This is a genomic window from Bacillota bacterium, from assembly GCA_023511835.1.
GTDB lineage: Bacteria > Bacillota > Sulfobacillia > JAIMAT01 > JAIMAT01 > JAIMAT01.
In genome coordinates this window covers 1-56,576 of sequence record JAIMAT010000002.1, presented here as the reverse complement: position 1 = coordinate 56,576, position 56,576 = coordinate 1, and the positions used below count along the sequence as shown (strand labels likewise).

Below are 56,576 nucleotides of genomic sequence, written 5' to 3'. Positions count from 1 at the left end.
GGCAGGTGGTGCAGGCCCAGAGCGCCTCGGGATCGATCACCGGCCCCACCAGGCGCGAGACCGGCTCCCCCGCCCCGGCCTCCCCGCCCGCCCGGGCCGCCGCCCCGTTCCGCGCCAGCGCCAGCAGCGAGGGGCCCTCCGCGTGGAGGTGCTCGCGCAGGTTGAGGATGACGTACTTGGGGTCCAGCGGCTTGCCCACGGCGTGCGCCGGACAGACCGCCTCGCAGCGGCCGCACTCGGTGCAGGTGTCCAGGTCGAAGAGCTGCTTCCAGGTGAAGTCGCCCAGCTCGGCGGCGCCCAGGTGCTCGCCCGCCTCGGCCGCCGCCTCCACGTCCATGGGCGGCAGCTCCCCCTTGGGCTCGAGCGAGCGCATGTAGACGTTGAGCGGCGCCAGCAGGATGTGGAAGAGCTTGCTGAACGGGAAGAGTGCCAGGAAGGCGAAGGCGATCACCAGGTGGAACCACCAGAGCCCCCGGTGAAGGGCGGTCATGGCGCCCACGCCCAGGAAGCTCCCCAGCAGGCGCCCGAAGAGGTAGCCCACCGGCGACCAGGCGGCCCAGGGGTCGCGCGTCACCTCGATGCGCAGCCCCTCGAGGACGAAGCCGGTCAGCAGGATGAGGGCGAAGAGCGCCAGGATCACCCAGTCCTGGACCGTCCGGGAGAGGCGTGGCAGCCGCTCCGCATACCGCCGCCAAGCCGCCACCGCCGTCGCCACCAGGGCCAGCGCCCCGAAGAGGTCGAGGGTGAGCGACTGGAAGTAGAGGTAGAAGGCGCCCCGCATGACCGGCAGGCCCAGGTCGGCCTGGAGGAAGACGACCACGGTCCCCAGGAAGAGGACCACGAACCCCCACGAGAGGCCCACGTGCATCGGGCCCGAGAGGGCGTCGCGCAACAGGCGGAGCTGGAGAACCACCTGCCGGTTCATCTCCGCCAGCCGCCGCCAGGGCTGGTCCAGCCGCCGCGCGGGGCGCCCCAGCCGCCAGAGGCGGAGTCGCTCCCAGACGCCCCAGGCGAAGACGGCCACCAGGACGACCAGGAGCGCGTACATCCATCCGTGGCCCGGTATGTTCCAGTAGATCTGCCGAGTCGGCACGCCCACGACCTCGCCCCCCAGACCCTCGCGCCGCTCCCGCGCCGGCACCCCGGCCTCAGCCCAGGCGCCGCTTCAGCTCCTCGATGAGCGGCGGCAGCACCTTCTTGTAGTCCTCCACCACGCCCAGCTCCGCGACCTTAAAGATGGGCGCGCTGGCGTCCTTGTTGATGGCCACCACGTGACGGGCGCCGGCGATGCCGGCCAGGTGCTGGCTGGCGCCGGAGATGCCCACCGCCAGGTAGAGGTCGGGGGCGACGATGTGGCCGGTCTGGCCGATCTGGTAGCTGGGCGGCACCCAGCCCGCGTCGACGGCGGCGCGCGAGGCGCCGACGGCCCCGCCGATCACCCGCGCCAGCTCCTCCAGCAGGGCGAAGTTCTCCGGACCGCCCAGGCCGCGCCCGCCCGAGACGATGCGCTTGGCTTCCTCCAGGCGGACGCCCTCGCCGCTCTCCTCGATCCGCTCCACCACCCGCGGCAGGCCGTCGGACGGAGGCAAGTCGGCCGCCACGCTCTCCGCCGCCGGCGCCGCGCCAGAGGAGGCCGCCTCGGCCGGGGCGAAGGCGTGCAGGCGCGTCACCAGCACGGCCGGCTCGGCCTCGACGCGGACGTGAGCCATGGCCTTGCCGCCGAAGACCGGCCGCACCGCCTCGAGTCGACCCTCCTCCACATGGAAGTCGACGCACTCGGTGACGCTGCCGCCGCCCAGCCGGTGGGCGAGGCGCGGTCCCAGCTCGCGCCCGGCGGCGTCGCCCGCCAGCACCGCCACGCCGGCCCCGGCGGCGCGCACGAGCGCCTCCAGGGCGGCCAGCCAGCGCTCCGGCTGGTACTCCCCGGCCGGTGCCGCCAGCTGCCAGACCTTCTGCACGCCGTAGGGACCCAGGTCGGGCAGCGGGCCGGTCGAGCCGACCACCGCCGCCTCCAGACCGGTACCCAGCGCTCGCGCGGCCGCGCCTCCGGCAGCCAGCGCCTCGAGTGCCGCCTTGTCCAGTCCGCCGTCGCGCAGGAGAAGGAGAGAGAGCACGCTCATGGCTCCAACCTCGCTTCCTTCACTTTCGGTGGAGTGCCGCTGCCCCCGACCGCCGGTCCGCCGGGACCGGGGGAAGGAGGCCGGCGGCCTGCTAGAGGACCTTCAGCGCCAGGAGCCGGTCCGCCAGCGCCCGCGCCTTGGCCTCGGCGTCGTCGCCCTCGATCCACTCGCACTGGCGTTCCTCCACCGGCACGTAGAGGCGCGTCACGCGCGTGCGCGCCGCCACCTCGCCGGCCGCCAGGCCCAGGTCGGCCAGGGTCAGGCGGGCGACCTGCTTGGAGCGGGTGGCCAGGATGTCGCGCGCCTTGGGGATGCGGAGCTGGTTGGCCTCGTCGTTGGTGACCGTCACCACCAGCGGCGGCGCCGCCTCCACCACCTCCAGACCGTCGGGCCCTTCGTGGCGGAGCCGGAGCCGGCCGTCCGCCACCTCGATGCGCGAGACGGCGGTGACGCAGGGCCAGCCCAGGATCTCGGCGGCGATGGGACCGGTCTGGCCGCGGTCCCAGTCGCCGGCTTGGCGCCCCACCAGCAGGACGTCACCCTGCAGGCGGCGCACCGCGGCGGCCAGGAGGAGCGCCGTCTGCGCGCCGTCGGGCTCCTCCAGCGGCTCGGTCTCCACCCGCACCGCCTCGTCGACGCGCAGGGAGAGCGCCTTGCGCAGCGCTTCCTCGGAGCTGGCCGGACCGGCGCTGAGCGCCACCACCTGGGTGGCGGGGTCGCGGTCCTTCATCTGGAGCGCCAGCTCCAGCGCGTTCTCGTCGAACGGGCTGATCACCAGGGAGGCCCTGCCCTGGATCGGGCGGCGGGCCTCCTCGTCGATGCGGAAGTCGCGGGGCGGGATCTCGGGGTCGAGGATGTACTTCAAACCGACGACCAGTCGCATGCGCAACCCCCCGTCGAGGAAGTCGGTCCGTTCCGGCCCTCCCCCGGGGGCGCGGAACGAAGCGGCGGAGACTGAACCGTCATTCAGTCTCCGCCGCCTTATTCTCGCTGGGCCCGACGCTTCCCTGTCGCCGGCCGCTGCCGCTTTCCGCCTCGCCCGCCCCCCGGAGGCACGCCCGGCGGGCGGCGGCCGCGGCTAGAAGGTGCGCAGGTACTGCTCCACCTCCCAGGCGTGGACCTGGCTCCGGTAGATCTCCCACTCGATCTCCTTGGCCTCCAGATAGTGCGAGAAGACGTGCTCGCCCAGCGTCTCCCGCATCAGCGCGTCCTTGCGCAGTTCCTCCAGCGCCTCGCCCAGGCTGCCCGGCAGCTCCTCCACGCCCAGCTCCTCCCGCTCCGCCGGGCTCATGGCATAGAGGTTCCGGTTGACCGGCTCGGGCGGCTCCAGCCGCTGCTCGATCCCCTCCAGGCCGGCCCGCAGGCAGGCGGCAAGCACCAGGTAGGGGTTGCAGCTGGGGTCGGGCGAGCGAAGCTCGATGCGCGTGCTCAGGCCGCGCTTGGCCGGAATGCGGATCATCGGGCTCCGGTTCCGGTAGGACCAAGCGATGTAGGTCGGCGCCTCGTAGCCCGGCACGAGCCGCTTGTACGAGTTGACCAGCGGGTTGGCCAGCGCCGTGATGGCGCGCGCGTGGCGGATGATGCCGGCGATGTAGTGGAGCGCCATCTCGGAGAGGCCGTCCGGCCGGCGAGGGTCGTAGAAGGCGTTCTCCTCACCGCGGAAGAGCGACTGGTGGAGGTGCATGCCCGAGCCGTTGACGCCGAAGAGCGGCTTGGGCATGAAGGTGGCGTGCAGACCGTGGGCCGCCGCCACCGTCCGGACCACGAAGCGGAAGGTGGCGATGGCGTCGGCGGTGGTCAGCGCGTCGGCGTACTTGAAGTCGATCTCGTGCTGCCCCGGCGCCACCTCGTGGTGCGAGGCCTCGATCTCGAAGCCCATCTCCTGGAGCGTCACCACCATGTCGGCGCGCGCCTCTTCGCCGCGGTCGACCGGCGCCAGGTCGAAGTAGCCGGCCTGGTCCTGGGTGCGCGTGGTGGCGTTCCCCTCCGGGTCGGTGTTGAAGAGAAAGAACTCCGGCTCCGGGCCCACGTTCATGACCAGGCCCTGCTCGGCCGCCCGCGCCATGGCCCGCCGCAGCACGCGCCGCGGGTCGCCCTCGAAGGGGCTCCCGTCGGGATGGGCGATGTCGCAGATGAGCCTCGCGGTGCGCGTCCCGTCCCCGTTCCGCCACGGGAAGATGACGAAGGTGGAGGGGTCGGGCTGCAGCACCATGTCCGACTCCTCGATGCGGACGAAGCCCTCGATGGAGGAGCCGTCGAAGGCCAGCTCCCCCGCCAGCGCCTTCTCCAGCTGGGCCACGGGGATGTCGACGTTCTTGATCACGCCGAGGACGTCGGTGAACTGGAGGCGGATGAAGCGCACATCCTGCTCCCGCACCGTCCGGAGGATCTCCTCAGGCGTCCTCCTGGCCATCCTTCCGCCTCCCGGCGCGGCGCCGGCGGGCAGGCCCGCCGTCCGCCGCCGATTCCTCGTCTTTACGGGCGCGCCCCTGCCGCCGCCTCTCCAGAAGACGGCTCAGCTCCCCCGCCTCGCGCACGGGGTAGAGCGAGGTCAGCCCGTGGCGCAGGAAGCGCTCCGGCGCCGCGTAGCGGACCGCCTCGCCCTCTGCCTCCGCCTCCGCCTCCGCGGCCAGCTCGCGGGCGATGCTCTGCAGGCTCCTGCCCTCGTCCAGCCAGCGCTTGATCTGGCGCAGGCGCTCCACCTGGGCGCGGGTGTACACGCGCTGGTGGCCGGGCGTCCGCGCCGGGCGCACCAGGCCCTTCGCCTCGTAGTAGCGGATCTGCCGGCTGCTCAGGCCGGTCAGCCGCTCCACCGTGCCGATGGAGAAGAGTTCCTCGCCTTCGCCGGACCGCCGCTCCAACCTTCCCGCCCCCTGCCGGGCTCCGGGATCGACGTGGCAGGAATCGTGCCCCGGTGTCGCCGCCTACAGTACCGGTCGCGAAATTCCCTGTCAACGGACGTCCCGGCGCGGCCGCGCCCCTGTCACCTGTCCGCGCAGCCAGGCGCGGATCTCGCGCACGCCCTCGCGCGTGGAGGCGCCGAAGGGGAAGACCGGCACGCCCGGCCAGCGCTCGCGCAGGCGGGCGAGGCCGGTGGGACCCCAGGTCCGGTCGATGCCGCTCACCACCGCCGCGTAGGCCGGCCGGCGGGCCCCCAGCGCCTGCAGCTCCGCGTCCAGGGGATGGAGCCAGTTCTCCCCGCCCTCGCCGCCCAGCGAGGGGCCGTCCAGGACGTGGAGGACCAGCGCCGCCTCCTCCAGGAGGAGAAGCGTCTCGCCCAGCCGCCTCCGTTCGGCCACCGCCTCCGGCAGCCGCTCGGGTACCGCGGCGCCCTCCACCACGAGGAGCGCCTCCACCCTCCCCCGCCCCGCGTCGAAAAGGAGGAGGCGACGCGCCACGCCCAGGGCAGGGACCCCCCGCTCCCGCTCCGGCGGCCGGCGCGCCAGGCTGGCGCGCAGCGACCAGCCCCTCCCCGCCTCTCCGCCGGCGGAGCCCAGCAGGCGGAGGAGGGCGCTCTTGCCCACCCCGGGCCGGCCGACTACGAGCGCCACCGGCGCTGGGCGGCTCACGGCTCCAGCTCTCCCAGCAGGTCGGCGGCCGTGATCTCCATCAGCTCCTCGCGGCTCCGCCGGTCCTCGCGCACCACGCGGCTGGCCTGGCGCCGGACGGCGCGCTCCACCAGGTTGCGCACGAGACGGGCGTTCCCCTGGGCGACGCGCAGCGCCCACTCGGGCCGCGCCAGCATCCGGCGCAGCTGTTCGAGAGCCTCCGGGGAGGCCCGGTACTCACGTTCGGCAAACATCAGTTCGCAGATGGAGACCAGCTGCGGGATATCGAAGTCGGGGAAGTCGATCTGGATGGGGAAGCGCGAGCGAAGGCCGGGGTTCTGGAGCAGGAAGTATTCCATCTCCAGGCGGTAGCCGGCCAGGATGAGGACGAAGCGCCCGCGGTAGTCCTCCATCGCCTTGACCAGGACGTCGATGGCTTCCTTGCCGAAGTCCTTCTCGCCGCCGCGGGCCAGCGAGTAGGCCTCGTCGACGAAGAGGATGCCGCCCAGCGCCCGCCGCACCTGCTCGCGCGTCCGCTGGGCGGTGTGGCCGATGTACTCGCCTACCAGGTCCGCCCGCTCCACCTCCACCAGGTGGCCGCGCTCCAGGAGACCCAGCGCCTGGTAGATGCGGGCCAGCAGCCGGGCGACGGTGGTCTTGCCGGTTCCGGGATTGCCGCGGAAGACCGCGTGCAGCACGGTCGGCTCGGTGACCAGGTGCTGCTCCTGGCGGCGGCGCTGCACTTCGACGAAGTCGGTCAGCTCGCGGACGAGCCGCTTCACCTCCTCCAGGCCGACCAGGCGGTCCAGCTCCGCCAGCGCCCGCTCCAGCTCAGCCCGGGCCGCCGCCCCCGCGTCGGCGCCGGCGGCCGGCGCGGCCGGGGGCGCGGCCGCCTGGCCCACCCGCTCGGGCTGGGCCGGCAGCCGGCGGAGGCGGCGCAGCGCCTCCAGGGGCTCGATCTCCCCGCGCTCCAGCGCCTCGGCGACGGCGCGCCCGGCCTCGCTCGCCACGCCCCATCCCCCTTCCGCAGCTTCATCTCTATGCCGGTCGGGCTTCCTGCCGCGCAGCCAGGGGCTTTCTCCCAGGGGAGGGAACGGCTGCCCGTCCTGCCTCGTCTCAAGGGGTGGCGAGCCGGCAAGGCGCCGGCGCCCCGGTGCGGGGCGGCCGCGCCCGGCCCGCCGGCGGAGGTGAGAGGGGATGGCGCCCGTCGTCCGCCTGATGGCGGTGACGCGCAGCTACCGCGCCGGCCAGGTCCGCGTCGACGCCCTGCGCGACGTCGACCTGACCGTGGAGGCCGGCGAGTTCGTCTCCATCATGGGCCCCTCGGGTTCGGGCAAGTCGACCCTGCTCAACCTGATCGGCTGCCTGGACCGCCCCAGCGCGGGCAGCCGCGAGATCGCCGGCGCGTCGACCGACCGGATGGACGACGGGGAGCTGGCCGAGCTGCGGAACCGCTTCCTGGGCTTCATCTTCCAGGACTTCCGTCTGATGCCCGATCTGGACGCGCTGGCCAACGTGGAGCTGCCCCTGGTCTACCGCGGCCTGCCCGCCCGGGAGCGCCACCGGCTGGCGCTCAAGGCGCTGGAGGAGGTCGGCCTGGCGGCCCGCGCCCGCCACCGTCCCGCGCAGCTCTCCGGCGGCGAGCAGCAGCGCGTCGCCATCGCCCGCGCCCTGGTCGGCCAGCCCGCGCTGATCCTGGCCGACGAGCCGACGGGCGCCCTGGATTCGCAGTCGAGCCGCATGATCATGGCCATCTTCCAGCGCCTCAACCGCGAGCGGGGCCTGACCATCGTGCAGGTGACGCACGACGAGCGCGTGGCGCGCCACGGCAGCCGCCTCGTCCGTCTGCTGGACGGGCGCCTAGTCCGCGACGAGCCCGTCGTCGAGCCGATCGTCGAAGAGGAAGCGGCGCCCGCCGCCGGACCGGCGGCGCTTCCCGCCGGGGCGACCGCTTCCGCCGGACAGGGGGGTGAACCCAGGTGATCCGCAGGGTGGCCGCGACGCTGGCGGTGATGGTGATCGTCCTGGGAGGCGGTTATCTCGCCTACCGCCGGCTCCTTCCTCCGCCGGTAGAGCCCTCCCAGGCACCGCTTTACGCCACCGCCACCGTTCGGCGGGGCGCCATCTCGGTGGGCGTGGAGACCACCGGCCCGCTCAACCCCGCGGAGGGGAGCGGACTCATGGTGCCGGTGGCGTCCGGCCAGAACCCTGGGGCCGCGCCCTCCTACGTGCTCCAGGAGATGCTCGTCCACGAGGGCGATCCCGTGCGGGCCGGCCAGGTGGTGGCGCGCCTCGCCGCCCCTGCCCTGCAGCAGCAGCTGCAGCAGGACAGCCAGGCCGTCCAGCAGGCGCGGCTCGACCTGGCCCAGCTGCTGGGCGTGACGCCCGACCAGGTGGACGGGATCGACCCGGCGCGCGGCATCACGTTGACGGCGCCCATCGACGGACGGGTGACCGGCCTCTCGCTCACCCTGGGCAGCCAGGTGAAGCAGGGGCAGCTGCTGGCCCAGGTGGTGGACGACTCCCACTTCGTGCTGGTGGCGCGGCTGGCACCGGGCGAGCTGCCCGGCGTGCGCAAGGGGGAGACCGCCTACCTGCGCTTCGACGAGTTCGACGGGTTGGTTCCGGCGCAGGTGACCGGCATCAACCCCAATCCCATCCCGACGCCGCTCTCCGAGCTCAACGACTGCGGCACCGGCGCCCCCTCCGGCTCCGGCAGCCAGGCGAGCGGGCCCTCCCAGTTCGTCTACTGGGTCACCCTGGAAGGGGTCAACCCGGGCCTACTCCGCCCGGGCATGCAGGCGCAGGTGGGCTTCGCGCGCGGCAACCGGGCCGGTTCCTCGGGCCCCGCCACGGGCGAGCCCTCCTCGATCAGCTGGCTCCGCTACTGCCAGCAGATCGAGAGCTACGGGCAGAGCGAGGCGCTGACCAGCCCCGCCGACGCCTCCGTCACGCGTCTCTTCGTCCAGGACATGCAGCCGGTCCGCCGCGGCGACCCCCTCCTCACCCTTTCGGGAAGCACCTTCCAGTCCTCCGTGGAGGCGAAGCTTGAGAGCCTGCACGACGCCGAGCAGAAGCTGGCCCAGGACCAGGCCCAGGCGAGCCTGCTTGAGGTCCGCTCGCCCATGGACGGCATCGTGGTCGGCGTGCCGCCCCTGCAACCGGGCGCCCTGCTGCAACCCGGCCAGTATCTGGGCCAAGTGCTCAACACCGCCCGCATGCAGCTCTTTGCCCAGGTGAGCGACGTGGACGTGGTCAAGGTGAAGCAGGGCGCGCCGGTGCAGGTGACGGTGGACGCCCTGCCCGGGCGGGTGCTCCACGGCACGGTGACCAACGTGGCCATGATGGGCAAGGACCAGAGCGGCGTCACCCAGTTCCAGGTCGTCATCCAGGTGGACGGGGTGCCCGAGCTGCGCCCCGGGATGCAGGCCCGGGCCCACATCGACGCCGGCAGCGCCAGGGACGCCCTGCTGGTGCCGGTGGAGGCCATCTTCGAGGAAGACGGCCAGTCGAAGGTGGAGGTGATGGAGAGGAATGGCACCGCGCGGACGGTGATCGTGCGGCTGGGGCTGGTCAACGACCGCTACGCCCAGGTGCTCTCCGGCCTCAAACCGGGCGACCGCGTGATCACCGGCAGCTCCGCCGACCTGCTGCCCAGCCAGCACCTCACCTCGCCCAGCCTCCTGCCGGGCTCCTCCACCCAGGGAGGCCAGGGTGCTCCGGGCGGTTCCGGCTCCGGCGGCCCGGGCGGCGCTCCCGGCGGCGCCGGTGGCCCGACTAGCGGCTCGGGCTCGGGCGGCTAGGGGGTGACGACATGCTCCGGCGGGTGGCGGGTACGGCCCGGCGAGCGCTGGTGAGGATGGCCTTCGCCCTCCAGGTGGCCTGGCACGGCGTGCTGGCCCGGCCGCTCCGCTCCGTCCTCACCGTGCTCGGCGTAGGCATCGGCGTCGCTTCGGTGATCGGGCTGATGGCCATCGGCGAGGGTGCGCGCCAAGCGGTGGTCCGCCAGTTCGAACGCCTGGGGAGCAACGTGATCGTCATCAAGGCGGAGGACCCCAACGTCCACCTCGACCCCGCGGAGGCGGCCACGCTGGTCGAGCGCGTCCCCTCCCTGGAGGCGGCCACGCCCATCCTGACCAAGTCGCTGGCGGTCCGCTGGCGCTGGAGCCGGGGGAGCCTCCCGGTGCTCGGCGTCTCCGCCGAGTACGTGCGGGTGCGCGGCCTCGACCTCCTCTCCGGCCGCTTCTTCAACGACTTCCACGTCCGCCGGCGGCTCCACGTGGCCGTCATCGGCTACGAGCTGGCGCGCGGCCTGCTCAACGGGCGCGATCCGGTCGGCTACAGCCTGACCGTGAGCGGCCAGGAGTTCCGCATCATGGGGGTGCTCGCCCCGCGCCCGGGCGACCCCCAGGAAGTGGACCGGAGTATCCTCATCCCCTACACGCTCGCCGAGGAGCTGATGCAGCGGAACGACGCGGACGAGATCTGGGTGAAGGCCCGCTCGCCCGAGGAGGCGCAGCTGGCCGTCGCCCAGCTGGGGCGCATCTTCCGCCGCCAGCTGGGCCTCGACCAGTCCGCCCCCGCGCCCGGACCGGGAGGACCGGGCGGACCGGGCGGGCTCCCTGCGGGCGCGCTCCCGGCCGGTCCGGGTGGCGGCGCCCCCGTCCGGCCGCCTGCCCCTCCGGGCGGCGGGGCGTCGCAGGCGGGTTCCCCGCTTCCTGCCGGTCGGGAGCTGCTGAGCATCACCAACCTGAACCAGATGATCCGGGAGGCCGACCGCGCCAACCGCGTGATGACTCTCCTGCTGGGGGGCATGGCGGCCGTCTCGCTGCTGGTGGGCGGACTGGGGATCATGAACATCATGCTGGTGGCGGTGGCCGAGCGCACCGGCGAGATCGGCCTGCGCCGGGCGCTGGGCGCGAAGCGGGGCGACCTGGTCACCCAGTTCCTGCTGGAGGCGCTGCTCCTGAGCGCCGCCGGAGCGGCGGCCGGGGTCGGCGCGGGCCTCTGGGGGAGCCGCCTCTTCGCCCGCTACGGCTTCGAGACCGTGGTCACGCCCGAGGCCGTCCAGGTGGCCGTCCTGGTGGCGCTCGGCTCGGGTCTCGTCTTCGGCGTCTACCCGGCGCTCTCGGCCGCCGCGCTGGAGCCGGTGGAGGCGCTGCGCCGTTGAGGTGGCCTTCCCTCGGCCAGCCGGCGGGGCGCGCCGCCCGCGGCGCGCCCCGCCTCCCCCGGGCCCGTCCGGCCCGTCAGGCGCTCTGCCCGGCCCGGCCGTAGGCGTCCTCCAGCCGGACCACGTCCTCCACCTCGGGCGAGGAGACCTCGAAGAAGCGGACGTCCGAGGCCGCCAGGACGCGGTGGCGCGTCCCTGGCGGGATGGTCACATGGAGGCCCGGCCGGATGGGAATCTCCCGATCACCCAGGAGCAGCGTCCCGCTCCCCTCGACGAAGTACATGCTCTCCATCTTCCGCTCGTGGTACTGGAGGCTGAGCGAGCCGCCCGCCCGCACCTCGATGATCTTGCCCACGTAGCGCTCCGTCTGCGCCCACCAGATCTCGCGGCCCCAGGGCTTCTCCACCACCCTGGCGCCGTCCCCGACCTGCGGCTCGATCGTCTCCATCGTTCACCCGCCTCCGTCGCTCAGCTGCCCGTGGCGCCCAGCGCCGGCTCCGCCTCCGCGCGCACGCCCTCCGGACCCTGGCCGGCCAGCGCCGCCCGCGCGCGCTCCGCAGCGTAGAAGGCGAGGAGCCAGGCCAGCGTCGACTCCGCACCCTGGTTCCGGTTGACCCCGTCGGGCCCCAGGCCGTCGTGGCAGCCTCCGGTGGCGGGATCGACCAGCGGCAACCCCGCCAGGTTCCGGCCCAGGAACCAGGCCAGCGCCGCCTGCGCCCGCTCCAGGTGACGCCCGCGGCCCAGCGCCGTCGCCGCCTCGGCATGGGCCAGCACCATCCAGGCCGGGTCGACGGGCTGCTGGTCGAAACGCGCCTTCTCTCCACCGCGCGGGTACCAGCCGCGGTTGCCCACCGGTACCAGCAGCTCGCCCTCCCAGCTGACGCCGTCCAGCCAGCGCAGCATGGTCTCGCCGGCCCGGGTCGCCTCCCGCCAGCCCCAGCTCCGCCCCGCGGCCAGAAGGGCGGCCGGCAACGCCGCGTTGGCGTAGGTCAACCGGTCCTCCAGCCACTCCCAGTCGGGTCGCCTCTCGGCATGGTAACGCTCCAGCAGAAAGGTGGTCAGCCGCTCGCCCGTCCCGGCCAGGCGCCGCCCGAGGTCGCCGGAGCCGACGGCCTCCGCCGCCCGCGCCAGGCCCAGCAGGGCGAAGGCCGCGGAGCGGACGTAGCCCAGCCGCCCCGCCGCCTCCAGCGAACCCTCCAGCCAGAGCCGTGCCGTCTCCGACCAGCGCGGCTCGCCCGCCGCCACAGCCTCGCCCAGCGCCCAGACCGCCTGTCCGGTGGCGTCCTCGCTGCGGCCGCCCGGCAACGGACGACGGTCATAGCCGAACTCGTTGTGGAAGGAGCCGTCCGCCTGACGCGCCCAGCCCAGGAAGGCGAGGTAGCGGTCGGCCAGCACCGCCGCCTCGCGCTCCCCGCGCCGGTAGGCCCAGAGCGCCGCGATCAGCGCCCGCGCGTTGTCGTCGGTGGTGTAGCCCGTGGCGCGCAGCGGGATGGCGCCCGCGGCGTGCTGGATGAGTCCGGTCTCATCGGTCATCCGCCAGAGATGGTCCAGCGTGGGAGGCGGCAGCCTCATGGCGCGCCACACCTCCCTCCATCGCCAGCGCGCCGGCCCGACCCCCGCCCAGCGGCAGGAAGCGGAAGGCACCCTCGCCCCCGCCCGCGGGCGCGGCCACCTCGCCCACCAGCTCGGCGTACGCCTCGGCCACGCGCGGCCAGGCCATGGAGCGCCCGACCAGCCTCGCCCGGCGCTCCATGCCACGGCGCAGGCGCGGCGAGGCGAGGATGGCGCGGACCGCCTCGGCCAGGGCGCCCGCGTCGCGGAAGGGCACCAACAGCCCCCGCCCGTCGGCCAGCAGCTCCTGCGCGTAGGCGTAGGGGGTGGAGATGACCGCCTTGCCCAGGCCGACGGCGTAGGCCAGCGTGCCACTGGAGATCTGCTCCGGCGAGAGGTAGGGCGTGATGTAGATGTCGGAGGCGGCCAGGTACTCCACCAGTGCAGCGTCGTCCAGGTAGGCGTCGACGAAGCGCACGTGGCGCTCCACGCCCAGCTGGCGCGCCCGCGCCTTGAGCATCTCGCGGTAGGACTCCCCCGAGTGGCGCAGGACGCCCGGGTGCGTCTGTCCCAGCACCAGGTAGAGGAGGTCGGGGAAGTCGGGGACCAGCTCAGGAAGCGCCTCGATCACGTATTCGATCCCCTTCCCCGGGTTGATCAGACCCAGGGTGCAGAGGACCGTCGCCCGCTCGAGACCGAGGCGCCGCCTGACCTCGTGGCGCGAGGTGGGCAGGCCGTCGGGCGCCCCGTGCGGGATGTGGACCAGCCGCGCGGGGTCGACACCATACACCTCGGCCAGGATCTCGCGCGCGCGGCGCGCCAGCACCACCACGCGCCGGGCGCGCGCCGCCATCCGCCGCACCACCTCGCGCTGCCGCGGCGTGGGGCGCCGCAGGACGGTGTGCAGCGTCACCACCCAGGGGATCTCCAGCGACTCCACCAGCTCCAGGACGTCGCTCCCGTCCTGCCCGCCGAAGATGCCGTACTCGTGCTGCACCACCAGCGCGGAGGCGCCCGAGCGGTTGAGCAGACGTGCCGCCTCGCGGTAGGCGGGCCGGTCCTCGCGCGCGATGGCGGCCACCACCTCCGGCGGATAAAGGGAGGCGGGGATGCCGTCGCTGACCGCCAGCACGGCGGGGCGCTCGGCGGTGACCGCCTCCATGGCCCCCACCAGGTGCTGCGTGAAGGTGGCGATGCCGCAGCGCTGGGGAGGATAGGTGCTCAGGAAGACCGGACGTCCCTGTAGCGAGGCCGTTCCCGATGCGGTTCTCCCTTTGGCGACCATGCGACCACCCCTTGCCCTGCGCTCCGGGCGCGTGTGCCTCCCGCCCCGTCGCCACGGCCAAGGAGCGCGTTGAAACTTAGTATGCCGGTCCGGACCCCGGCATACCCGGCGACCTGGCAAGGATTGACTGGAGCCATCGTTCCACCGGGCCGGGGCCGCCCAGGCTGAGGTTGAACCAGGTGGCCCCAGACAACCGGTTGCGGAACCAGCTCATCTGTCGCTTGGCGAAGCGTCGCGTGTCGCGTTCGAGCCGCTCCAGCGCCCGCTCCAGCGGCAGGCCGTCCAGCAGGTGGGCGGCCAGCTGCCGGTAGCCCAGCGCCTGCATGGAGGCGGCGGAAGGCGGCACGCCCCGGGCCAGGAGCCCCCGCACCTCCTCCAGGAGGCCGTCCTCCATCTCGCGCACGATCCGGCGGCGGATGCGCGCAGCCAGTTCTTCCCGGTCGCGGCAGAGCCCCACCACCACGACCCTGCCCAGCAGCTCCCGGTCGGTCCGCGCCCGCTCCCCGGCCGGCGGCCCGGCGGGATCGCCGGAGAGCGTCCGCCCGGGCGCGAGCAGGGCGCGCTCCAGGGCACGCACGACACGGCGCGGGTTGGCCCGGTCGACGCGCCGGCAGGCCTCCGGATCGCGCGCCGCCAGCTCCCGGAGGAGCGGCTCCAGGCCTTCCGCCTCGAGGCGTCGAACGAGTTGGCGTCGCAGCTGGGGCGAGTGCGGGGCGAACGTGTAACCGCGCAGAAGCGCTTCGACGTAAAGGCCGGTACCCCCGGCCACGATGGGCAGCCGCCCGGAGCGGCGACACGCCGCGATGGCGTCCCGTGCCGCACTCAACCAGCTTGCGACACTGAATTCCGCAACCGGTTCTGCCAGATCAAGACAATAATGCGGAATCTTCCGGCGCTGGTCAAGCGGCGGCTTGTCCGTCCCCACGTCGAGGCCGCGGTAGACCTGGGCCGAGTCGGCGGTCACCACCGCTCCGCCGAAGCGCTCGGCCAGCGCCAGGGCTACCTCGCTCTTGCCCACGGCCGTGGGGCCGACCAGCACCAGCGTCCAGCGCTCGCGCCCCCCGTCCTTCAACGCCGCAGGAACCTCCGCGCCAGCTCCTCCTCCCCGATGCGGATCGCGGTCGGCCGCCCATGCGGGCAGGTCCATGGCTGCCGGCAGGCGGACCAGCGCGCCAACAGGGCCGCCTGGGCCGGCGGCGCCAGCGCGTCGCCGGCGCGAACCGCCGCGTGGCAGGCCAGGCGGGCCCGGGCGGCGCGAAGCCGCTCCTCCCAGGCGCCCGCCGGCTCGGCCTCGTCGAGCAGCTCGGCGAAGAGCTGCTCCGGCCCGCGCACGCCCGCGGGCACCGCGCGCAGCCAGAGGCTCGCCGGACCGCCCGGCTCCGCCCGGAAACCCAGCGCCTCCAGCAGCGACCGCCGTGCCTCCCAGGCCGCCCGGCGGCCCCGGTCAAGGGCGACGCTGGCGGGGACGGCCAGGGGCTGGGCGAGCCCTGCGCCCGCGCCCCCCTCCAGGCGCTCGAACCAGTACCGCTCGTCGGCCGCGTGCTGGTCGACCAGCCAGAGCTCCTCCGCCCCCTCCGCGCCGCCCAGGCAGAGCAGATAGGTGGCGTGAAGCTGGGTCAGCGGGCGGAGCGGCGGCAGCCGGCCGGGCGACTCCCTCTCACCGGCCGCGCCCTCCCGCGCCGGGCCGAGCGCCCCTGGCGGGGCGCCCTCCTCCGCGGCGGCCTCCGCCCCCGCCGGCGCGTAGAGCTCGAGCCACTCCCAGGTGGCCGCCGGCTCGCGCAGGCGCTCCGGGGCGGCCGGGGGTCCTCCCGCGGGCGCGCCGCCGCCGGAGGCCGCGCGCGGCCTCCGGCCCGCCTCGAGCGCGCGGCGGAGCGCCGCGTGGACGGCGCCGTGAACGGCCCGCTCGCGCAGGAAGCGGACCACGCGCTTGGCCGGGTGGACGTTGACGTCCACCTCGCCGGGCGGAAGCTCCAGCGCCAGAAGGAGGACCGGGTGGTGGCGGAGCGGGAGCAGGTTCCGGTAGGCTTCCTCGGCCGCCATGCGCAGGGCCAGGTTCTCCACCGGCCGCCCGTTGACCGCCACACGCTGGAAGGTGCGCGACGCCCTCCCCAGCCCGGCCGGGCTCGCGAGTCCGGAGAGATGCAGGCCCAGCGGCGGCCAGAGCTCCTCCAGCGGCAGGAGTGAGGCGGCCAGCTCCTCGCCCCAGAGCGCCGCCACCACGTGGCGCAGCTCGCCGTCGCCCGGCGTCTCCAGCAGCGGGCGGCCCTCGTGGAGAAGGCGGAAGGCCACCTGGGGGCGGGCCAGGGCGTGGCCGGAGACGACTTCCTCGCAAGCCAGGAGCTCGGCGCGCGGCGAGCGCAGGTGGGCGCGGCGCGCCGGCATGTTGTAGAAGAGGTCGAGCACCTCCACCCGCGTCCCGGGCGCCATGGCCACCGGCTCCAGGAGAGGTTCGGCGCCCGGGCGGAGGCGCAGGCGGCGACCGGCCTCCAGCCCGGGCGGGCGGCTCTCCAGCGTCAGGCGGGCGACGGCCGCCACGCTGGCCAGCGCCTCGCCGCGGAAGCCCAGCGTGCCCAGCCGCTTCAGGTCCTCGAAGCGCTCCAGCTTGGAGGTGGCGTGCCGCTCCACCGCCAGCGGCAGCTCGTCGGGGGCGATGCCCTGGCCGTCGTCCCGGACGCGGATGGCGGCACGCCCGCCCTCCTCCAGCTCCACCACCACCCGGCGGGCGCCGGCGTCCAGGGCGTTCTCCACCAGCTCCTTGACCACGGAGGCCGGGCGTTCGATCACCTCGCCGGCGGCGATGCGCTCGGCCACCTCCGGCGGCAGGCGGCGGATGGTCACCGGTGCCGGCCTCCCCCGGCGGACGCCGCCCTCACGCCCCGCCCCCCCGGAGCAGCGCCTGCCAGGTGGCCAGGCGCTGGAGCGCCTCCAGCGGCGTCGTCCGCTCCACGTCCAGGCTGCGCAGCTCCTCCAGCACTTGGACCGCCTCCGGCGGCGGCAGGAGCGAAAGCTGCTCCGCCTCCGGCGAACCCTCCAGGCGGCCGCGCGCCTCGCGCCGTGCCTGCTCGCGCTCCAGCCGCTCCAGGATGCGCTGCGCCCGGCGCAGCACCTCCGCCGGCACGCCGGCCAGGCGCGCCACCTCGATGCCGTAGCTGCGGTCGGCCGCCCCGGGACGGACGCGGCGCAGGAAGAGGATCCGTCCCCCTTCCTCCTCCACCGCCATGGTCAGGTTGACCAGCGCCGGCAGCTTCGCCTCCAGCCCGGTCAGCTCGTGGTAGTGGGTGGCGAAGAGCGTCCGCGCCCCCACCCGGTCGTGCAGGTACTCGGTGACCGCCCAAGCCAGGCTGAGCCCATCGAAGGTGCTGGTGCCGCGGCCCACCTCGTCCAGCACCACCAGGCTGCGCGCCGTCGCCTGGCGGAGGATATGCGCCACCTCGCCCATCTCCACCATGAAGGTCGACTTGCCCGCCGCCAGGTCGTCGGCCGAGCCGATGCGGGTGAAGATCCGGTCGACGACGCCCACGTGCGCCGACTCCGCCGGCAGGAAGCTTCCCACCTGCGCCGCCAGCACCAGAACCGCCACCTGGCGCGCATAGGTGGACTTGCCGGCCATGTTGGGCCCGGTGATCAGGAGCACCCTCCGCTCCGGCCCCAGGAGCACGTCGTTCGGGACGAAGCTCCCCGGTGGGAGCGCCCGCTCCACCACCGGATGGCGCCCCTGGGCGATCTCGATGCGCTCGCCCTCGTCCACCTGCGGGCGCACCCAGCCGCGCTGGGCGGCCACCTCGGCCAGCCCCTGGAGCGCGTCCAGCCGCCCCAGGGCGCCACCCAGCGCCCGCAGGCGCGCCAGCTCCGCCCCCACCCGCTGGCGGAGCGCGGCGAAGAGCTCGCTCTCCCGCCGCAGGAGTTCCTCGCGCGCGCTCTCCACCCGCTCCTCCAGCGCCCGCAGCTCCTCGGTGACGAAGCGCTCGGCGTTGGCCAGCGTCTGCTTGCGCACGTAGTCGGGCGGCACCAGGTGGCGCTGCGCGCGAGAGACCTCGATGTAGTAGCCGAAGACGCGGTTGTAGCCCAGGCGGAGGCTGCGGATCCCCGTCCGTTCGCGCTCGCGCCGCTCCACGGCGCGGATCTCCTCCTCGCTGTGGCGGCTGAGCGCGCGCAGCCGGTCCACCTCGGCGTCGTAGCCGGGACGGATGACGTCGCCCTCGCCGGGCGCGACCGGCGGCTCGTCGACCAGCGCGCGGCGGATCTCCTCGGCCAGATCCGGCGGCGGCTCCAGCGCCGCGGCCAGCCCCGCCAGCAGCTCCGGCAGCTCCATGCCCGCCAGGAGGCGCTGCGCCTCGGCCGCCGCCTCCAGCGTCTGGGCCATCTCCAGCAGGTCGCGCGGGCCGGCCAGGCCGAGGACGGCGCGCGTGGCCAGCCGCTCGGCGTCGCGCACGCCGCCCAGCAGTCGCCGCAGGCGGGCGCGCTCCAGGGGGTGGCGGACCAGGGTCTCCACCGCGTCCAGCCGCCGGTTGACCGCCTCCGCCCGCGTCAGCGGCCGCTCGATCCAGCGCCGCAGCGTGCGCAGGCCGGGGGCGGTCACCGTCCCGTCCAGCGTCTCCAGGAGCGTCCCCTGCCGCCCCCCCTCCGGGCCGCGCTGCACCAGCTCCAGGTTGCGGCGCGTGGCCGCGTCCAGGAGCATCACCTCGCCCGGCTGCAGGAGGCGGATCTCCGTCAGCTGGGCGACGCCGGCCGGTTGCGACTCGGCCAGGTAGGCCAGGAGCGCGCCCGCCGCCGCCGTCCCCTGCGGCCTCCCCTCCAGGTCGAAGGCGTCCAGCGAGGCGAGCCCGAAGTGCTCGCGCAGCCGAGCCTTCGCCCGTCCCGGCTCGAACTCCCGCGGCGGGCGCAGGGTGAGGCGGAGGCCGCGGTTCCGGACGGCCTCCTCCAGCTCCCCGGCGACGCCCTCCGGAAGGAGCACCTCGGCCGGCTGGAGGCGGTCCAGCTCCTCCAGCCAGCCCTCCTCGCCGCCGCTCCACTCGCCGGCGCGGAACTCGCCCGTGGAGGCGTCGGCGTAGGCCAGGCCCAGCGCCTGCCGGCCGGGCGCCAGCGCCGCCAGGAAGTTGTTCTTCCCCGCCTCCAGGAGGCCGGGCTCCAGGAGCGTCCCCGCGCTGATGACGCGGATCACCTGGCGCTCCACCAGCCCCCTGGCCAGGCGGGGATCCTCCATCTGCTCGCAGAGCGCCACCCGGTAGCCCTTCTCGACCAGGCGGCGGATGTAGCCCTCCGCCGAGTGGTGGGGGACGCCGCACATGGGCACCCGGCGGCCCTTTTGCAGCTCGCGCCCGGTCAGGGTGAGATCCAGCTCGCGCGCGGCGATCTCGGCGTCTTCGAAGAAGAGCTCGAAGAAGTCGCCCAGCCGGAAGAAGAGGAGCGCCTCGGGATGCTCGCCCTTGATGCGCAGGTACTGCTCCAGCAGCGGCGGGGCGCCGCGCCCCTCGGCGCGCGCGCCGTCCGCCGGCTCGGCCGCGCTCATGCCCCCAGGCGGGCCGCCGGCCCGGCCGCCAGCCCGCACGAGGCGCAGCCTCCCGCCCGGGCCGCGGGCCCGCCGGTCAGCGCCGCCGAGAGCACGTCCAGGACGGCACCGGTCAGCGCCTCCACTCGCAGGCGCGCCTCGCGGTAGCGCCGGCCCGCCTCCGCGTCGGCCGTACCCCGCTCGGCCAGGAGGGCCTCGGCCGCGCGCAGCTCGCGAACCTCCTCGCTCTCCTCCAGCGCCCGGGCCAGTTCGCGCGCGCGGATCAGCACCTCCGCCCTCACGCCCGCCCACCTGCCAGCGCCGCCGGGCGGGCCTCCGGACGGTCGGCCGGGACCGCCTCCAGCGTCCAGGTCTGCGCCCGGGTGATGCGCACCCGCCTCCACTCGCCCGCCCGCACCTCCTCGCCGGGGAGGAGGACCAGCTTGTTGCCGCGCGTCCGCGCCGTAAAGACGGAGGGGTCCTTGCGGCTCGGCCCCTCCACCAGCACCTCCACCTCGCGGCCCACCAGCGCCTCGTTCTTCTCGCGGGCGATGGCATAGACCAGCTCGTTGAGGCGCTCCAGGCGGCGGTGCTTCTCCTCCTCACCGGCGGGGTCGTCGGCCAGCCAGCGCGTCGCCACCGTGCCGGCGCGCGGCGAGTAGACGAAGGTGAAGGCGTTGTCGTAGCGGACCCGCCGGACCAGCTCCAGCGTCGCCTGGAAGTCCTCCTCCGTCTCGCCCGGGAAGCCGACGATGATGTCGGTGGTCAGCGTCGCGCCGGGGATGCGCTCGCGGATCCGCTCCACCGTCTCCAGGTACTGGGCGGCGGTGTACTTCCTGTTCATCCGCCGCAGGACGGCGTCGGAGCCGGACTGGACGGGCAGGTGGATGTGCTCGCAGACGTGCTCGGTCTCGGCCAGCGTCTCGATCAGGCGCGGCGTGAAGTCGCGCGGGTGGGAGGTCATGAAGCGCACCCAGCCGATTCCCGGCAGACGGTCGACGTCGCGCAGCAGGTCGGCGAAGTCGTAGCGCTCGGGCAGGTCGTGGCCGTAGGAGTTGACGTTCTGGCCCAGGAGGGTGATCTCGCGGTAGCCCTCCTCCACCAGCTGGCGCACCTCGGCCAGGATCTCCTCCGGACGCCGGCTCCGCTCCCGGCCGCGGGTGTAGGGGACGATGCAGTAGGTGCAGTACTTGTCGCAGCCGTAGATGACGTTCACCCAGGCGCGCACGCCGGGCGCACGGCGGGAGGGCAGGTGCTCCTGGACGCCCTCGGCGTACTGCCAGACGTCCACCACCATCTCCTCGCTCTGCCGCGCCCGCTCGATCAGCTGGGGCAGCTGGTGGAGGTTGTGCGTGCCGAAGACCAGGTCGACGAAGGGCGCCTGCCGCCGGATCCGCTCCACCGCCTCGGGCACCTGCGCCATGCAGCCGGCGACGCCCAGGATCATCGCCGGATTTCGTGCCTTGAGCGGCTTGAGGCGCCCCAGCTCACCCAGCTGCTTCTGGTCCGCGTTGTCGCGGATGGTGCACGTATTGAGAAGGACGACGTCGGCCTCCTCGGGCCGCTCCGCCGCCTCGTAGCCCATGCTCTCGAGCTGCCCGGCCAGGATCTCGCTGTCCCGCTCGTTCATCTGGCAGCCCCACGTGCGGATGTAGTACCGCCCCGTCAATGGAAGACCCCCCGCTCGTGCTGCCGGCATTATACCCGCCGCCCGGAAGGCGGGTCCAAGGCGCGGCCGCCGTCGCGGGCAAACGCCCCAGCGAGGGATTGTGGAAGACGCTCCCCTCTGATACCGTATTTCCGTCGTGCCGGCTTTCGCACGGAATTCGTCACCGGCCGGAGGGGGTCGCCGTTGGAGACCATTCACCCCGTCGATCGCCAGATCATCGAGCTGCTGCAGGCCGACGGGCGCATGTCCTTCGTGGACATGGCCGCCCGCATCGGCGTCACCGAGGGCACCGTCCGGCGCCGGTTCAACCAGCTGAAGGAGGCGGGCCTGATTCGCGTCGCCGCCATCGCCGACCCCTTCGCGGTCGGCTTCGAGACGGCGGCGTTTTTCGGGCTCAGAGTGGAGACCGCGGATATCGAAAGCGTGCTGGAGGATCTGACAGCGCTGCCGGAGGTCCACTACGTGGCCGCCGCCACCGGCGAATACGACGTGGTGGCGCGCGCCTTCTTCGCCGACAACCGCGAGCTGGCCGAGTTCCTCCTGCACAAGCTGAGCCGCATCCGCGGCATCCGGGAGATCAATTCGTCGCTGCTCCTGCGCATCTACAAGCGCTCCTACACCTGGGGCGTGGCCCTGCCCAGCACGCGCTGAACCGGCCGTTGGACCGGGCGCGGTCAGGCCGGCCCGCTCCCCGGGCCGGCCGTCTCGCCGGGCAGCCCGCCGCCCCTGCCGAAGCCGGGCAGGCGGAAGCGGCGCCGCGCCCGGCGCGGCGTGGCGGCGGCCAGCTCGTAGCGGAGCTGGCGTACTTCCTGCTGCAGGCGCGTCAGGCTGGTCAGCCACTGGTCGCGCTCGGAGGCCAGGGCCTCCTCGAGGCGGGCGAGTCGCGCCTCCACGCGCGCCAGCCGCTCCTCGGGCGAGCGCGCCTCCTCTTCTTCCGCGCCCGCCGGCTCCTCCGCGGTCTCGCCCGGCCGCGCCGCCTCCTCCGTGCAGCCGGCGCGCCGCGCCAGGAAGCGTTCCATGGCCGCCAGGTCGCCGACGCGCACCCGCCGCTCTCCCGCCTCCAGCACGGTGCGGAAGATCTCGGGCTGCTGCTGGGCCAGCGTGCGGAAGAGGTAGGGGCGGATGCGCAGCCGCTCGCACGCCTCCTCCAGCGAGACGGACGCCTCCCCGCCTCCGCCCGCGGCGGCTAGGCCCTCTTCCTCCGGCTCCACAGTTCGTTCACCACCTCGTCGGGCGCCGTGGCGGCGCCCAGGCGGCCGCTCCCCTCGCCCTGGGCGTGGAAGTCGCTGCCGCCGGTGGTAACCAGGCGGTAGCGGTGGGCCAGGTCGAGGTAGCGCTGCGTCTCGGTCGCGTTGTGCTCGGGGTGCCACGCCTCCAGCCCGTCCAGCAGCCCGGAGGCCGCCAGCTGCTCCACCAGTCCCTCGTCGCCCACCAGCCGCGGGTGGGCCAGCACGCAGACGCCCCCGGCGGCGTGGACGGCCTCGGCGGCCGCGGGCGGGTCGAGCTTGGGACGGGGCACGTAGCCCGGGCGTCCCCGGACCAGGTAGAGGTCGAAGGCCTCCTCCACACTGGAGGCGTACCCCTCCTCCACCAGCGCCCGGGCGACATGGGGCCGGCCGATCACCCCCGGGCCGGCCAGCTCGCGCACCCGGTCCAGGTCCACAAAGAGGTTCTCCTCGCCCAGCTTGGCCACCATCCGCTCGATGCGCGCCACGCGCTCGCGCTGCATCCGCGCCAGCAGCTCCGCCAGCGGCCCGTCGCCCAGCTCCGGCCAGTAGGCGAGCAGATGGACGGAGCGAGACTGGACCTCGGTGCTCAACTCCACCCCCGGCACCAGCTCCGGCGGCTGGAAGCCCTTCTTCCGCAGCTCCTCGACCGCCTTGCGGGCGTGCGCGATCCCCTCGTCGGTGTCATGGTCGGTGATCCCCAGATAGGCCAGCTTCAGGTCGGCCCCCCAGCGGAGCAGCTGGGCGGGCGAGATCGTCCCGTCGGAGTAGATGGTGTGGTTGTGCAGGTCGGCCGCCATCGCTTGCCTCCCCGGCTAGGCGCCTTGCGCGTTCTCTCGCAGGAAGATGCGGCGGATGGCCGTGGCCCGTCCGCTCTCGGGCTCCACGTCCACCACCGCCGCGCAGAACTGGCGCGGTCCCCGCGCCACCTCGAAGCGGACGGGCATCTGCGTAAGGAAGCGTTCCAACGCCAGCGACGTCTCCACGCCCAGGACCGACTCGCTGGGCCCGGTCATGCCCGCGTCGCTCAGGCAGGCGGTCCCCCCGGGCAGGATCCGCTCGTCGGCGGTCTGCACATGGGTATGCGTCCCCAGGACGGCGCTCACCCGGCCGTCGAGGTACCAGCCCAGGGCCGCCTTCTCCGAGGTGGCCTCGGCGTGGAAGTCGACCAGCACCACGTCCGCCCGCCCCGCCATCTCCGCCAGCACCTCGTCCGCCTTGCGGAAGGGGTCGTCCGCCTGGACGCGCATGAAGACCCGCCCCAGCAGGTTGACGACGCCCAGCCGCAGGCCGTTCGGCAGCTCCTTGACCAGCCAGCCTTGGCCCGGCACCCCGGGCGGGTAGTTGGCGGGCCGGACGACGGCGGTCAGCTCGTCGATGGCCGGCAGAAGCTCCTTCCGGTCCCAGGCGTGGTCGCCCAGCGTGATCACGTCCACGCCGGCCTCCAGAAGCTCCCTCGCCACCGCCGGGGTGAGGCCGGCGTGACCCGCGGCGTTCTCGGCGTTCGCTACCACCGCGTCGATCGCCTGCTCGCGGACGAGGCGGGAGAGGACCTCCCGGACCATCTCCCGCCCCGGCTTGCCCACGATGTCCCCGATGAAGAGGAGCCGCAAGGCCCGCCTCCTCAGCGCGCGTACTCCACGGCCCGCGACTCGCGGATGACCGTCACCTTGATCTGACCCGGATACTGCATTTCCTTCTCGATGCGACGCGCGATCTCCTTGGCCATGGTCCAGGAGCCCAGGTCGTCCACCTCGTCCGGCTTGACGATGATGCGGATCTCGCGCCCCGCCTGGATGGCGTACGACTTCTCCACACCCTTGAAGGAGCTGGCGATCTCCTCCAGCTTGGCGAGCCGCTGGATGTAGGCCTCCAGCGTCTCGCGGCGGGCGCCCGGCCGCGCCGCCGAGAGCGCGTCCGCGGCCGTCACCAGCACCGCCTCGACGCTCTCGGCCTCGAACTCGCCGTGATGGGTGGACATGGCGTGGATGACCGCCTCCGGCTCGTGGTAGCGGCGCAGAAGCTCCATGCCCAGCATCACGTGGGTGCCCTCCATCTCGCGGTCGATGGCCTTGCCGATGTCGTGGAGCAGGCCGGCCCGCTTGGCCACGGCGACGTCCGCGCCCAGCATGCTGGCCATCATCCCGGCCAGGTGGGCCACCTCGACCGAGTGACGCAGCACGTTCTGGCCGTAGCTCGTGCGGAACTTGAGCCGCCCCAGCGTGCGCACCAGCTCCCCGTGGAGACCGTGGACGCCCACCTCGAGGCAGGCTTCCTCGCCCGCCTCCTGGATCTCCTGCTCGATCTCACGCTCGGCCTTCTGGTAGACCTCCTCGATGCGCGCGGGGTGGATGCGCCCGTCGGCCACCAGCATCTCCAGGGCCAGGCGCGCCTTCTCGCGCCGCACCGGCTCGAAGGCGGAGACGACCACCGCCTCCGGCGTGTCGTCCACGATCAGGTCGACACCGGCGATGGCCTCGAAGGCCCGGATGTTCCGTCCCTCGCGGCCGATGATGCGACCCTTCATGTCCTCGCTGGGAATGGGCACCACCGAGACGGTCGACTCGGCCACGTAGTCGGCGGCGCAGCGCTGGATCGCCTGGGCGATCACCTCGCGCGCCTCGCGCTCGGCCCGGGCGCGCGCCTCCTCCTCGATCTGGCGGGCCAGCAGCGCGGCCTCCCGCTCGGCCGTCTGCCGCACCTCGCCCATCAGCTCCTCCCGGGCCTGCTGCCGGGTCAGCCCGGCGATCCGTTCCAGCTCCGTCATCTGCTGCTGGCGGAGCCGCTCGGCCTCGGCGCGGAGCGCCTCCGCCTCGTGCGCCCGGGCCTCGATCTCCTCCTCCCGCCGGTCCAGCTGGCGCGCGCGGCGCTCCAGCCCCTCTTCCCGCTGCTCCAGCCGGCTTTCGACCTTCTGCACCTCGGAACGCCAGGCCTGGGCCTCCGCCTGCGCCTGGCGGACCAGCTTGCGCGACTCCTCCTCGGCTTCCAGTCTCCCCTGCAGCAGCAGCTGCTCCCGCTCCTGGGCCGCCTGCTCACGGATGCGGGCGGCCTCTTGCTCCGCCTGGCGGACCAGGCTCGTCGACAGGCTGCGCGCCCACAGATAGGTCGCGCCGCCGCCCGCGAGGAGCCCCGCCAGCAGGGCGACCAGCGCGTTCCACGCCACGCTCCTTCACCCCTGTCATCGTCAGAAAGGACACGACCCGCCCCACCTTCCGCGGCGGGGGCGGTCCGCCGGTCTTCCCGCCCCCGGTCCCCCCGAGACGGGAGGGCTCCCCAGTTGCGAAAAAAGACCGAGCGGGGGCTCGGCCTCCATGGCGATCGCTTCGAATGGACGGGCTCTCGGGTGGCCTTGCACGGCGGGCGTTCCCGGCACGGCTCCCTGCCGGCCGTCCCTCATCCCACCGTCCGGCCTCGAAGAATCGATCCTCCCTCTCCTCGTCGCCCCGGATCCACCAGATCTCCCGTCATCTATGCGAACGGCCCACGGCCGGTCTCGGTGCCATACGCCCTTTTTCAGTCTATGGGGGCACGGAAATCGCTGTCAAGGCGGGCGAGAACCTCCTCCACCACCTGCCAGGCGAAGCCGCGCCGCCTCAGGAAGCCGGCCAGCCGTCGGCGGCAGACCTCCGCCGGCAGGTCGCCGCAGCGGAGCCACCTGCGGCGCGCCAGCTCCAGCGCCACCTCCTCCTCCCCGGGCAGGCCGGCGGAGGCGAGCGCCTCCTCCACCATCGCCGGCGGCAGCCCGCGCCTGCGCAGCTCCTGCCGGAGGCGGGCCGTTCCCCACTCCCGCCCCCGCTCCTCGACCAGCCTGCGAGCGACCGCGGCGTCGTCCAGGTAGCCCAGCCGCTCCAGGCGCGCCAGCGCCAGCTCCACCGCCTGCCCCCGAAAGCCCGCCCGCAGCAGGCGCAACTCCACCTCGCGCCGCGCCCGCGCGTGCACCGAGAGCCAGCCCAGGGCGCGCCGGGTGGCGGCATGCGCCTCCAGCTCCAGCTCCAGCCGCGGCCAGGCCTCCTCGTCCAGCGGCGCCCCGGCGCGGAGGCCCAGGTCGAGCACCGCCTCGGCGGCCACGGAGCCGACGGCGCGGCCGTCCACCTCTACGCGCACGCCGCCGCGCGGATCCTCCTCCAGGCGGGTGACTCTCAACCCTCCAGCCCCGGCTCGGGCCCTTCCGCCGCCGCGGCGGCGATGGTCGCCGTGCCGAGCCGCTGGCGGATCCTGGCCTCGATCTCGGCCGCCACGTCCGGATGCTCGCGCAGGAAGTCGCGCGCGTTTTCCTTGCCCTGACCCAGCCGCATGTCGCCGTAGGCGTACCAGGCGCCGGTGCGCGTCACCACGTCCAGCTCGGAGCCGATGTCCAGGATGTCGCCTTCCTTGGAAATGCCGCGCCCGTAGAGGAGGTCGAACTCGGCCTGCTTGAAGGGGGGCGCCACCTTGTTCTTCACCACCTTGGCGCGGACGCGGATACCCACGTTTTCGGCCCCCTGCTTGAGCGACTCCACGCGCCGCACGTCGATGCGGACGGAGGCGTAGAACTTGAGCGCGCGCCCGCCCGGCGTCACCTCGGGGTTGCCGAACATGACGCCCACCTTCTCGCGCAGCTGGTTGATGAAGACGACGCAGGTGCGCGAGCGGGAGATGGAGCCGGTCAGCTTCCTGAGCGCCTGGGACATGAGGCGCGCCTGCAGGCCCACGTGGGAGTCGCCCATCTCGCCCTCGATCTCGGCCTTGGGCACCAGTGCCGCCACCGAGTCGACCACCACCACGTCCACCGCCCCGGAGCGGACCAGTGCGTCGGCGATCTCCAGCGCCTGCTCGCCCGTATCCGGCTGCGAGATCAGCAGGTTGTCGACGTCGACGCCGATGCCGCGGGCGTAAGCGGGGTCGAGGGCGTGCTCGGCGTCGATGAAGGCGGCGACGCCGCCGGCTCGCTGGGCCTCGGCGATGACGTGGAGGGCCACGGTGGTCTTGCCCGAGGACTCGGGCCCGAAGATCTCCACCACCCGCCCCCGCGGGAGCCCGCCCACGCCCAGGGCCAAGTCGAGGGCCAGCGAGCCGGTGGAGATGGTCTCCACCTGCATCTGGCTCGCCGCCTCACCCAGGCGCATGATGGCGCCCTTTCCGAACTGCCGTTCGATCTGGAGGAGCGCCGTGTCCAGCGCCTTCTGTCGGTCCAAGGTCCGTTCCCCCATCATTTTCCAGATGCCTTCCTTCCCAGTATCCACCCGGCGGACGGGCGTGACAAGAGGGCGGGCGGCGCCCGTCCGCGGGCGCCGCCGGTCAGCGGAAGGCAAAGCGCGCCAGAGGGGTATAGAGCGGACCCTGGGGGCGGAGCTGGCTCCGGTAGAGGACGAACTCGGAGACGGCCCCCGTCGCCCAGAGGCGATCCTGCCAGCCCGTCAGAAGCGGCCGTGCGTCCAGGCTGCCACCCCCCCGCACCCGCGCGACGGTCAGGTGGCCGACGAAGCGACGCTCCTCGGCCGGCCAGCCCGCGGCGCGCACCGCCTCCTCCACCTGCCGCGCCAGCGGCTCCAGCCACTCCGCCGCCAGCCCCCACCAGAGGACGCGCGCCCGGGCCGGCTGGGGGAAGGCGCCCCCGCCCGCCAGCCGCAGCGGCGCCCCGGTCGCGGGGCGCTCCACCCGCTCCAGCCGCTCCAGGAGCGGGCCGACCCGGTCGGGCGGGCTCTCGCCCAGGAAGCGGAGCGTCAGGTGCAGCTGCTCCGCGCCCACCCAGCGCAGGCCGGGCAGCCGCCGCTCCCACTCGCTCCGCGTCGCCCGGAGCGGCTCCGCCGCCAACCCCTCGAGGGGGATGGCGACGAAGAGGCGCCACGTCTCGCTCATCCCCACCCGCCCTCCAGCGTGCGCAGGAAGGCCTCCAGCAGCGCCTCCACCGCCCCCTCCTTCACCTGGCGGCGATCGCCGGCCAGGTGAAGCTCCTCCGCCCAGACCTCCCCGCTCCCGGCCGTCGCCACCCAGACCAGGCCCACCGGCTTGCCCGGCCGGGCCCCGCCGGGGCCGGCGATGCCGGTCGTCGCCAGCCCCCAGTCGGAGCCCGCGCGCCGGCGCACCCCCTCGGCCATGGCGCGCGCCGTCTCCCCGCTCACCGCGCCGTGCCGCTCCAGCACCGCGGCGGGCACGCCGAGCAGCGCTTCCTTGGCGCGGTTGGCGTAGGCGACCACACCGAGCAGGAAGTAGTCGGAAGCGCCGGGCACGTCGGTGATGCGGTCGGCCAGCAGCCCTCCCGTGCACGATTCGGCCACGGCCAGCGTCTCGCCCCGCTGCCGCAGCCGCTCGCCCAACCGTCGTGCCAGCTCAAGGGCGCGCTCGCCGCCCACCTTCACACCGCCCCTCCCGCGGCGTCCGCCGCGCCCCCCGCCTCGCTCCCCTCCCGGGCGCCGGCTTCGCCGGGGGAGGGAAGGCCCAGCAGCTGCCGCACCTCTGCGCCGCCCAGCCGCTCCCGGGCCAGGAGCTCGCGGGCCAGTCCCTCCAGGCGCTCGCGGTTCTCCTCCACGATGGCCTGCGTCCGCCGCTCCATCTCCGCCATCAGCTCGCTCAGGACGCGGTGGCGGAGCGCCGGCGGCAGCGTCTCGCGGCTGACCACGCCCAGGCGCGTCATGCCAGCCTCGATCATGCGCTCGGCCAGCGAGAGCGCCTGGTCGAAATCGCTGGCTGCGCCGGTGCTGGCGCCGCCCAGGACCAGCCGCTCCGCCACCGAGCCCCCCAGCGCCCGGCAGATCTGGTTCTCCAGGTACTCCTGCGTGTAAAGGTAGGGATCTTGCTGGGGCGCCTGGCGGACATAGCCCAGCGCCTCCCCCCGCGAGGCGATGGTGATGCTGGCCACCGAGCCGGGTTCCAGCCACTCGCCCACGAGCGCATGGCCCGATTCGTGGACGGCGATCCGGTAGCGCTCCGCCTCGGTCGGCCGACGGTCCAGCTTCTCGCCCATGATCACCTTCTCGACGGCCTCCAGCAGGTGGCGCTGGTGGATCGCCTCCTCCCCCTCGCGCAGCGCCAGGATAGCGGCCTCGTTGGCCAGGCTCTCCAGGTGCGCGCCGGAGAAGCCGAAGGTCTCCCGCGCCACCTCGTCCAGGTCGACGTCCCCGGCCAGCCGCTTGTTGCGCGTGTGGAGCTCCAGGATCTGGCGGCGTCCCTCGCGGTCGGGGAGCTCCACGCGCACCACCCGGTCGAATCGCCCCGGGCGCGTCAGCGCCTCGTCCAGCAGGTCCGGCCGGTTGGTGGCGCCGATGACCAGCAGGTAGACGTCTTCGTCGCCGCGGATGCCGTCCATCTCCACCAGCAGCTGGTTGAGCGTCTGGTCGTACTCCAGGTGGCTCTCGTGACGGCCCCGCTTTCCGCCCAACACCTCGAGCTCGTCGATGAAGACGACGGCGCTGGAGCGCCCGCCGCGCCGGGCCGTCTCCCGCGCGCGCCGGAAGAGCTCGCGCACGCGCTGGGCGCCCACGCCCGCGTACATCTCGACGAACTCGGCGCCCGAGGCGGGGATGAAGACGGAGCGGGTGGCGGTGGCGGCAGCCTTGGCCAGAAGCGTCTTGCCCGTCCCCGGCGGGCCCACCAGCAGGATGCCGCGCAGCGGCCGGATGCCCAGGGCGCGGACGCGCTCGGCCTCCGTGACGAAGGTGAGCGCCTCCAGGAGCTCCTGCTTGGCAGAGCCCTGGCCGCCGATGTCGTCGAAGGTGACGCCCTCGTTCCGCTCCGCCGGCGCCAGCGGCACGAAGCGCCTCACCGCCAGGCCGGGCAGGCCCACCCAGCGGTAGAGGGCGAAGAGCAGACCCCCGAGGACGAGGAAGGGCAGCACGTTGACACCCTGCGCCAGCAGGAAGAGGAGCAGGGCCACGGCCGTCCCCACGGCCAGCTCCCTCACCCGCTCCCCACCCCGCCCGGGCACTGGGCGCTCCGCGGCACCAGCTGGTAGAGGTAGTGGTCACCCTTGACCAGGGTGACGTAGAGGTGTCGCGCATCCACCGTCAGCGTCAGCCTTTCCAGGCCCATCTGGCCGGCCAGGCGCTGCGCCTGTTCCTCCATGGCCGTGAAGCGACCCGTGGCCAGCCCCTCGGCCAGGACCAGGTTGAGCCGGTAGTAGTCCCGCACCAGTTCGGCGTCGCGCCGGTCCTCCACCTCCAGCCGGAAGCACCCGCCGCCCAGGGCGGCCGCCAGAGCGTCGTCCAGGGCGTGGACCGTCTCCTCGAGCTGCTCCACCGGTGCGAGCCGGACGCGGACGACCGGGGGATCCGCCTGGAGGTCGACGCGGTAGGCGAGCACCTCCGGCCGCCCCGCCAGCGCCGACTGGATCGGCCGACTGAAGGTCGCCCAGCGGTAGACCGCCTGGCCGCCAAACAGCAGCAGCAAGCCTCCCGCCAGGCCGAGGAGCGCCAGCCCCGCCCGCCGCCCTCGCGTCGACACCGTCCGCCTCCCCGTCGTTTCGACTCTCGCTCCTCCATCTTAGGGAAAGGCGGACGGCGATCGAAACGGACAAGCCTGCCAGCGGGCGCCGGCTCGCGCCGTGCGCTACTCGGCCAGCTCCTTGACGAACTCTACCTGGTCGTATTCGGTCAGGTCGTCGCGCACCACGGAGGTGGGCCGATAGCCCAGCTTCAGGTAGAAGTCGATGGCGGGCGCGTCGCGCAGGCCCGTGCGCAGCCGGACGCGCGTCGCCCCCCGCCCCAGTGCCTCCGCCTCGATGCGGCTCATCAGCGAGCGCCCCACCGCCAGGTGGGCGTAGGCCGGGTCGACCGCCAGGTCGTAGACCTCGCACGCCTCCCCGTCGATGCGCCCGCGCACGGCGCCGATGACCTCCTCGCCCTGCCGCGCCACCAGGACCACCGCCTCGCGCAGGTCGCGCGCCACGTCCTCCTCCGTCTCGCGCAGCTGGGGCAGGGGGAAGCGGTAGCGGCGCTGGTTCTCTTCGAAGGCGGAGCGCTGCACGCTCAGGATGCTGGCCACGTCGTCATGGGTGGCGTACTCGACGGTCCACAAGGTTGCCCATCCTCCTCCCTACTCGCCCCGGCCGGGCCGCCCCGGCGGTGGGGCGGCCCGGTCCCGCGCCGCCGCTCGCCCGACCCGCGCGCTCAGTGGACGGCGCGCCGGCGCCTCGGCTCCTCCGGCTCGCCCGCCTGCTCCCTGGCGCAGGCGAGGCAGATCCGCCGGAAACGCCCCTCTCGTTCCATGGCCTCCAGCGTGCGCAGCGTGGGGTCGTTTCCGCGGAACCGCCGGATCAGTTTACCGCACGACTGGCAGTACATGTCGCGGAAGAGCGGCACGACCTGGCCCACGTGGCTTCCCCCCTTCCCGGCCCCTCCCGCCTCCCCGGCGGGCTTCCCGGCGACGGACTTCGACGGCTTGCGGCACGGCTGGCGTTCGCCGCGGCGCCTCCGGCTTTACCGGCACTCGGCTGTGGTATACTAGCCTCACGCTGACCCCGGTTCGGCGAATCTCTTCACCTGGAGGTCTCAGGGTTTGCAGGGTACCGTTAAGTGGTTCAACGCGGAGAAGGGTTACGGGTTCATCAGCCGGGACGACGGTGAGGGCGACGTCTTCGTCCACTACACCGCCATCCAGAGTGAAGGATTCCGGACCCTGGAAGAAGGTCAGCGCGTCCAGTTCGACATCGTTCAGGGCACCAAGGGGCCCCAGGCCCAGAACGTTGTAAAACTCTGACGCAGCACCGCGCGAAGGACTGAGAGATCGAAAGAGCGTTCTGCTCGCGCAGAACGCTCTCTTCGTCTCCGAAGGCGTCTCCAGCTCGCCCTCCGCGGGCAACGCCATGCGCACCGCCCCCCGCTTCCCTTGGAGAGAGCCATTCGACGGGCAGCGCCCCTCACCTGCCTTCTCCCGCCGGCAGCTCCCGCCTTCGCCGTCGCAGCGCCAGCCGCCGCCTGCGCAGGCGGCGCAGGCGCCATTCCCAGCCGACCGCCAGCAGCGCCAAGCCCGCCAGCAGCCAGCCGCCCCGGTCCCGCCAGCCGGCGCCGGCTCCCGCCGCTTGCTGCTCCGTCGCCGGCCGAGCCAGCGCCACATCGCCCACCTGCACGTCGCCCACGTAGACCTCCACCCGCGCGGAGACGCCGCCCGGGCGCTCGGACCGGAACGTGCGAAGCCGGAGGCGAGGCGGGGGCGAACCGACGGGTACGTCCAGCCGGAGGGCGCGCGTGGCCTCGGCCTCGACGTGGCGCTCGGCGCCGGCCGGCAGCAGGAAGCGCTGCCCCGCCCGCACCGCCTCGATGCGGCGGAAGTTCCGGAAAGCCCAGTCGGCCAAGGCATAGCTCTCCTCCCAGTTGCGGCTCCCGCCCCCCATGGTGACCACCAGGATCCCCTCGGATCCCCGCCGCACGGCCAGGACCAGTGTCTGGCCGGCCTCTACCGTGTAGCCGTTCTTCACCCCGACCACGTCGGGGTGTTCGAAGAGCAGCTTGTTGTGGTTGACGAGGTGACGGGGGCCGCTGCCGTGGTACCAGGGGATGTCCGCCTCGCGCGTGGCCACCAGGCGGCGGAAGGCCGGATTCTGAAGCGCCGCGCGGGCGATGAGCGCCATGTCCAGCGGCGAGGCGACATGCGAGGGGTCGGGCAGCCCGCTGGCGTTGACGAAGTGGGCGGTGCGCGCGCCGAGCTGGAGAGCGCGCCGGTTCATCAGGCTGGCGAAGGCTTCCTCGCTACCGGCCACATGCTCCGCCAGCGCCACCGCCGCGTCGTTGGCCGAGGCCAGCATCAGCGCCAGGAGCAGCTGCTCCACCGTGAAGGTCGAGCCCCCGCTCAGGTAGACGCGGCTGCCCTGCACTTGCGAGGCCTCGCGGCTGACGGTCACCCGCTCGTCCGGCCGCCTCCGCTCCAGGACCACGAGGGCCGTCAGGATCTTGGTGATGCTGGCCGGCGGGCGCGGCACGTCGCCCTGGCGTTCCGCCAGCACCTGCCCGGTCTGCTCGTCCATCACCAGGAAGCCCGGCGCCTCCACGGGCGGCGGCGGCTCGGCGGGACGAAGGAGGTCGGCGGTGCGGAGGCGGGGGTCGACCGCCGCGGCCGAGGCGGGGAGCGTCGCCAGGGGCAGGGGAAGCAGCAGGAGGAGGAGCACGAGGCCGAACCGGCGCCTCCGCCGGCTCGCTTCGCCCGGCGCGCCGGCCGGCCGCGGCCTCACCCGACCTCGCTCCCCAGCAAGTCGGCTGCCTCGGCCCGCTCGATGCGGACGCGCACCCGGTCGCCCGGTCGGTGGGGACGCCCGGGGCGGAAGACCACATTCCCGTCCACCTCCGGCGCCTGGCCCCACCAGCGGCCGAGCCAGTAGCCGGGGTCCTGCTCGTCGGGCCCCTCCGCCCAGACCTCCAGCACCTGACCGACGAGGCGCGACTGCCGCCGCCGGCTGATGCGCGCCTGGAGATCCTCCGCGCGGCGCAGGCGCGACGCCTTCACCCGCTCGGGCACCTGCGGGCGGAGGCTGGCGGCGGGGGTCCCTTCCTCGGGCGAGTAGGCGAAGAAGCCGACGCGATCCAGCTCCAGGCCGCGCAGCAGGTCCAGCAGTTCCCGGAAGTCGTCGCGCCCCTCACCGGGGAAGCCGACGATGAAGGTGCTGCGCAGGACGACGTCAGGCAGGCGGCGCCGGACCAGCTCCACCTTGGCCTCGATGAGACGGCGCCGCTCGGGGCGCCGCATGGCCTCCAGGATGCGGTCGCTGGCATGCTGCAGGGGCATGTCCAGGTAGTGGAGGACGTGGCGGCTCTCGGCCATGGCCTCCAGCAGCGGCTCGTCCACCAGCGTGGGGTAGGCGTAGTGGAGGCGGAGCCACTCCAGCCCCTCGACCCGGTCCAGTCGCCGGAGAAGCTCCGGCAGACGCGGGCAGCCCGGCCGGTCGAGGCCGTAGGCCGTGCTGTCCTGGGCCACCAAGTTGATCTCGCGCACGCCTGAGGCCACCAGGCGGCGCACCTCTTGCTCGATCACCTCAGGAGGCCGCGAGCGGAAGCGTCCCCGCATCAGCGGGATGGCGCAGAAGGCGCAGCCGTGATCGCAACCCTCGGCGATCTTGACGTAGGCGGAGAAGCCTCCGTCCCGCCGCCGGGGCAGCAGCTCGTCGTAGCGGTAGTCGGGCCGGCCCACCACGTCCGGGGGCGCACCCGCCGCGACCGCCCCAGCTCCGGTCCGCGGTTCCCGCTCCAGAAGCCGCTCCAGCACCTCGGCCACGCGCGGGAAGTCGCCGCTGCCCAAGAGCGCGTCGACGTCCGGGTAGAGCTGCCGCAGGCCGGCGGGATCGCGCTGCACGAGGCAGCCCGCCACCACCACCGCCCGCGCCCGCCCGCGCCGCTTCCACTCCAGGAGCTCCTCCAGCGCCGCCAGCGACTCCTCCCGCGCCGGCCCGATGAAGCCGCAGGTCTCCAGCACGGCCACGTCGGCCCGCGCCGGCTCCCGCGTCAGCCGGAAGCCGGCGCGCTCCAGGATTCCGGCCATGTACTCGCTGTCCACCGTGTTCTTCGCGCAGCCCAGCGTCTCGATGTAGACCGACGCCCGCCCGGAACCCATCGCCTACTCCTCCCCCCTCTCTGCGGCGAGCCGCCCCTGCCCGCAGGTCGCCGCGGAGGGTGTCTCCAGCACGAGCACGTGGAGCGGCTCCAGCGGAGCCTCCAACAGCTCCTCCAGCCACTCCGGGCCCTGCCGGGCCAGCCACGACCAGACGGTGTAGTGGCGGTCCTGCGGCAACCCCTGGGGGAAGAGCGCGGCGGCGACGCGGCGCGCCTCGCCGAAATCGGAACGGAAGCGCTGGCGGAGCCGCTCCCGGAAGCGGCTGTCCAGCCGCTCCAGCCACTCCCCCACCCAGCCCGCCTCCGCGCCCGCCTCCTGCCGCACGACGCCCTGCCCGGCCAGCTGCTCCAGGAAGCGCTGGCTGGCCCGGAGCTCCCGCTCCAGCGCGGCGCGCCTCGCCCCCCAGTCGGAGACGGCCCGGCGGAGACGGGGCACCGCCTCGGCCACCAGCGCGTCCAGCGCGTCGTGCGCCTGCCAGAGGCGCTCCGCGTCGAGGCCCAGCCCGTCCAACCACTCCCGCTCCTCCGGCCCGGCGAAGGTGACGTGCCGGCGCGGCAGGAGGACCGGCGGTCGCATGCCGTAGAAGGCGTAGAGCTCGGCCAGCTGGCTCATGTAGGCGATCTCGCCCGGTCCGGCCACGTAGGCGACGGTGGGCAGCAGCCGGTCCTGGACGACGGGGCGGAGGGCGGCCGACGGGCTGAAGCGGCCGGGCTCCGCCTCCAGCTCCGCCAGGAGCCGGCCGGCGTCGCCGCTCCAGGCGCCGCCCCGCTCGTGGAAGCTTCCCTGCGAGAAGCGGAGGACGCGCCGGGCGCCCGACGCGTCCAGGTGAAAAAGGGGCAGCTGTCCCTCCGGCGAGCGCAGGGCCGGCTCGAAGCCCAGCCGGCGCACGGCCTCCTCGCCGCTGCGACAGGCCTCCAGCACCTCCTCCGGCCGGCGCAGCACCCGCTCCACCACCGGCGCGGCCAGCCGCCGCAGCTCGGGCCGCATGGGGTCGAGCAGCACCAGGCCCTGGCGTCCCAGCAGCGCCAGCAGCTGGCGGGCGAACCAGTCGCCCATCTGCCGCGAGGCCCCCAGGCTCTCCTCCAGCAGCGCCGCCACACGGCCCCCGTGCGCCAGCGGCGCCAGCGCCTCGGAGAGCGTGCGCACGGCCAGCCGCGCGTCAGCCTCCAGCGGCAGCCAGGCGACCGGCTTCCGCCAGCCGCGCCGGGTGGCCAGGCGGACGCGCAGGCCCCGACGGTCCGCGGTCCAGACCCAGGCGCCGGACGCCTCGCCGTAGTCGTGGTCGTCACCGGCCAGCCAGAAGACAGGGATGACGGGCCTCGCCCAGCGCCGCTCGAGTTCCCGCGCCCAGCGCACCGCTTGCAGCGCCTTGTAGAGGGTGTAGGCCGGACCCGTGGCCAGCGCCGGCTGCTGTCCGGTCACCACCGCCAGCGCCCGCGGCTCGGCGAGGCGGGCGGCGTTGGCCAAGCTCTCCCGGGGCGCGCCCAGCTCCTCCGCGGTCGCCACGAGCGCCTCCGCCAGGCCGCGGCGGCCGCCGGCGTCGAGCCGCTCCGTCTCGCCGGCCGCCCGTTCCAGGGCGGGGTCGGCCGGGTCGACCGCCAGCGTCAGCCTCCCCGCCAGGGCGGAGCGGTCCGCCAGCCAGCGCGCGAAGAGCGGGTTGACGGCGAGAGGAGTCAGGGGTCCGGCACGAAACTCTTTGGGGATCTTGGTCACCGTCCTTCGCACAGCCCGGTCTCCCGGGCTCTTCCGAGGTGGGTGGTCACCCGTGAACCTGGCACAACTCCTGGAGGAGGTCGACGCCGATCCGGCGCTCCGGGCCTCGGTGACGGCCTGGGTGCGGACGCCGCCGCGCGAGGCGGAGTGGCGCGACTGGCCGGAGGAGGTACCGGCGGCGTTGCGCGGGGCCCTCGAGCGGCGTGGCATCCGCCGCCTTTACAGCCACCAGCGCGCCGCCTGGGAGGCGGTGCGCCGCGGCCAGAACCCGGTGGTGGTGACGCCCACAGCTTCCGGCAAGACGCTCTGCTACAATCTGCCGGTGCTCGAGCGCCTGCTGGTCGAGCCGGGCGCCCGCGCGCTCTACCTCTTCCCCACCAAGGCGCTGGCCCAGGACCAGCGGGCCGAGCTGGCCGCCATCACCGCCGAGCTGGGCGGCGAGCCGGCGACCGACACCTACGACGGCGACACCCCCGCCGAGCGGCGCCGCGCCGTCCGCGCCGGCGCGCGCATCGTCATCACCAATCCCGACATGCTCCACTCGGCCATCCTGCCGCATCACACGGGCTGGCAGAAGCTCTTCCAGGGCCTGCGCTTCGTGGTCGTCGACGAGCTCCACCAGTACCGCGGCGTCTTCGGAAGCCACGTGGCCAACGTCCTCCGCCGGCTCGCCCGCGTCGCCGCCTTCTACGGAAGCCGCCCGCAGTATATCTGCACCTCGGCCACCATCGGCAACCCGGCCGAGCTGGCCAGCCGGCTGACCGGCCAGCCGGCCGTGGCCATCGAGGAGAGCGGAGCGCCGCAGGGCGAGAAACATCTGATATTTTATAATCCTCCTCTTGTCGATCCCGCCTCGGGGATCCGGCGGAGCTCGCTGGCCGAGGCCGAGGCCTGGGCGGCACGCTTCCTGCGTCACGAGATCCCGACCATCCTCTTCGGCCGCTCCCGCCTCTCCGTCGAGCTGATGCTCTCGGAGCTGCGCAGGAAGCTGCCTCCCGCCGTGGCGCGGCGCGTCGAGGGCTACCGGGGCGGCTACCTCCCGGGCGAGCGGCGGCGCATCGAGCGGAGCCTGCGCAGCGGCGAGACGCTGGGTGTGGCCAGCACCAACGCCCTGGAGCTGGGCGTGGACATCGGCGGCCTCAGCGCCTGCGTCATGGCCGGCTACCCGGGCAGCGTGGCCAGCACCTGGCAGGAGGCGGGCCGGGCGGGGCGGCGGAACGAGCCGGCGGCGGCGGTGCTGGTGGCCAGCGGCGCCCCCCTGGACCAGTTCGTCGTGACGCACCCGGAGTACTTCCTGTCGAAGCCGCCCGAGGAGGCGCGCATCAACCCGGAAAACCTCTACATCCTCATGAGCCACGTGCAGTGCGCCGCCTTCGAACTGCCCTTCCGCGACGGCGAGCGCTGGCCCGGCCTGGAGGGGGAGGAGGTGGACCTGGAGGCGATCCTGGAGTTCCTCGCCCAGGAAGGGGTGCTCCGCCTCGCGGGCGGACGCTGGTACTGGAACGCGGAGAGCTTCCCCGCCAACGAGATCAGCCTCCGCTCGGCCGCCCAGGAGAACGTGGTCATCGTCGACACGAGCCGCGGTGCCCGCGTCATCGGCGAGGTCGACCTCTTCTCCGCGCCGCTGCTGGTCCACGAGCAGGCCATCTACCTCCACGGCGGCCGCCAGTACGAGGTGACGCGCCTCGACTTCGCCGAGCGGAAGGCGTACGTGCGGCCGGTGGAGGTGGACTACTACACCGACGCCGACCTGGCGGTGGAGCTGCGCGTTACCTCGGTGGAGCGCCAGGAGCTCCTGCCGGGCGGCTGGCAGCGAGCCTGGGGCGAGGTGCGGGTGGTCTCCCGCGCCACGCTCTTCAAGAAGATCCGTTTCACCACACGGGAGAACGTGGGCTGGGGCCGGATCCACCTGCCGGAGCTGGAGATGCCCTCCACCGCCTTCTGGCTGAGCCTCCCGCCGGAGAGCGGGGCGCTCTGGCCGCAGGCGGTGCTGGAGGGCGGCCTCCTGGGGCTCGGCCGGCTGCTGGCGGGCGTGGCGCCGCTCTATCTCCTCTGCGACGGGCACGACCTGCGCGCCTCCATCCAGGCGCGCTCGCCCTTCACCGGCCGGCCGACGGTCTTTCTCTACGAGAGTTATCCGGGCGGTGTGGGGCTGAGCGAGAAGCTCTACACGCTCCACCGCGAACTCCTGCATGCCGCCCTGGAGCTGGTGGAGCGCTGCCCCTGCGCCAACGGCTGCCCCGGCTGCGTCGGACCCGCCAGCGAGGTGGGCCCGCGCGGCAAGGAGGTGGCGCGGGCGCTCCTGGCCGCGGCCCTGGCGGGGGCGGAGGAGCGGCCGGACGAGGTGAGGCCGCACGGGGCTCCTTGAACGCTGGGAACGCTTTCTCGCCCAGCGCCCCGAGCGAGGCCAGCCGTCCCGGGCGCAGGCAGCCGGACCGCCGGCGGCGCCTGGACCGGCGGCGGGGCCGGCGGCCGTCCCGATCCCGCCCCGGCCGGGGGACGGAGGGGCGGAGGTGCGCTTCGAGCGCCTCCCCGCCGGGCGCGTACCGGGGCTGGAGGCCGCCGGCCTCGACGCCGAGCCCCGCCGCGGGCTCCTGCCGTGGCTCGTGCCGTTGGAAGGCTCGCCGCGGCGCTGGGGCTACCTGGATGTGGAGAGCACCGGCCTCGGACCGGCGCCGGGGACGCTGGTCTTTCTGGTCGGGCTCGCCTGGTGGGAGGGCGAAGAGCTGCACCTGCGCCAGCACCTGCTCCTCGAGCCGGCCTTGGAGGCCTCCTGGCTGGAGCGGGTGGCGGCCGACCTGGCCGGGCGCGCCTGGGTCACCTTCAACGGCGACCGCTTCGACCTGCCGCTCCTGGCGGCCCGCTGGCTCCTCAGCCACGGTCCGGGGGCGCTGCCCAACCCCTTCGCGGCCGGGGAAGGGGGCAGCTTGGCAGCCTGGGACCTCCTGCCCGCCGCGCGCCTGCTCTGGGGCCGACGCCTGGGGCGCGCCTCGCTGGCCGCTCTGGAGGAAGGCGTCCTGGGCCTGCGCCGCGCGGGCGACATGCCCGGCTCGGCGGCGCCGGCGCGCTACCTGGCCTACCTGAACGGGGCCGGTGTCGACCTTCTCGACGACGTGGCCGCCCACAACCGCCTCGACCTGCTGGCGCTGGCGGCGCTGGCGAGCCGCGCGGCCGCGCTTCTGGCCGCGGCCGAGCCCGCCCGGCTGCCCGGCTGGGCGGCCGAGGCGCTGGGGCGGAGGGCGCATGCGGCGGGCGACGCCGCGGCCGCCGCGCTTCTCCGGCGCGCCTTCGAGGCCGCCGAGCGGGCCGGCGAGCGTCTGCGGGCAGGCCGCCTGCTGGCGCGCGAGCTGGAGCGGCGCCGGCGGTGGGAGGAGGCGGCCCGGGTCTGGGAGGCGCTCCTGGACCCCTCGCCGCTGGCACCCTTCGAGGCCTACGTGGCGCTGGCCAAGCTGTACGAGCACCGCCTGCGCTCGCCCGGCCGCGCCCTGGAGGTGGTGGAGCGGGCGCTCCACGCGGAGGCGGCACGCCGGCTGCCGGGCGCCGCGCTGCGGCTGGAGGAGCTGGAGCGGAGGCGGCGGAGGCTGGTCCGGCGGCTGGGCCACCTGGGCTAGCACGGTGGCGGGGGGCATACCCTTGAGCGTGGCCTGGCCCGCAGGGCCGGGCGGGGGGTGCCGCCCGCGTGTTCGTCCTCCACCTCGACCTGGGGCACGCAGTCCGCCGCCGCGCCGCCCTCCTGGCCGGCCTGCTGGGTTTGCTCCTCTTGTTGGAGGGCGGCCTCCGGCTGGCCGCGGAGTTGCCGACAGCGGGTCGTCCCGGCCCGCTGGAGCGGGTGGCGACGCGGCAACCGGAGCTGGTGCTCACCTTCGACGTGGCCTGGGGCCAGCAGGTGGCCATGCAGGTGCTGGACGTCCTGCACGAGGAGCACGTGCAGGCCGTCTTCTTCGTCTCCGGCGCCTGGGCGGCCGAGTACCCCGAGCTGCTCCGCCGCATGGCGGCCGACGGTCACGAAGTGGGCAGCCTGGGGTACCGGCAGATCAACATGAGCCAGTACGGGCCCGAGGTGATCCGCGAGGAGATGCGCCAGGCGGGCGACGTGCTGAGCCGGGTGACGGGGCGCCAGCCCCGCTTCTTCCGGGCGCCCAACGGCGACTACAGCAGCGCGGTGGTGCAGACGGCGGTGCAGGAGGGCTACGTCCCCGTCCGCTGGAGCCTCGACTCTCAGGACTGGCTCGGCCCGGGGACGGACTACATCCGGCGCCGGGTGCTCCGCCTGGCGCGGCCCGGCGACCTGATCCTGATGAACGCCAACGACACCGACAGCCAGACGCCGCTGGCCCTGCGCCAGATCATCCAGGGCCTGCGCGAGAAGGGCTTCCGTTTCGTGACGCTCAGCCGGCTCCTGGCCGACGCCGGCGTCCGCCCCGCTCCGGCCCCGGCGCGCTAGCCCCGGCCGGCCCCGCTCAGCCGCCCGGCGAGCCGGCGGCGCCGGTACCGGAGCCGCTGCCGCCGGTACCGGAGCCGCTGCCGCCGGCCACGAAGACCAGGTAGGTGACCTGGGTCGACTGGCTGGGCGTGCCCAGCGACTGGCCGTTGAGCGAGACGGCCATGGCGTAGGGGCGCGCGGTCACCACGTCCAGCTCGCGGCTGGCGGTCCAGCTCCGCCGGCTGCCGGCGGAGAGGGTGCCGCTGTAGACGGTCTTGCCGTCCGCCTTCACCTCCAGCCAGACGCGGTCGTCAAAGCTTACGTCCAGTTGCAGCGGCCCCTGGCCTTTGAGCGTATAGAGCACCGTCTGACCCGAGACTACGCGCTCGACCTGCGGAGGCTGGGCGGCGATGCCGCCGGAGCTGCCGCCGGTCTCGGAGGTGGCCGTCCCGCCCCCGCCCTTGGCCGTCGTCGCCGGCGTACCCCCGTGCTGCGCGCTCGCCGGGCCGCCGGCGGGTGCGGCCGCGGGCGAGCGCGGCCAGAGGGCGTAGGCCACAACCGCGACGAGGACCAGGAGTCCGGCCGCGATGCCGGCCAGCCGGACGGGATTCCGCACGGCGAGGCCCGATCGCGCCGGCGGGGCGGGACGGGCCGGCGGTCCGGCGGCGCGGTCGCGCCCGCGGGAGCGGGCGTGCGGCGCCGGCCGGGGCGCCCGCGACCGCGGTGGCAACGTCGGCCCGCCCCCGGGGAGGCCCTCGTCGGCGGCGGCGCCGGGGCGCTCGGCCTGGGGCGGGGTGGCGCGCCAGGGGGGAGTCTCCTCCTCCCGAGCCGCCGGCCGCCCGGCGGGGAGCTCCCGGCCGCTGCTCCCCGGCTCCTCCGACGTCGCGGGAAGGCCCCCCCACTCGCGCCGGAGTCGCTCCAGGAGCGGCTGCGGGTCGATCTCCAGCACCTCCGCGTAGGCGCGCAGGAAGCCCCGCGCGTAGACCTCTCCCGGCAGGAGGGCGTAGTCGCCGCGCTCCAGGGCGTCCAGGTAGCGGATGCGGATCTTGGTGCGGTTCTGCACCTCCTCCAGCGAGAGGCCCAGCGCCTCGCGCCTTTGCCGCAGGATGCTGCCGACCGTCTCCATCTCGCCTTCCTCCTCGCTCCCGCTCCGGCCGGGCGCGCCGTCCGGCCGGGCGGCGCGCCTCAGGGCCGCAGGCGGTTGAGCAGCCGCGGATAGGGGACCGCCTCGCGCACGTGCTCAAGCCCGCAGATCCAGGCCACCATGCGCTCGATCCCCATGCCGAAGCCGCTGTGCGGGACGCTCCCCCAGCGCCGCAGGTCGAGGTACCAGTCGAAGTCGGCCTCGTCCAGGCCCGCCTCGCGGATCCTCTGGCGGAGGAGCTCCAGGTCGTGGATGCGCTGGCTTCCTCCGATCACCTCGCCGTAGCCCTCGGGCGCCAGCAGATCGTCGCAGAGCACCACCCGCGGGTCGTCGGCGGCCGGCTGCATGTAGAAGGCCTTGGCCCTGGCCGGGTAGCGTTCGACGAAGAGCGGCCGCTCGAAGGCCGAGGCCAGCGCCGTCTCGTGGGGCGCGCCGAAGTCCTCGCCCCACTCCAGCTCGAGCCCCTGCCGCCGCAGGAGCGCCAGCGCCTCGTCGTAGGTGATCCGCTCGAAGGGCGCGTCGGCGCGCTCCAGCCGGCCGACGTCGCGGCCCACCTCGGCCAGCTCGCCCCCGCAGCGCTCCAGCACGCGCCGCAGCACGTGGCGGACCAGCCCCTCCTGCAGGCGCAGGTTCTCCTCGTGCTCCACGAAGGCGGCCTCCGGCTCCAGCATCCAGAACTCGATCAGGTGGCGCCGGGTTTTCGAGCGCTCGGCGCGGAAGGTGGGCCCGAAGCAGTAGACGCGCCCCAGCGCCATGGCGCTCGCCTCGGCGTAGAGCTGGCCGCTCTGCGAGAGGTAGGCCGGCTCGCCGAAGTAGTCGACGGCGAAGAGGGTGGTGGTCCCTTCGCTGGCGTTGGCGGTCAGCACGGGCGAGTCGACGCGGACGAAGCCCTGCTCGCGCAGGTACTCCTCGCTGGCCGCCGCCACCTCGGCGCGGATGCGCAGGATGGCGCGCTGCCGCGGCGTGCGGATCCAGAGGTGGCGGTGGTCGAGGAGGAAGTCGACCCCGTGCTCTTTGGGCGTGACCGGGTAGTCGGGCTGGCTGGGCAGGCTCTCCACCTCGGCCAGCTCCACCTCCACCCCCCCGGGCGCGCGCCGGTCGGCGCGCACGCGCCCTCGCAGACGCAGGGGGCTCTCCTGGACCAGATGGTCCAGGAGCCGGTAGGCTTCCTCACCCAGCTCGTCCCGGGAGGCCACCGCCTGGACGAAGCCGCTCCCGTCGCGGACGATGAGGAAGGCGATGCGCCCGCTGGAGCGGCGGTTGTGCAGCCAGCCCTCCAGCCGCACCTCCTCGCCCACGTGGCCGGGCAGCTCGTCGACGCGAACCCGCGGTACCGCTTCCGCCTGCTCTTCCACGCTGCACTCCACCCCGATCCCGGCCCGCCCTTACCGGCTCCGGCCGGCGGGCAGGCTCTGCTGCATCTGTCGTAAAAGATCGGCCAGTTCGGCCATCCGTTCTCCGTAGAGCGCCCAATTCCCCTCCTGGATCGCCGCCTGGGCCTGGGCGTAGACCTGGTTGGCCTGGCGGACCAGGTCGGCCAGGCTGGGGGCGGCGCCGCCCGAAGGCGTCGGGCCCGGCGGCGCCGGGGCGGTCACGCCGAAGAGGGCGCGCAGCGCCTGGTCCAGCGTCGGCGCCATGGCCACCTGGCCCGCGTAGGAGACGATCACACGGCGCAGCTCCGGCAGCTGGGTGGTGGTCGACTCCAGGTAGAGCGGCTGGATGTAGAGGAGCGAGCGGTCGATGGGGATGACCAGCAGGCTGCCGCGCAGGACGCGCGAGCCCTGCTGGTTCCAGAGGGTGAGCGCCTGGGAGATCTGGTCGTTGTTGTTGATCAGCGACTCCACCTGCGCCGGGCCGAAGATCTGTGTCTGCTTGGGGAAGTTGTAGAGCACCAGCTGGCCGTAGTGGGGACCGTCCGAGCGGGCGGCCAGCCAGGCGATCATGTTGTCGCGGTTGTTGGGCGTCAGCGGCAGGACCAACAGGAACTCCGGCTCCGACTCGCCGGGCAGCTGGAAGATGGCATAGTACGGGTCCATGGTCTGCTGCTCGCCCGTCCCCGAGGCCAGCTCCTTGGGGAATGTCCAGAGGTCTTCCTTGTTGTAGAAGACCTCAGGGTCGGTCATGTGGTAGCGCAGGTAGATCTCGGCCTGCGCCCGGAAGAGGTCCTGCGGGTAGCGGACGTGGGCGCGCAGCCCGGCCGGCATCTCCGACGCCGGGCGGAAGAGGCCGGGGAAGAGACGCTCGTAGACGCCCAGAAGCGGGTCGCCGGGATCGAAAGCGTAGAACGTGACGGCGCCCGAGTAAGCGTCCACCACCGCCTTGACGGAGTTGCGCATGTAGTTGAGGCCGCTCTGGCCCAGCGGCTGGGAGTAGGGATAGTCGGCGGTGGCGGTGTAGGCGTCCACGATCCAGTAGAGCCGGCCGCCCTCCACCACCAGGTAGGGCGAGGAGTCGTAGACCAGGAAGGGTGCCACCCGCTCCACCCGGTCCTGCACCCGGCGGTCCAGGAGGGCGCGGCTCGAGGGCGTCAGCTGGCTGGAGAGGAGGACGTTGTAGTCGCCGACGGCCAGCGCGAAGGCCAGCCGTTGCAGCAGGTTGCCCAGGCGGATGTCGCCCTCCCCGCGGTACTCCGTGTAGACGTTCTGGTTGCCCCGGGGGTAGTCGAACTCCTTCTGCGTGGTGCCCACGATGGCGTAGGGCGTGGTGTCGAGACCGAAGTAGATGGCCGGCTGGCGGACCGCCAGCTGGGCGTTCCCCTGGGGCGGGATGTCGCGCACCAGAAAGGGCGGCATCCCGTCGGGCGTCACCTCCGCCGCCGGGGTCGCCACCACGCCGTAGCCGTGGGTGTAGACCAGATGCGTGTTGACCCAGCTGGGATCGGGCAGGTGGGCGTAGTTGATCTCTCGCCCCGAGAGGACGACCTGGCGCAGGGCGCCGTCCAGCACGTAGCGGTCGACGGTCATGGTGTCGAACTGGTAGTACGTGCGGATCCCCTGGAGCTGCTGGTAGGCGCGGCTGATGAAGCGCCAGTCCCAGAGACGGACGTTGCGGATCGTGCCCTGGTCGGCCTGGACGGTCTCGTAGGTGAGCCCGCGGCGCACCTGGTAGCTGGAGGCCTGCACGCCGTCCAGGTTCCAGGCGCGAAGCGTGGCCCGGATGGCGTTCTGGATGTAGGGTCGCTCCTTCACCAGCTCGTTGGGCTCGACCACCAGGCGCTGGACCAGCGCCGGCAGGACGCCGGCCACCAGGATGGAGCCAGCCACCAGCGCGCCGGCGGCGTAGCCCAGCCAGCGCAGCTGGCTGACGCGCACCTGGGCGAAGGCGGCCGCCGCTGCCAGGAGCGCCAGCACCATCATGGCCCAGAGCCCCGGCAGCATCACGTGCAGGTCGGTATAGCCCGGGCCCGCCGCCACCCCGCGGGTGGAGAAGAGCAGGCCGAACTGGTCCAGGCGGTAGCGCCAGGCCAGGACCAGGAAGTAGAGCCCGGCCAGCACCCCCAGGTGGACCCGGGCGGCCGGGTAGACGTGGAAACGGTGGTCGAAGACGGCCACGGCCCCCGTCAGGAAGTAGACGAAGCCGGAGACGAGGAGCGCCAGCACGATGTTCGTCTCCAGGTAGCCGTAGACGAAACGGAGGAAGGGCAGGGTGAAGACGTAGAAGCCGGCATCACGGTGGAAGACCGGGTCGAGCTGTCCGAAGGGCAGGCGGTACCACCAGCCGGCCACCGTCAGCCACTGGCCGGCGCCGTCGACCCCCATCAGGAGGCCGGTGAGACCGGAGAGCAGGCCGAGGAGCAGGAACTGGCGCCGCGGCCGAAGCCAGGGCAGGAGCTGCGGCGGCACCGCCTCCGGGCTGACGTAGAAGATGCTGAACGCGCGCCGAGCCCAGAGCAGGTTGGCCAGGAGGAAGCCGCCGCCCAGGAGCCCCGTCACCAGGCCCAGCGCCCACTGGACACCGAGCCTCCGCCAGAAGACGCCCAGGAAGCCCAGCTGGCCGTACCACTGCCAGCCGACGTAGCCCTCGCTGGCCAGCGTCGCCAGCCCGAAGGCCGCCAGCATGCCGGCGGTGAAGAGCCAGATCCACCTCCGCTCGCCCATCCCTCGCCCCCTCGCCCGCGGAGCGCCGCCGGGCGGACTCCGGGGCGCGGCGGATAGGGCGGCCGGCCCGCGAGGCATCCTGCCCTCGAGCGCTTCGCACAACAGGAGGTACCCAGATGAAGCTAACCGAGCCGCGCCGGAAAAGCGAGAAGGCGGACGCCCGCCCCGCGGAGACGCTGCGCGTCGAGGTGCTCGACCGCAAGTGGGTCCAGGTCTCCTGGGGGGGCCGTGTCGACCTCCGCCCCTGGCACCGGACGGGCAACGAAAGCCACCTGGTCCTCGACCTCGCCGACCCGGAGCACGGCCTCCTCTACGAGGCCGTCTTGCCCCGCCCCGTCGACCGCTGGCGCCTCGCCGTCCCGCGCCCGGGGCGCTACCGGGTGACGCTGGCGCGCCGCCGCGACCGGGTCCATCGCGAGCCCATCGCTTCCAGCGAGGACTTCCTGGTGCCCGAGGAGGCGCCCGCCAGCGACCCCTCGCGCACACCGGCCTGGATGGAGGAGGAGGCTACGCTCCACACCCCGCTCTGAACGGGCGACCGCCGCCACCCCGGGGAGGGTCCGGTCCGCCGGCCCCCGCGCTCAGAGGTGGATGCGCGCCAGCAGGTCGCCCAGCGCCAGCCGCAACGTATCCCAGAGGACGCGCAAGAGGCCGCCCCGCGGCACGTCGCGGGCCGCCACCAGCGGGATGCGCCAGCTGGAGGCGCCCGCGCGCACCGTCACCTCTCCCAGCGCCTGCCCCTTCCGCACCGGCGCCACCAGCCGCGCCGGCAGCGTCACCCGGACGGAGAGCGAACCCGCCTCCGAGCGCGGGACCGTCAGGAGGAGCGGCGCCGCCGGCACCGGCTGCACCGTCCCGCTCGCCCCTTTGTAGACCGGGATGGAGGCCGGCAGCTTGCCGCCGAGATCGGGCGTCACGTCGCGGAAGTTGTCGAAGCCCCAGTTGAGCAGCGCCTCGGCCTCCCGCTCGCGCTCCTGCATGCCCGCCTGCAGCGTCGGCGCCTGGATGCCCATCACCACCGCCACCAGCTGCATGGAGCCCGACTTGGCCGAGGCGGCCAAGTGGTAGCCCGACTCCTCCAGGTGCCCCGTCTTGAGGCCGTCGACGCGGTGGTCGGTGATCACCAGGCCGTTCCAGTTCTGCTGGGTGATGGGCTGGGGCGCCCCGCTGGGCTGGTAGCTGAAGCTGGCCGGCTTGGTGTAGCGGGTGGCGTCCGGGAAGTGCTGCAGAATGTAGGCCGAAAGCTTGGCCACGTCGGCCGCGCTGGTCGTCTGCCCCGGCGCGTAGAGCCCGTGGCTGTTGACGTAGTGGGTGTCGCCCAGGCCCAGCCTCCGGGCCTCGTCGTTCATCATGCGCACGAAGTTGGCCTCGGTCCCGCCCAGGCGCTCGGCCAACGCCACGGCGGCGTCGTTGCCCGAGGCCACCATCAGCCCGTAGAGCAGCGTGTCGACGGAGACGCGGTCGCCCACCCGCACGAACATGCGCGAGACGGTGTCGTTGAGCGAGAGCTGCCAGGCCTTCTGGCTGACGGTCACCTGCGTCTGGGGCGTCACCGCGCCGTTCTGCAGCGCCTGGAGGGCCAGGAGGAAGGTCATCAGCTTGGCCAGGCTGGCCGGCTGCATCTTGGCGTGCTCGTTGTACGCGTAGAGCACCTGGCCGGTGCGCACGTCCAGGAGCTCGGCCGCAGCCGCCTTCAGGCCCAGCGGGTTGTCGCGGACGGGGAGCGGGGCGGCCGCCCGCGCCACCGGCGCGGGAGCGATCCCGGCGAGGAGGAGGAGCAGGACCAGGAGGCCGGCGAGAAGAGGCCGGCGGGTGCCTCGGCCGGCCCTGCGGAAGTCGGAGTGCAACGCCTCTTCCACCTCGAAGCGAGCGGGATACCGGCGACCCCGGTGCTCCGCCTAGTCTCCGTCGCCGTACGGGCGGCCATGCGACCGGGACGCCGCCCCATGCTACCACAACTCCTCGCCGCCACCACGCCGCCCCGGCTCAGAGCCAGCGGCCCAGGAAGCCCAGCAGGATCGGCACCAGCGCGCTGAGGACGAGACCGCTCAGGAAGCCCTCCACCCCCGCCTCCGCACCGCCCGCCCGGACCAGCACCCCCAGGCTGGTGTCCATGGCGGTGGCCCCCGCCGCCGCCACCGCCGCCGCGCGCCCCAGCCGACGGACCAGCCAGGCGGCCGCGGCCAGCGCGGTCAGCTCCCGCACAAGGTTGCCCAGAAAGCCCAGCAGCGCCAGCTGCGCGCCCGCGGTCCTGGCCAGTACCACGGCGTCCAGGCTGTACCAGCCGAAGGCTCCCGCCACCGCCAGCCCCTGCACCGGCTCCAGCCCGCCCGCGGCGGCGGCCACCAGCCCGCCCAGAAGGCTGCCGGCGGCGCCGGCCAGCGGCGTCAAGAGGAGGCGCCAGCCGCGCCGCAGCAGGAGGAGGACCCGCTCCAGATCGGCGCCCATCACCACCCCGGCCGAGAAGAGAAGGGCGGCCAGCGCCCAGGATTCCGCGGCGGAGGCCAAGCCGGCGACGGGGCGGCCGCGCCCGAGGAAGCCCAGCAGGATCCCGGCGGCGGTGGCCAGAAGGAGGCGCCGGCTCATCGTACCAAGAGGCGCGCGGCCAGGACGGCGCCCAGCTGCGGCAGCCAGGCCAGGAGCAGCGCCTGGCCGGCCACCCGGCCGGGATGCGCCCAGACCGCCGGGTCGGCGCCCACCTGGGCGCCCAGCCCGAGGAGCAGGAGAAGCAGCGCCGCCTGGCCGAGGCGCTCGTTCCAGGCCAGCGCGGCACGGCCGGGCCGGAGCAGCGCGCCGACCAGGAAGCCCGCGAGAAGCGCGAGAAGCCAGAACCCGTTCATCCCCGGAGCGGTCTCCCCTCTCTTCCGAACCCTGAACTACACTGGGAGGGCGGCCCGCCGCGATCCCGGGTGCCCAACCCGACCCCCACAGGAGGCAGCGTGATGTCGGAGACGGTTTTCCTCAACGGCCAGTTCGTTCCCTACGAGCAGGCGGTCGTGCCGGTGGAGGACAGGGGCTTTCTCTTCGGCGACGGCATCTACGAGGTGATCGCCGCCTACGGCGGCCGCTTCTGGCGGCTGGAGGAGCACCTGGACCGGCTCGAGCGAAGCGCGCTCGCCATCCACCTGACGCTTCCCCTCGGCCGCGAGGCCATCCGCCAGGCGGCGCGGGAGCTCCTGCGGCGCAACGGCCTGGAGCGGGCCGACGCCACGCTCTACCTGGAGGTGACGCGCGGTCCCGCCCGGCGCAACCACCTCTTCCCCGAGGAGCCGCACCCGACCGTGGTCATGATCGCCCGCCCCATGCCGGCGGCCGACCCGGCGCTGACGCGCGACGGCGTCTCCGCCATCACCGTCCCCGACATCCGCTGGCAGTCGGTCCACATCAAGTCCATCTGCCTCCTGCCCAACGTGCTGGCCAAGCAGGCCGCCCACGAGGCGGGCGCCTTCGAAGCCATCCTGGTGCGCGAGGGCGTGTTGACCGAGGGCTCCAGCTCCAACCTCTTCGTCGTCTTCGGACGCGAGCTCCACACCCACCCCGAGGGCCCCTTCATCCTCTCCGGCGTCACCCGCGGCGCCGTCATCGAGGTGGCCCGCGACCTGGGCCATCCGGTGGTGGAGCGGGCCGTCCCCCTGGAGGAGCTCTGGCAGGCCAGCGAGCTCTTCGTCACGGGGACCACCTCCGAGGTGGTCCCCGTGGTCCGGGTCGACGAGCGCCCCATCGGCGACGGACAGCCCGGGCCGGTGACGCTGGCCATCCTGGAGGAGATCCGGCGCCGTACGCGCGGCTCCTAGCCCGAACCTCCCGGACCGGCCCCCCGCATCGCCCCGCCGGCCGCCGTAGCGGCGGCCGGCGCAGCTTCGTCGCCCGGTATAGGGCGCGGCAGCGACTGGCAAGCTAGCCGGCGAGAAGGCGCGACACGCGCCCGAAGGGGAGGGTGGAAGGTGCCGGGCCAGGCGGGCGACGCCAACGAGGTGCTCCGGCAGATGATCCGCGAGGAGCTGGCCGCGCTTCTCGGCGGACGCCAGGCACAGGAAGCGGACGGCGCTGCGCCGCCCCCGACGGGCGGCCGGGCGGCCGCGGGTGCCGCTGCGTCGGGCGGCTGGGGCGGCGGCCGCGTCGCCGGCGGGGGCCTCCTCCGCCGGCGCCAGGTCCGCCTGGCGGCGGGTGGCGGCGAAGGCGCCGCTCCCGATCCGCAGGCGGCGGCGACGCCGTCCGCCGGGACGGCATGGGGCAGCCCCGGCCGCGACGGCGCCGGCGGCGGCACGGGGGCCTGGCCGGAGGGGGCGGGCCAGATCGCGCAGCAGCTGGTGGACAACCTGACGCGGCTGCGCAGCGTCCTCCAGGAGAGCGAGCAGATCGCGCAACGCATCGAGCAGCTCTCTCAGGAGATGGCACCCGCCACCGCAGGCGCCCGGGGGGGCGCCCGAGCGGGGTGGGACGGCGGCGGTGCCGGTGGCGAGGGCGGTGCGGGCGGCGGGGGAGCGACGGCGGGGGGAGCCGCCCAGCGCGCCGGCTCCTTCGTGCGGGCGGCCCGGCGAAAGCTGCGCCAGCTCGGATGAGAGCGATCGCGGACGGCCCGGTGCGCACAGGCGAAGAGAAGGGCCGGGCGGGCCGCCCGGCCCCGTTCGCACGGGCATGCTTCCTCCTCAGCGGTTCTTGCGGATGGCGTTCCAGAAGGCCGCCGTCTCGTAGCCGACCCGCCAGACGGCCAGCCCGTGGAGGCCGTAGCGCTTGGCGATCTGGATCTTCTTGACGATGGACGTGGGGTCCTCGAACCAGACCTCGTGGAGCGTCCCGTCGGCCGCGGTGTACGTGTAGTAGGGGACGCCGGCCGGCGTCCGGCGGATATGCGGCCCCTTGGGGATGTTCTTGAGCGGGATGGAGCGCGCCTGGGTGCTTCCCGACGGCCAGTCGTAGCCGTAGGCAGCCAGCCCCAGGATGATCTTGTCGGGCGGGATCATGGTCAGCGCCTCGCGCACCGCCGCGTCCACCCAGGCCAGCGGCGCCACCGAGCCCGGCGGCGAGCCCTCGCTGTGCCGGTCGTAGGTCATCAGCACGACCTGGTCGGCGCTCTTGCCCAGCGCCGCGTAGTCGTAGGCGCTCCTGGGGCCGTTCGAGCTGAGCCGGGGGATGACGTCCACCGTCACCACCTTGCCCAGCGCGTGCAGCCGCTGGCTGAGCGCCGCCACGAAAGCGCTGAGGCCCGCCCGCGAGGGCGGTTCGAGCAGCTGGAAGTCGACGCTCGCCCCGGCGTAGCCGTTCTTCTGCACCGCGGCCACGATGTTCTCCACGGCCCTGGCGCGGGCTGACGGGTCCAGCAGGACGGCGTCGTTCCCTCCGGCGTTGGTGAAGAGCGGCTGCAGCTGAATCTTGTTGTCGCGGGCGAACTTCTTCAGGTCCGCCTCGCTCATGTCGACGAGGCTACCGTCGGCGTTCACCTTGTACCAGAAAGGCGCCAGGTAGGAGATCAGGTCCCGGTTCTGGCGCACCAGGGAGAGGACCTGCCCGCGCGGCTTCTCGTACTGGTCGTCGTAGAAGGCGAGCACGCGGAGCGGGCCCGTGTGGCGCCCTGCCGCGGTGCCCCGCTGGCCGGGAAGCGTCGCCGAGGTCGCGGGGCGCCCGCTCTTCGGCTGGGCAGGCGCCTTGCGGGCGGTCCGCCCGCCGGCGCAGCCCGCTCCCAGCAGAAGTGCCGCCACGGTCAGGACGGCGAGGCCGAGCCGCAGGGGCCTGGCTTGGAAACGCATACGACCGCCTCCCTTCCGCCGGGCGTGGCTGGCCTGCCCGGCAACGAGTGACGGTCGTAGTATGCGGAGGGCGCCGGGGTGCTCTCTGTTCAACCCTTCCCAGGGCTGGAGGAAGGAGGACCGGCGAAGGGCGGCCCGCCCGGCTCGTCCGCGCGGCCGCCCGCACCGTAGAGGCGGGCGTACGTCTCCTGCGTCATCAGCACCTCGCGCGGCTTGGGGCCCTGGTAGGGGCCCACGATGCCGCGCCGCTCCATCATGTCGATGAGGCGGCCGGCGCGCGTGTAGCCTACGCGCAGCCGCCTCTGCAGGATGGAGACCGACGCCTGGCGGTTCTCCACCACCACGCGGATGGCCTCGGGCAGGAGCGGGTCGTCCTGGTCGTCGCCTGCTTCCTCGTCCTCGTCCAGTGGGCCGGCCACGTCCAGCAGATACTCCGGCTCCGCCTGGTCGCGGAGGAAGGTCAGGACGCGCTCCAGCTCGCGCTCGGAGACGTAGGCGCCCTGGGCGCGCACCGGCTTGGCCGCGCCCATGGGGTAGAAGAGCATGTCGCCCTTGCCCAGCAGCTTCTCCGCCCCGGCCATGTCCAGGATGGTGCGCGAGTCCACCTGCGAGCTGACGGCGAAGGCGATGCGCGAAGGGATGTTGGCCTTGATGACGCCCGTGATCACGTCGACGCTGGGCCGCTGCGTGGCCAGCAGCAGGTGGATGCCGGCCGCCCGCGCCATCTGGGCCAGGCGCTGGATCGACTCCTCGATCTCGCGCGGCGCCACCATCATCATGTCCGCCAGCTCGTCCACCACCACCACGATGTAGGGGAGCGCCGGGCTGCCGTCGCGCAGCACCGCCTGGTTGAAGCGGTCGATGTCCCGCACGCGCCATTCGGCGAAGAGCTCGTAGCGCCGCTCCATCTCGCGGACCAGCCAGCGCATCACTCCGGCCGCCTTCTTGGGATCGGTCACCACCGGCGCCAGCAGGTGGGGCAGGCCCTCGTAGACGTTCAGCTCCACCCGCTTGGGATCGATGAGCAGGAGGCGCACGTCCCGCGGGCGCGCCTTGAAAAGCAGGCTGGTGATCAGGGTGTTGATGCAGACGCTCTTGCCCGAGCCGGTGGCGCCGGCGATGAGCACGTGCAGCATGTCGTCCAGCGTGGCGACGATGGGGCGTCCGCCGATGTCCTTGCCCACAGCCACCGTCAGCCGCGAGCGCGAGCCCTGGAAAGCCGGCGACTCCAGCACCTCGCGCAGCGTCACCGGCGTCACGTGCTTGTTGGGCACCTCGATGCCCAGCACCGACTTGCCCGGCACGGGCGCCACCACCCGCACCTCGGGCGCGGCCAGGGCGAGGGCGATGTCGTCGGCCAGGGCGACGATGCGCGCCACCTTCACGCCCGGCGCCGGCTGCAGCTCGAAGCGCGTCACCGCCGGGCCGCGGAAGACGCCGGCCAGCGTCGTCTCGATGCCGAAGCTGCGCAGCGTCGACTCCAGGAGCGCCGCCTCGCGCCGCAGGTCTTCCTCGCGCTCGGCCGGCACCCGCGCCGGCGCCGGCCGGTTGAGGAGGTCGAGCGGAGGAAGCTGGACCCCGCCCTCCTCCCTGCCGGCGCCGCCGCGCACCCGCCGCCCGGCGCCGCGCACGGCCTGGCCGCCCCCGCCACCCGGTTCGTCGGGCGGGGTGCTCATGGGCATGCGCGGCGGGACGGGCGGATCCGCCGCCTCCGCTCGGGCGGGGCCCGCCGCGCTGCCGGCGGCCTCGGCCGCCACCCGCCGTTCCTCCGCCCCGGCCGGGTCGGGCGCGCGCGGCTCAAGGGAGGCCGCGGCCGCGCCCTCGCCGCCATCGCCATGGAGGAGCCCCGCGCCCTCCGCCCCCGAGGTCGTCTCTCCCTGCCCGCTCCCCGCCCCGGCGGCAGCTCCGGCACGCGCCCTTGCCCCGCGGCCGGGGCCATCCGGACCTTCCGCCCTGGCGCCGCCCTCCTCCCCTCCTCCGGCCGCCTCCTCCTCGAAGAGGAAGTCCTCCAGCGCCTCTCGCACGGGTCCCAGGAGGGCCTTCAGCGGTCTCGTCACCCGCGCCATCCAGAGCGTCAGCGGGCTGGCGCTGAGGAGGAGGAGACCCGCCAGACCGAGCGCCGCCAGGAGGACCAGCGCGCCGAAGCGGCCGACGGCGGCGGCCAGGCCGGCCCGGAGCGCCGTACCCAGGAGGCCGCCCGCCGCCTCGCCCCGCAGCGCTGCCTCCCAGCCGGCCGGGCGGGCGAAGGCGGCCCAGCCGGCCAGGTCCGCCACCAGGAGCGCCGCGCCCGCCGCCCGGCTGCGACCGCTCGGCGGCGGCGCGGAACGCAGGAGCGCCACCGCCACCGCCGCCAGCGCCAGGGGTGCCGCCCAGGCGACCAGGCCGAAGAGCGCCCGCAGCGCCAAGCGGGCGCCCTGCCCGGCCGGGCCCATGGGCGCACCCGCCAGCGCCCCCCCCAGCAGGGCGGCGAGTGCAGCCACCACCACCGCCGCCAGCTCCCGCCGGAGCGGCTCCGGAAGCGGCGGCCGCGCCGTGCGTCCGGCCCGCGCCCTGCGCGGCGAGCGGGCCGAACCTGCGCCTCGCTCCATGCCCGCCTTCCCCACCTTCCCGCGCCGGGCCGGAGGACCCGCCTTCCGCGCCGGCCGGCCTGCCGCTCCGCTCACAGCAACTGCCAGGCGAGGACGGCGGCGCCCAGCAGCGCGCAGTAGAGCGCGAAGGGTTTCAGGCTGCCCCGGGTCAGCGCCTGGATCAGCCAGCGGATGGCCACCATCCCCGAGAGCGTCGCCGCCGCGAAGCCGGCCGCCAGCGGCGCGCTCCCGGCGAAGCCGCCCACGTGGCGCAGCTCCACCAGCGCCGCGCCCAGAATGGCCGGCAGGGCCAGCAGGAAGGAGAAGCGCGCCGCCTCGTAACGGCCCATGCCGGCCATCAGCGCTCCCGCCACCGTCGCGCCGGAGCGCGAGATGCCGGGCGCGATGGCCACCCCCTGCATGAAGCCCGTCCAGAGCGCCGCCCCGGCACCGCTCTCGCCCGCGCGCCGGCCGCGATGGCCGAGCCGGTCGACCTGCCAGAGCAGGACGGCGGTGATCAGCCAGCCCACCGCCACCGCCACCAGCGAGTCGTAGAGCGACTCGAAAAAGGGCTGCAGCAGAAGACCCATCAGCCCGCTGGGTACGCTCCCCACCAGAATCAGGATCGCCGTCCGGAAGTCCGCCTCGCGCCAGAGCGTGGTCCAGGTTTTTCTCCGGGCCGGGAGCGCCGCCAGCCCGCCGAAGAAACCCGCCACCAGGGCGGCGACGTCGCGCGCGAAATAGAGAAGGACGGCCAGGAAGGTACCCAGGTGGAGCAGGACGTCGAAGGCCAGCGAGCCCTGGCCCCGCAGGCCCATCAGGTGTTGCACCAGCGTCAGGTGACCGGAGCTGGAGACCGGCAAGAACTCGGTCAGCCCCTGCACCAGGCCGAGGACCAGCGCCTCCCAGAGCGGCATCGAGGTCGGAACACCCTTCCTGTGAGGAAGTCCCGACCATTATATCGCTCGCCTGGGACCCCCTTCCGGGAACGGCGCCCCCGGCTGGAAGCGCGCGTCGAGGAAGTCCGCCGGCTCTGTCGAGAGCAGGCGGACCACGCGGCGGCGCCCGTCCCGGCCCCGCTCCACCAGCAGCCGGCGCCCGTCCACCTGGACTTCCTCGTAGGAAGGAAGCCCCGCCGCCTGGCTCCACCCCTCTCCCCAGACCATCTCCGGCGGGGCGATGGTCCAGAGCATCACACCCCGCCTCCCGCGATCATCTCGCGCAGCGCCCGGTAGGCGTCGGCGATGCCGCCCTCGGCCTGGATGAGCCCCTCCTCCACGGCCTCGCGGCCGACCAGGATGGTGCCCACGTCCTGCGCCAGCTCGCCGGTGCTGAACATCAACTCCCGGAAGCGTTTCTCGCTGATGCGCGAGTTCTCGACGACGAACTTGATCACCCGGTCCTGCATCTTGTTCAGATACTCGTACGCCTGGGGGACGCCGATGACCATACCCGTCAGGCGCACCGGGTGGACGGTCATGGTGGCCGTGCTGGTGATAAAGCTCCGCTTGGCGCTGACGGCGATGGGTACGCCGATGGAGTGGCCGCCGCCCAGTACCACCGTCGCCGTCGGCTTGGAGAGGCTGCGGATCGCTTCCGCAATGGCCAGCCCCGCCTCCACGTCGCCGCCCACCGTGTTGAGGAGGATGAGGAGCCCCTTGATCTCCGGATTCTGCTCGACGGCGAAGAGTTCGGGGATGACGTGCTCGTACTTGGTCGTCTTGTTCTGGCTGGGGAGGATCTGGTGCCCCTCCACCTGCCCGATGATGGTCAGGACGTGGATCTCGGACGGCGCCGGCCCGGGCCCCGGACGCGGCGGCTGGGGCGTACCCAGCGCCTGGACGGCGCCGACCACCGTCGTCCCGTCGGGCGCGGGGGCCGGGCCGGGAGCCGGCGCCGCACCGGGGGATCCCCCGGGCTCCGTCTCCGCGTTCGCCCTCAGCCGGCCGCCAGCCCCCCTCGCCTGAGCCGTCACCTTCTCCGGTCCACCACCTTTGAACGCCACCTCCATCGCCTCCAACGGAGGTAGCGTGGGGCCCGGGACCGGTGCGCTATGCATGCGGGGCCGCGGCGTCGGAAGGATGTGCCAGCCACGCTCCCGCGACACCCCTCTTCACTGGGCTGTCCAGAGCAGGCGCAGACCGCTCCTACCGGGGCCTTCAATAGGTGCCAAAACTTACAGTGGCTGCACCAGCACGAACTGGTTTCCGAACGGGTCGCTGAACGCCGCCTCCACTCGATGATGTCCTGAGGCTGCTGTAAAAGCGGGAAGGCCCGGGCTACGATGGTTTGCAGCAGGCAAAACCCATCGAGGA

51 protein-coding genes and 1 pseudogene (1 of these 52 running past the window's edge) are annotated in these 56,576 nt (G+C 73.9%); 11 read left to right on the top strand and 41 right to left on the bottom strand.

Translation table 11 applies throughout. The features are described 5' to 3' along the window. The 7 genes from K6U79_00840 to K6U79_00810 form a co-directional block, all read right to left on the bottom strand. Positions 1 to 1,048 carry the 5' portion of a 4Fe-4S dicluster domain-containing protein gene (locus K6U79_00840; protein MCL6520904.1) on the bottom strand. The gene continues 965 nt to the left of window position 1, outside the view, so the window shows 1,048 of its 2,013 coding nt (coding positions 1-1,048); it begins with the start codon at positions 1,046 to 1,048; its stop codon lies beyond the left edge, outside the window. A gap of 100 nt (positions 1,049 to 1,148) precedes the next feature. Further along, positions 1,149 to 2,120 carry an electron transfer flavoprotein subunit alpha/FixB family protein gene (locus K6U79_00835; protein ID MCL6520903.1) on the bottom strand — a complete coding sequence of 324 codons (972 nt, stop codon included), beginning with the start codon at positions 2,118 to 2,120 and terminating at the stop codon, positions 1,149 to 1,151. Between the two features lie 91 nt (positions 2,121 to 2,211). Beyond that, complete coding sequence (locus K6U79_00830; GenBank protein ID MCL6520902.1) at positions 2,212 to 3,009, bottom strand: electron transfer flavoprotein subunit beta/FixA family protein; 798 nt, start codon at positions 3,007 to 3,009, stop codon at positions 2,212 to 2,214. 189 nt (positions 3,010 to 3,198) lie between these two features. Then, positions 3,199 to 4,533, bottom strand: coding sequence for a type I glutamate--ammonia ligase (gene glnA, locus K6U79_00825; GenBank protein MCL6520901.1), 1,335 nt, complete (start codon positions 4,531 to 4,533; stop codon positions 3,199 to 3,201). Continuing rightward, positions 4,514 to 4,981: a MerR family transcriptional regulator gene (locus K6U79_00820; GenBank protein ID MCL6520900.1), complete on the bottom strand. Its 468-nt coding sequence runs from the start codon at positions 4,979 to 4,981 to the stop codon at positions 4,514 to 4,516. The genes glnA and K6U79_00820 overlap by 20 nt, the downstream gene beginning before the upstream one ends. Positions 4,982 to 5,071: 90 nt before the next feature. Beyond that, positions 5,072 to 5,689, bottom strand: coding sequence for a hypothetical protein (locus tag K6U79_00815; protein MCL6520899.1), 618 nt, complete (start codon positions 5,687 to 5,689; stop codon positions 5,072 to 5,074). Then, positions 5,686 to 6,627, bottom strand: coding sequence for an AAA family ATPase (locus K6U79_00810; GenBank protein MCL6520898.1), 942 nt, complete (start codon positions 6,625 to 6,627; stop codon positions 5,686 to 5,688). Before K6U79_00810 ends, K6U79_00815 begins: the two co-directional genes overlap by 4 nt. Before the next feature lie 238 nt (positions 6,628 to 6,865). Here K6U79_00810 and K6U79_00805 point away from each other — a divergent pair, with 238 nt between their 5' ends. Genes K6U79_00805 through K6U79_00795 form a run of 3 tightly spaced genes read left to right on the top strand, consistent with a single transcriptional unit; the run spans position 6,866 to position 10,838 of the window. Next, positions 6,866 to 7,651, top strand: coding sequence for an ABC transporter ATP-binding protein (locus tag K6U79_00805; protein ID MCL6520897.1), 786 nt, complete (start codon positions 6,866 to 6,868; stop codon positions 7,649 to 7,651). After that, on the top strand, positions 7,648 to 9,471 hold the full coding sequence (locus K6U79_00800) for an efflux RND transporter periplasmic adaptor subunit (GenBank protein ID MCL6520896.1): 1,824 nt from the start codon (positions 7,648 to 7,650) through the stop codon (positions 9,469 to 9,471). The genes K6U79_00805 and K6U79_00800 overlap by 4 nt, the downstream gene beginning before the upstream one ends. Before the next feature lie 11 nt (positions 9,472 to 9,482). Beyond that, on the top strand, positions 9,483 to 10,838 hold the full coding sequence (locus tag K6U79_00795) for an ABC transporter permease (protein ID MCL6520895.1): 1,356 nt from the start codon (positions 9,483 to 9,485) through the stop codon (positions 10,836 to 10,838). A 76-nt stretch (positions 10,839 to 10,914) separates the two neighbouring features. Here the strand turns inward: K6U79_00795 and K6U79_00790 are convergent, their stop codons facing one another. The 8 genes from K6U79_00790 to miaB all read right to left on the bottom strand — a co-directional run bounded on the left by K6U79_00790 (position 10,915) and on the right by miaB (position 20,861). Further along, the gene (locus tag K6U79_00790) at positions 10,915 to 11,286 is read right to left on the bottom strand and encodes a cupin domain-containing protein (GenBank protein MCL6520894.1); all 372 of its coding nucleotides are present in this window, start codon (positions 11,284 to 11,286) and stop codon (positions 10,915 to 10,917) included. Positions 11,287 to 11,306: 20 nt separating this feature from the next. Further along, positions 11,307 to 12,410 (bottom strand): glycosyltransferase, encoded by a 1,104-nt coding sequence (locus K6U79_00785; protein MCL6520893.1) that lies wholly within the window; start codon positions 12,408 to 12,410, stop codon positions 11,307 to 11,309. Further along, complete coding sequence (locus K6U79_00780; protein ID MCL6520892.1) at positions 12,361 to 13,674, bottom strand: glycosyltransferase family 4 protein; 1,314 nt, start codon at positions 13,672 to 13,674, stop codon at positions 12,361 to 12,363. Before K6U79_00780 ends, K6U79_00785 begins: the two co-directional genes overlap by 50 nt. A gap of 76 nt (positions 13,675 to 13,750) precedes the next feature. Beyond that, entirely contained in the window at positions 13,751 to 14,746 is a 996-nt protein-coding gene (miaA, locus tag K6U79_00775) for a tRNA (adenosine(37)-N6)-dimethylallyltransferase MiaA (GenBank protein ID MCL6520891.1), read from the bottom strand. Then, on the bottom strand, positions 14,743 to 16,512 hold the full coding sequence (gene mutL, locus K6U79_00770; protein ID MCL6520890.1) for a DNA mismatch repair endonuclease MutL: 1,770 nt from the start codon (positions 16,510 to 16,512) through the stop codon (positions 14,743 to 14,745). Before mutL ends, miaA begins: the two co-directional genes overlap by 4 nt. A gap of 31 nt (positions 16,513 to 16,543) precedes the next feature. Continuing rightward, positions 16,544 to 19,183 (bottom strand): DNA mismatch repair protein MutS, encoded by a 2,640-nt coding sequence (gene mutS / locus K6U79_00765; protein MCL6520889.1) that lies wholly within the window; start codon positions 19,181 to 19,183, stop codon positions 16,544 to 16,546. After that, positions 19,180 to 19,464: a YlbF family regulator gene (locus tag K6U79_00760; protein ID MCL6520888.1), complete on the bottom strand. Its 285-nt coding sequence runs from the start codon at positions 19,462 to 19,464 to the stop codon at positions 19,180 to 19,182. Before K6U79_00760 ends, mutS begins: the two co-directional genes overlap by 4 nt. Continuing rightward, positions 19,461 to 20,861, bottom strand: coding sequence for a tRNA (N6-isopentenyl adenosine(37)-C2)-methylthiotransferase MiaB (gene miaB / locus K6U79_00755; protein ID MCL6520887.1), 1,401 nt, complete (start codon positions 20,859 to 20,861; stop codon positions 19,461 to 19,463). Before miaB ends, K6U79_00760 begins: the two co-directional genes overlap by 4 nt. A 174-nt stretch (positions 20,862 to 21,035) precedes the next feature. Between miaB and K6U79_00750 the strand changes: the two are divergent. Then, positions 21,036 to 21,482: pseudogene (locus K6U79_00750) on the top strand (Lrp/AsnC family transcriptional regulator). A gap of 23 nt (positions 21,483 to 21,505) precedes the next feature. On the opposite strand, the gene K6U79_00745 reads toward K6U79_00750, so the two are convergent. The 12 genes from K6U79_00745 to K6U79_00690 form a co-directional block, all read right to left on the bottom strand. Then, complete coding sequence (locus K6U79_00745; protein ID MCL6520886.1) at positions 21,506 to 22,042, bottom strand: hypothetical protein; 537 nt, start codon at positions 22,040 to 22,042, stop codon at positions 21,506 to 21,508. After that, positions 22,018 to 22,857 carry a PHP domain-containing protein gene (locus tag K6U79_00740; GenBank protein ID MCL6520885.1) on the bottom strand — a complete coding sequence of 280 codons (840 nt, stop codon included), beginning with the start codon at positions 22,855 to 22,857 and terminating at the stop codon, positions 22,018 to 22,020. The genes K6U79_00745 and K6U79_00740 overlap by 25 nt, the downstream gene beginning before the upstream one ends. Before the next feature lie 15 nt (positions 22,858 to 22,872). Continuing rightward, positions 22,873 to 23,670, bottom strand: coding sequence for a TIGR00282 family metallophosphoesterase (locus tag K6U79_00735; GenBank protein ID MCL6520884.1), 798 nt, complete (start codon positions 23,668 to 23,670; stop codon positions 22,873 to 22,875). A gap of 11 nt (positions 23,671 to 23,681) precedes the next feature. Beyond that, positions 23,682 to 25,220, bottom strand: a complete 1,539-nt coding sequence (gene rny, locus K6U79_00730; protein ID MCL6520883.1) for a ribonuclease Y — start codon at positions 25,218 to 25,220, stop codon at positions 23,682 to 23,684. 350 nt (positions 25,221 to 25,570) lie between these two features. After that, the gene (locus tag K6U79_00725; protein ID MCL6520882.1) at positions 25,571 to 26,200 is read right to left on the bottom strand and encodes a recombination regulator RecX; all 630 of its coding nucleotides are present in this window, start codon (positions 26,198 to 26,200) and stop codon (positions 25,571 to 25,573) included. Beyond that, on the bottom strand, positions 26,197 to 27,246 hold the full coding sequence (gene recA / locus K6U79_00720) for a recombinase RecA (GenBank protein ID MCL6520881.1): 1,050 nt from the start codon (positions 27,244 to 27,246) through the stop codon (positions 26,197 to 26,199). Before recA ends, K6U79_00725 begins: the two co-directional genes overlap by 4 nt. Positions 27,247 to 27,334: 88 nt before the next feature. Then, entirely contained in the window at positions 27,335 to 27,895 is a 561-nt protein-coding gene (thpR, locus tag K6U79_00715; GenBank protein ID MCL6520880.1) for an RNA 2',3'-cyclic phosphodiesterase, read from the bottom strand. Next, complete coding sequence (locus K6U79_00710) at positions 27,892 to 28,389, bottom strand: nicotinamide-nucleotide amidohydrolase family protein (GenBank protein ID MCL6520879.1); 498 nt, start codon at positions 28,387 to 28,389, stop codon at positions 27,892 to 27,894. Before K6U79_00710 ends, thpR begins: the two co-directional genes overlap by 4 nt. Before the next feature lie 2 nt (positions 28,390 to 28,391). Continuing rightward, the gene (locus K6U79_00705) at positions 28,392 to 29,936 is read right to left on the bottom strand and encodes an AAA family ATPase (protein MCL6520878.1); all 1,545 of its coding nucleotides are present in this window, start codon (positions 29,934 to 29,936) and stop codon (positions 28,392 to 28,394) included. Further along, complete coding sequence (locus K6U79_00700) at positions 29,933 to 30,475, bottom strand: hypothetical protein (GenBank protein MCL6520877.1); 543 nt, start codon at positions 30,473 to 30,475, stop codon at positions 29,933 to 29,935. Before K6U79_00700 ends, K6U79_00705 begins: the two co-directional genes overlap by 4 nt. 105 nt (positions 30,476 to 30,580) lie before the next feature. Next, a complete protein-coding gene (locus K6U79_00695) occupies positions 30,581 to 31,048 on the bottom strand; it encodes a GNAT family N-acetyltransferase (GenBank protein ID MCL6520876.1) in 468 nt (155 codons plus the stop codon). Positions 31,049 to 31,140: 92 nt separating this feature from the next. Beyond that, the gene (locus K6U79_00690; GenBank protein ID MCL6520875.1) at positions 31,141 to 31,344 is read right to left on the bottom strand and encodes a hypothetical protein; all 204 of its coding nucleotides are present in this window, start codon (positions 31,342 to 31,344) and stop codon (positions 31,141 to 31,143) included. A 184-nt stretch (positions 31,345 to 31,528) separates the two neighbouring features. Here K6U79_00690 and K6U79_00685 point away from each other — a divergent pair, with 184 nt between their 5' ends. Then, positions 31,529 to 31,729 carry a cold shock domain-containing protein gene (locus K6U79_00685; protein MCL6520874.1) on the top strand — a complete coding sequence of 67 codons (201 nt, stop codon included), beginning with the start codon at positions 31,529 to 31,531 and terminating at the stop codon, positions 31,727 to 31,729. A 160-nt stretch (positions 31,730 to 31,889) separates the two neighbouring features. Here the strand turns inward: K6U79_00685 and K6U79_00680 are convergent, their stop codons facing one another. From K6U79_00680 to bshC, 3 genes are read right to left on the bottom strand one after another with little or no spacing between them, the layout of a single operon-like run. Continuing rightward, positions 31,890 to 33,197, bottom strand: a complete 1,308-nt coding sequence (locus K6U79_00680) for a D-alanyl-D-alanine carboxypeptidase (protein MCL6520873.1) — start codon at positions 33,195 to 33,197, stop codon at positions 31,890 to 31,892. Then, a complete protein-coding gene (rimO, locus tag K6U79_00675) occupies positions 33,194 to 34,570 on the bottom strand; it encodes a 30S ribosomal protein S12 methylthiotransferase RimO (protein ID MCL6520872.1) in 1,377 nt (458 codons plus the stop codon). The genes K6U79_00680 and rimO overlap by 4 nt, the downstream gene beginning before the upstream one ends. A 3-nt stretch (positions 34,571 to 34,573) precedes the next feature. After that, on the bottom strand, positions 34,574 to 36,295 hold the full coding sequence (bshC, locus tag K6U79_00670; protein MCL6520871.1) for a bacillithiol biosynthesis cysteine-adding enzyme BshC: 1,722 nt from the start codon (positions 36,293 to 36,295) through the stop codon (positions 34,574 to 34,576). A gap of 40 nt (positions 36,296 to 36,335) precedes the next feature. On the opposite strand from bshC, the gene K6U79_00665 reads away from it, so the two are divergent. The 3 genes from K6U79_00665 (at position 36,336) to K6U79_00655 (ending at position 40,727) form a co-directional block, all read left to right on the top strand. After that, complete coding sequence (locus tag K6U79_00665; GenBank protein ID MCL6520870.1) at positions 36,336 to 38,651, top strand: DEAD/DEAH box helicase; 2,316 nt, start codon at positions 36,336 to 36,338, stop codon at positions 38,649 to 38,651. 145 nt (positions 38,652 to 38,796) lie between these two features. Then, positions 38,797 to 39,894, top strand: a complete 1,098-nt coding sequence (locus K6U79_00660; protein ID MCL6520869.1) for a ribonuclease H-like domain-containing protein — start codon at positions 38,797 to 38,799, stop codon at positions 39,892 to 39,894. Between the two features lie 68 nt (positions 39,895 to 39,962). Then, entirely contained in the window at positions 39,963 to 40,727 is a 765-nt protein-coding gene (locus K6U79_00655; protein MCL6520868.1) for a polysaccharide deacetylase family protein, read from the top strand. 16 nt (positions 40,728 to 40,743) lie between these two features. Here K6U79_00655 and K6U79_00650 read toward each other — a convergent pair whose 3' ends face one another. The 3 genes from K6U79_00650 to K6U79_00640 are packed head-to-tail and all read right to left on the bottom strand — an operon-like array spanning position 40,744 to position 45,947. After that, positions 40,744 to 41,832 carry a DUF4115 domain-containing protein gene (locus tag K6U79_00650; GenBank protein ID MCL6520867.1) on the bottom strand — a complete coding sequence of 363 codons (1,089 nt, stop codon included), beginning with the start codon at positions 41,830 to 41,832 and terminating at the stop codon, positions 40,744 to 40,746. A 59-nt stretch (positions 41,833 to 41,891) separates the two neighbouring features. Further along, complete coding sequence (gene asnS, locus K6U79_00645) at positions 41,892 to 43,205, bottom strand: asparagine--tRNA ligase (GenBank protein MCL6520866.1); 1,314 nt, start codon at positions 43,203 to 43,205, stop codon at positions 41,892 to 41,894. 30 nt (positions 43,206 to 43,235) lie between these two features. Next, positions 43,236 to 45,947, bottom strand: coding sequence for a UPF0182 family protein (locus tag K6U79_00640; GenBank protein MCL6520865.1), 2,712 nt, complete (start codon positions 45,945 to 45,947; stop codon positions 43,236 to 43,238). A gap of 116 nt (positions 45,948 to 46,063) precedes the next feature. Between K6U79_00640 and K6U79_00635 the strand changes: the two genes are divergently transcribed. Next, positions 46,064 to 46,477, top strand: coding sequence for a hypothetical protein (locus K6U79_00635; GenBank protein MCL6520864.1), 414 nt, complete (start codon positions 46,064 to 46,066; stop codon positions 46,475 to 46,477). Positions 46,478 to 46,528: 51 nt separating this feature from the next. Here the strand turns inward: K6U79_00635 and K6U79_00630 are convergent, their stop codons facing one another. From K6U79_00630 to K6U79_00620, 3 genes are all read right to left on the bottom strand, one after another. Next, positions 46,529 to 47,794, bottom strand: coding sequence for a D-alanyl-D-alanine carboxypeptidase (locus K6U79_00630; protein MCL6520863.1), 1,266 nt, complete (start codon positions 47,792 to 47,794; stop codon positions 46,529 to 46,531). A gap of 139 nt (positions 47,795 to 47,933) precedes the next feature. Continuing rightward, positions 47,934 to 48,533: a lysine exporter LysO family protein gene (locus K6U79_00625; protein MCL6520862.1), complete on the bottom strand. Its 600-nt coding sequence runs from the start codon at positions 48,531 to 48,533 to the stop codon at positions 47,934 to 47,936. Next, positions 48,530 to 48,787 carry a hypothetical protein gene (locus K6U79_00620; protein MCL6520861.1) on the bottom strand — a complete coding sequence of 86 codons (258 nt, stop codon included), beginning with the start codon at positions 48,785 to 48,787 and terminating at the stop codon, positions 48,530 to 48,532. The genes K6U79_00625 and K6U79_00620 overlap by 4 nt, the downstream gene beginning before the upstream one ends. A gap of 102 nt (positions 48,788 to 48,889) precedes the next feature. Between K6U79_00620 and K6U79_00615 the strand changes: the two genes are divergently transcribed. After that, on the top strand, positions 48,890 to 49,741 hold the full coding sequence (locus K6U79_00615; GenBank protein ID MCL6520860.1) for a D-amino acid aminotransferase: 852 nt from the start codon (positions 48,890 to 48,892) through the stop codon (positions 49,739 to 49,741). Positions 49,742 to 49,891: 150 nt separating this feature from the next. Beyond that, a complete protein-coding gene (locus K6U79_00610) occupies positions 49,892 to 50,509 on the top strand; it encodes a hypothetical protein (GenBank protein ID MCL6520859.1) in 618 nt (205 codons plus the stop codon). Positions 50,510 to 50,596: 87 nt separating this feature from the next. On the opposite strand, the gene K6U79_00605 is transcribed toward K6U79_00610, so the two are convergent. From K6U79_00605 to K6U79_00585, 5 genes are all read right to left on the bottom strand, one after another. Beyond that, complete coding sequence (locus K6U79_00605) at positions 50,597 to 51,694, bottom strand: glycoside hydrolase family 18 (GenBank protein MCL6520858.1); 1,098 nt, start codon at positions 51,692 to 51,694, stop codon at positions 50,597 to 50,599. Positions 51,695 to 51,783: 89 nt separating this feature from the next. Beyond that, the gene (locus K6U79_00600; GenBank protein ID MCL6520857.1) at positions 51,784 to 54,126 is read right to left on the bottom strand and encodes a DNA translocase FtsK; all 2,343 of its coding nucleotides are present in this window, start codon (positions 54,124 to 54,126) and stop codon (positions 51,784 to 51,786) included. Between the two features lie 227 nt (positions 54,127 to 54,353). Next, positions 54,354 to 55,178 carry an undecaprenyl-diphosphate phosphatase gene (locus K6U79_00595; protein ID MCL6520856.1) on the bottom strand — a complete coding sequence of 275 codons (825 nt, stop codon included), beginning with the start codon at positions 55,176 to 55,178 and terminating at the stop codon, positions 54,354 to 54,356. Positions 55,179 to 55,217: 39 nt separating this feature from the next. After that, positions 55,218 to 55,454 (bottom strand): YlzJ-like family protein, encoded by a 237-nt coding sequence (locus tag K6U79_00590; protein MCL6520855.1) that lies wholly within the window; start codon positions 55,452 to 55,454, stop codon positions 55,218 to 55,220. Continuing rightward, entirely contained in the window at positions 55,454 to 56,272 is an 819-nt protein-coding gene (locus K6U79_00585) for an ATP-dependent Clp protease proteolytic subunit (GenBank protein MCL6520854.1), read from the bottom strand. The genes K6U79_00590 and K6U79_00585 overlap by 1 nt, the downstream gene beginning before the upstream one ends. Positions 56,273 to 56,576: the final 304 nt, after the last annotated feature.

Excerpts from the sequence above, each read along its gene's own strand:
- K6U79_00650 (MCL6520867.1), bottom strand. The coding sequence starts at position 41,832 with ATGGAGACGGTCGGCAGCATCCTGCGGCAAAGGCGCGAGGCGCTGGGC.
- recA (MCL6520881.1), bottom strand. The coding sequence starts at position 27,246 with ATGGGGGAACGGACCTTGGACCGACAGAAGGCGCTGGACACGGCGCTC.
- K6U79_00600 (MCL6520857.1), bottom strand. The coding sequence starts at position 54,126 with ATGGGCCCGGCCGGGCAGGGCGCCCGCTTGGCGCTGCGGGCGCTCTTC.
- K6U79_00785 (MCL6520893.1), bottom strand. The coding sequence starts at position 12,410 with ATGAGGCTGCCGCCTCCCACGCTGGACCATCTCTGGCGGATGACCGAT.
- K6U79_00740 (MCL6520885.1), bottom strand. The coding sequence starts at position 22,857 with ATGGCGGCCGACCTGCACAACCACACCATCTACTCCGACGGGACGATC.
- K6U79_00620 (MCL6520861.1), bottom strand. The coding sequence starts at position 48,787 with ATGAACGGGTTCTGGCTTCTCGCGCTTCTCGCGGGCTTCCTGGTCGGC.
- miaB (MCL6520887.1), bottom strand. The coding sequence starts at position 20,861 with ATGCCGGCAGCACGAGCGGGGGGTCTTCCATTGACGGGGCGGTACTAC.
- K6U79_00835 (MCL6520903.1), bottom strand. The coding sequence starts at position 2,120 with ATGAGCGTGCTCTCTCTCCTTCTCCTGCGCGACGGCGGACTGGACAAG.
- K6U79_00605 (MCL6520858.1), bottom strand. The coding sequence starts at position 51,694 with ATGCGTTTCCAAGCCAGGCCCCTGCGGCTCGGCCTCGCCGTCCTGACC.
- K6U79_00595 (MCL6520856.1), bottom strand. The coding sequence starts at position 55,178 with ATGCCGCTCTGGGAGGCGCTGGTCCTCGGCCTGGTGCAGGGGCTGACC.
- K6U79_00585 (MCL6520854.1), bottom strand. The coding sequence starts at position 56,272 with ATGGAGGTGGCGTTCAAAGGTGGTGGACCGGAGAAGGTGACGGCTCAG.
- K6U79_00790 (MCL6520894.1), bottom strand. The coding sequence starts at position 11,286 with ATGGAGACGATCGAGCCGCAGGTCGGGGACGGCGCCAGGGTGGTGGAG.
- rimO (MCL6520872.1), bottom strand. The coding sequence starts at position 34,570 with ATGGGTTCCGGGCGGGCGTCGGTCTACATCGAGACGCTGGGCTGCGCG.
- K6U79_00795 (MCL6520895.1), top strand. The coding sequence starts at position 9,483 with ATGCTCCGGCGGGTGGCGGGTACGGCCCGGCGAGCGCTGGTGAGGATG.
- mutS (MCL6520889.1), bottom strand. The coding sequence starts at position 19,183 with ATGAGCGCGGCCGAGCCGGCGGACGGCGCGCGCGCCGAGGGGCGCGGC.
- K6U79_00640 (MCL6520865.1), bottom strand. The coding sequence starts at position 45,947 with ATGGGCGAGCGGAGGTGGATCTGGCTCTTCACCGCCGGCATGCTGGCG.
- thpR (MCL6520880.1), bottom strand. The coding sequence starts at position 27,895 with ATGAGCGAGACGTGGCGCCTCTTCGTCGCCATCCCCCTCGAGGGGTTG.
- K6U79_00590 (MCL6520855.1), bottom strand. The coding sequence starts at position 55,454 with ATGCTCTGGACCATCGCCCCGCCGGAGATGGTCTGGGGAGAGGGGTGG.
- glnA (MCL6520901.1), bottom strand. The coding sequence starts at position 4,533 with ATGGCCAGGAGGACGCCTGAGGAGATCCTCCGGACGGTGCGGGAGCAG.
- K6U79_00805 (MCL6520897.1), top strand. The coding sequence starts at position 6,866 with ATGGCGCCCGTCGTCCGCCTGATGGCGGTGACGCGCAGCTACCGCGCC.
- K6U79_00615 (MCL6520860.1), top strand. The coding sequence starts at position 48,890 with ATGTCGGAGACGGTTTTCCTCAACGGCCAGTTCGTTCCCTACGAGCAG.
- K6U79_00625 (MCL6520862.1), bottom strand. The coding sequence starts at position 48,533 with ATGAGCCGGCGCCTCCTTCTGGCCACCGCCGCCGGGATCCTGCTGGGC.
- K6U79_00780 (MCL6520892.1), bottom strand. The coding sequence starts at position 13,674 with ATGGTCGCCAAAGGGAGAACCGCATCGGGAACGGCCTCGCTACAGGGA.
- K6U79_00635 (MCL6520864.1), top strand. The coding sequence starts at position 46,064 with ATGAAGCTAACCGAGCCGCGCCGGAAAAGCGAGAAGGCGGACGCCCGC.